The organism is Curtobacterium sp. MCBD17_003 (assembly GCF_003234885.2).
Taxonomy (GTDB): domain Bacteria; phylum Actinomycetota; class Actinomycetes; order Actinomycetales; family Microbacteriaceae; genus Curtobacterium.
In genome coordinates this window covers 675,190-732,860 of record NZ_CP126275.1, presented here as the reverse complement: position 1 = coordinate 732,860, position 57,671 = coordinate 675,190, and the positions used below count along the sequence as shown (strand labels likewise).

Sequence of the window (57,671 nt, the reverse complement as noted above, 5' to 3'; positions counted from 1 at the left end):
ATGGGGCGGCGCGCCGGGTCAGGACGTACACGGCCACCGGGACATCACGGCGTCGATCCCCGCCGCTCGCGCCGGGGGTGGCGGTCGACCCCCGTTCTGGGGCAGAACCACCCCCCGAACGGAGGCTGCCCCGACACCGGGAGCAGGAGCGATCCTCGATGTCGGCCAGGGGCCGGACCGCTGATCAGGAGCGGCCCGGCCACCGCTCCGGCCGACTCCCCACGCCCTCCCCCCACCACGGAGCACCAGTGTCGAACCCCTGTGCGCCGCGTCTCCGGCGCGCCCTCGTGTCCAACGTCCGCACGGTCGTCACCCTCCTCGCGGTCGTCGTGGCCGTCCTCGCGGCGGCACTCGCCCGCCCGGGCGCCGCGTCGGCGGCGACCACCTACACGGGCTACGTCCGCTACGCCTCGGCGCCCGCCGAGGTGATCGGCAAGACCGCCGCGGGCTACCGCCTGCTCACGCCGGCCGAGGCCGCCGCCGTGCCGCCGGACGCCGTCACGTACCTGGCGAACACACAGTTCCTCCGGGTCGGGACCACCGGCCCGATCTACAAGGTGTCGAGCGACGTCGTCAGCACCGTCACCACGGCGCAGTGGACGGCCCAGGGCACGCCGACGCCACGCATCGTCGACCGGGTCCCGGCGATGGAGTACTCGAGCTACGCGTCGAACCCCTCCGAGATCATCGTGCGCACCCCGGTCGGGGTCTGGCGGCACGCCACGGCCGCCGAGACCGCGAGCATCCCGGCATCGTCCGTGACGTACCGAGCCGACACGTACTACCTGAGCAGCGTCGGGTCATCGCAGGTGGTCAAGCGGGTCGCTGGGGTGAGCACACCGATCACGACCGCACAGTGGCGGGCCGAGGGCTCCCCCACGCCGATGGTGCCCCCGGTGCCGAGCGTCGGCACGGACCCCTTCACCACCGCCGCGCCCTACGTCGACCCCGACTACCCCTCCGTCGCCGCCGCTGCGGCGCTCCGGGCCAGCGGCGACACCACCGACGCCGCGGTGCTCGACCGGATCAGCGCGCACGGCGGCACGCGGTGGCTCGGGAGCGGCAACACGATCGCGACCGTCGCCGCCACCACGTCCGCGTACGTCGGAGCCGCCGTCGCCGCGGGCCGCACCGGGACGCTCGTGGTCTACGGGATCCCCGGCCGCGACTGCGGGAGCTACTCGGCCGGGGGCTTCTCGGCGACGGACTACCCGAGGTGGATCGCCCAGATCGCCGCGGGCATCGCGCACCGACGGGTCGCCGTCGTGCTCGAACCCGATGCGCTGCTGCAACTCGGCCGATGCCCCGACGTGCAAGGTGACCGCACGGGCCTCCTGCGCGCTGCGGCGACCACCCTGACCGCCGCGGGCGCCACCGTCTACCTCGACGCCGGGACGAGCAACTCCGGCGTCGACACCGCGACGATGGTGTCCCGCCTCCTCGCCGCCGGCGTGCAGGGCGTGCGCGGGTTCGCCGTGAACGTGTCGAACTACAAGTCGACGAGCGACGTCCAGGCCTACGCCGACGAGGTCTCCCGACTGCTCGGCGGCGCGCACTACGTCATCGACACGTCGCGCAACGGCAACGGCTCCGACGGCGAGTGGTGCAACGCCCGGGGACGCGCGATCGGCCAGGCACCGGCGGCGAGCAGCCACGGCAACGAGGACGCCGCGTTGTGGATCAAGACCGTCGGGGCCTCCGACGGCACGTGCAACGGTGGACCGGCCGCGGGGACCTGGTGGAACACCATCGCGCTCGAGCTCGCGCGGAACGCCGGGTACTGACGTATCGATTCCGCATCGGAGCCTCCGAGTCGCATCGTGGTCTGTTCCAGGCCGGCGCTAGGGTCGGCCTGGTGAAGACGACGACGATGGTGCTCACGTCCGCGACCGCCCTGGCCGCGGTGATCGCCCTGACCGGCTGCGCCGGCTCGGGCAGCGGCTCCGACCGACCGACGGTCACGGCCACGCGGACCGCCACGGCGACCACGACCACGACGGCGACCGCCAGCCCGTCGGTCACCGCCGGCGGGAGCGGCACCGGTGGGAGCGGCACCGGAGACTCGGACGGCTCGACCTCGGCCGCCGGCGGCCGCTGCACCACGGATCAGCTCAGCGGTGGTACCGCGGAAGGCACCGGCGGTGCGGCCGGCAGCGTCGGCATCGTCCTGACGCTGACGAACACCGGCACCACGCCGTGCACCCTGCAAGGCTGGCCTGGCGTGTCCTTCGTCGGCGGCGGGGACGGCGAGCAGATCGGCGCGCCGGCCGAGCTCGACCGGACCTCCGAGCACGACACCGTCACCCTCGGGCCGGGAGCCCAGGGACAGGTCGCGCTCAAGATCACCCAGGCCGCCGCATACGACGCCGCCGAGTGCTCGCCGCAGCCGGCCGACGGGTTCCGGGTCTACCCGCCCGGGTCGAAGACGTCGCTGTTCATCAAGGACACGGCGTACACGGCCTGCGCATCGGGCACCGTGCACCTGCTGACGACGGGCGCGGTCGTGGTCGGGCCCGCCCACCCCTGACACCGGCGGACGGGAGGCCCGGCCTCCCGTCCGCCGTCCTGCTCGCGGGACTCAGCGGCGCACGTCAGTCCCACTCGCCAGGTCGACGAGGACGCCCGCCGCGAGTGCGGTCCGCTCCACCATGCCCTGCACGCTCGCCCACTCGTGCCGCGCGTGCGCTCCGTCACCGACGGCGCCCAGTCCGTCGAGCACGGCGCGACCGAGCGCAGAGGCGAAGTTCCCGTCACTGGCGCCGCCGACCGCCGTTTCCTCGACCGTCAGCCCCATGCCGCGGGCGACCGACTCAGCACGTGCGAACAGGGCGACGTTGGCCTCGGTGCGCTCCATGACCGGTCGGTTCCACCCACCGTGGACGGTGATCGTCGCCAGTGGGTTCTCGGGGGTGAGCGCCGCGAGCACGCCGTCGATCCTGTCCGCCTCCTCGGACGACGAGACGCGGACGTCGAGCGCCGCGGACGCGTGTCCCGCACGGACGTTGGGACGGGTCCCGCCCGCGACGACACCGACGTTGCAGCTCGTTCCGGCCTCGAGGTCCGTCGCGCCGTGGAGCGTCAGCACGACCCGGGCGAGCTCGTCCACCGCGCTCGCCCCGGCGCGGGGGTCGAGTCCCGCGTGCGCCTCGACGCCGGTGATCTCGATGTCGAACAGCCCGACGCCCTTCCGGGCGGTCTTCAGTGCGCCGTGCTCTCCGGCGGACGCCTCGAACACCAGCACGGGTCCGTCGGTGCGCCGGACCGTGTCCTCGATGACGGTGCGGGAGCCCTTGCTGCCGACCTCCTCGTCGCCGTTGAGCAGCAGGCGGATGTTCGGACGCGGGAGTGCGGCGGCGTCCACGGCACGGATCGCCCACGCGAGCTGCACCAGTCCGGCCTTCATGTCGTAGACCCCGGGTCCGGTCATCCGGTCGCCGTCCACGGCGGCCGGACGCGCAGCGATGGTCCCGGCGGCCCACACGGTGTCGTAGTGACAGAGCGCGGTGACCCACACGTCGGAGCCGAGCGGCGCCTCCAGGTCGAGTACCGCGACGTCACCGTGGCCGTCGGTCGGGTGCACGGCGCGAGCAGTGGGAGCACCGACCGTCTCGCCGAGCCACTGCTCGACCCACGCGAGGCCCTCCGCGAGGAGCGCCGGCGCGTCCGAGGGCGTCTCGATCCCGACGTACGCCAGGACGTCGCCCACCATCGCGTCGCGGTGCCCGGCGACCCAGTCGAGCAGGTCGGTGGTCGTCCCGGTGGCGGTCATCGCGCCTCCCCGACCGTCGACGGCGCGAGCGCGGCGATCGCGGCCTCGTCCATCGCACTCTCGCCCTCCTCGAGGCGCACGATCGCGGTGATGAGCGCCTCGATCGCGGGCAGCGCGACGCCCTGCGCGGCACCCATCTCGACGACCGGGCGGTAGTGCGCCGGCACCTCGGTCCGCCGGTGCCGGACGGCGATGTCCCGCCAGATGCCGGACCGCGTCTTCGACTGCGTGGCGAGCCAGGCGACGAGGTCGTCGAGGGCACGCTCGGTGGTCGCCGGATCGGCACCGGAACGGAACGCCTGCGGGTCGAACGCGTCGAACGGCTCGAGTGCGATCCCCCGGCCGTCCGCGACGTCGAACACCTCGCGCGCCAGCGTCGTCATGACGGCGCGGTTGCGGTCGATGAGGTCGCTCATGTCGTCGTCCGCGAGCGCGGTGGCCGTGAGCATCGCGCCGAAGCCGAGCTTCGACCAGAGGAAGCCCTCGACGTTGGCGGACACGACCGGGCTCCCCCAGTGCGCCAGATCGGCGGCCAGGTCGCGCACGCGGTCACTCGTCCCGCCGGCGAACTCGCCGAGGGCCATGCCCCCGTGGCCGCCGTCCTTGACGACCCCCGGCTCCATCACGTCCGCGAAGAGGTCGACGAAGGCGATGACGGTCCGGTCGACACCGACGTGCCCGGCGATGGTGGCCTCGTTGAGTCCGTTCTGGAGCGACGCCACGAACCCGTCCGAGCGGAGCCGCGGTGCGATCCAGGCGGCAGCCGCATCGGTGGCGAGCGCCTTGACCGCGAGCAGGACCCGGCCGAGCTCGTCGGGCGCGTCCTCGAGCGTGTACGCGGGCACGTGCGCGGTCGTCGCCCCGTCGGGCGTGAGCAGGGTGAGCCCGCGCTCACGGATCGCTGCCACGTGGGCGGGATCGGCGTCGACGAGCTGGACCGGGACGCCCGCGGCGTCGAGGTGCACGGCGAGGGTGCCCCCGATCGCGCCGGCGCCGACGATCGTGGTGGTGCGGTCGGTGGTCATGCGGATGTCTCCTCTCGGATGGGCTGGTCGTCCGTGTCGGCACGCGCGTCGACCGGGTCCCAACTCAGGGGCAGTGCGTGGGCTCCGGTCGACGATCCGCCGTCGACCCGGAGGATCGAGCCGGTCACCCACTCGGCCGCCGTGTCGTCGGCCAGCCAGACCACGGCGTTCGCGATGTCGGTCGGGCGGCCTCGACGACCGAGCGGGTTGGCGGACACCGCTGCGGCGTACTCGTCGGTGACACGGTTGACGTCGCTGTCGACGTCGACGAACCCGGGCGCGACCGCGTTGACGCGGATGCCGGCGGCGCCGAGCTCGAGTGCGGAGGCACGGGTCACCATCTCCAGCGCGGCCTTCGACGTGCTGTACGGGGCCGCGCCGGGACGCGCACGCAGCGCCGAACCGGACGAGATGTTCACGACGCACGGCCGCGTCCCCGCCGTCTCGGCCCGCCGCGCGAGCGCGACGGTGGCGAGGAGCGGGGCGCGGACGTTGACCGCCTGGACCGCGTCCCACGTGGCCGCGTCGAGCTGGAGGAACGGGGTCGCCGGGTAGACGCCCGCCGCGTTGACGAGCACGTCGACGACCGCTCGGTCCCATGCCCTGTCGACGACCGCGGCGGGCGCGTCGGGTTCGCGGAGGTCCGCGGTGATGGTGACCACCGCCTCCCGACCGAGTGCGGCGACCGACGCGACCGACGCGGACGCCGCGTCGAGTGGCTCGGCGCGGAGGTCGACCATGGTCACGAGCGCGCCGTCGGTCGCGAACCGGGTCGCGACTGCGAGACCGATGCCGCTCGCGGCGCCGGTCACGAGCACGTGCCGCGTCACTTGAGGACCTTGCCCTTGGTCTCGGGCATGGTCAGGTAGACGACCAGTCCGATCGCCGCGGCGATCGCGCAGTAGACCCAGACGACGTGGCCGAGACCCGCGCCGCTCATCCAGGTGGTGATGTACGGCGCGGTTCCGCCGAAGATCGCGACGGCCAACGCGTACGGCAGGCCGATCCCGGTGGCTCGCACCTCGGGCGGGAACTGCTCCGCCATGATCACGGCGCAGTTCGCCGAGTAGCCGAGCAACAGCACGATCCCGATCACCTCGACGAGGACGAGCATCCAGAACGATCCGTTCAGCATCGTGAACGCTGGCCAGGCGAACACGAGGAACCCGCCGGCGAAGATCGACATCGTCGGCTTCCGTCCGATCTTGTCGGACAGGAGACCCGCGAACGGCAGGAGCACCAGGAACACGACCATCGCGATCACGTTGGCCAGGAGCGCCTCGTTGAGCGGCAGGCCCGTCGTGACGGCGGCGTAGGTGGGCATGTACGAGACCCACATGTAGTACAGGAGCGTGCCCGCGATCGTGACGCCGAACACCCGTGCCGTGGCACCGGGGTGGTCGCGGAACATCGCGACGATCGGGTTGCGGCGCCGGACCTCCCCGGCCTCGTCGTCGCGGCGCTGGGTGGTGAACGAGTCGGTCTCCTCGACGCTGGTGCGCAGCCAGATCCCGACGAGCCCGATCGCGGCGCAGAACACGAAGGCGGCGCGCCAACCCCAGGCGTCGAGGGCGCTCGCCGAGAACGTCGAGGTGATGATCGCGCCGATGCCGGATGCGACGAGCACCCCCGCCCCGACGGAGACCTGCTGCCACGAGCCCGCGAACGCCCGGCGGCGCGGTGCCGCGGACTCGACCAGGAACGCCGAGGAGGAGCCGAACTCGCCACCGGCCGAGAACCCCTGGACGAGCCGGGCCAGCAGCAGCACGATCGGCGCGCCGATCCCGATCACCGAGTAGCTCGGCGTGACGCCGATCACCAGGGACGCGGCCGCCATCAACCCGATGGTGAGCATGAGTCCCTTCTTGCGCCCGTGGCGGTCCGCGAAGGCCCCGAGCACCGCCGCACCCACCGGGCGCATGACGAACCCGACCGCGAACACCGCGAGCGTCGCCAGGAGCGCGGCGGCGTCGTCACCGGACGGGAAGAAGTGGTGCGAGAAGACGGACGAGAACGTCGTGTAGACGGACCAGTCGATCCACTCGACGACGTTGCCGATGCCGCCGGCGAGGATCGCCTTGCGGCCACGGCGGGACAGCTTCGTGTCACTCGTCGCGACGGGCGGGGGTGTGCTGGTCGCCGTCGGTGCGTTGGGCAGCGCTGCTGCGGGGGTTGCGTCCTGGGTCACGATGACCCCTTCTGGTCGGTGGAACGGGACGGGGTGGATGGGCGGGTGGAGCGGTACGCGGTCGACGGACGGGGTACTCGCCGGCGACTCAGTCGGCCAGGCCGGGCGCCACGTGCGCGGCGAGGTCGGCGTGTGTGGCGAACCAGACGTCGTCGTGCGTGCGGATGTGGGCGAGCAGCTCGTCGAGCACGAGCAGCCGCGACCGGTGCCCGATGAAGTGGGGGTGCATGGTCAGCTGGAACACACCACCGGCCGCGTACGCGGCGTCGAACTCGTCACGCCAGATCCGGCCCACCTCGCGCGGCGGCGTGTACGGCCGGAGGGACTGGAACCGCTCCATCATCAGGTACGGCGCGTCGTCACGGATTCAGTCCACCGGGATCTCCACGATGCCGGTGCGCTCACCGTCCTGCAGGATCTCGTAGGGGTCGTCGTCCGCCATCAGGGACGAGTCGTACGTGAACCCCAGCTCGCGGACGACGTCGAGCGTCGAGTCCGAGAAGTCCCAGGACGGCGTTCGGATGCCCGTCGGGCGCACACCCGTCTGCGACTCGAGCACCTCCATCGCACGCCCGAGCAGATCGAGCTCGTCGTCGTGCGCCAGCAGCGTGTTCCGCTCGTGGATCCAGCCGTGCACCGCGACCTCGTGGCCGTGCTCGACGTACGTCGGGGCCTCGTCCGGACGCAGCAGCGCGCAGACCGCCGGCATGTAGAACGACGAGGGGGCCTCGTACCGGTCGAGCAGTTCGAGGATGCGTGGCACTGCTGCACGGGCTCCGTACTCCCCTTGGGCCATGCGCCCGGGTGACGTCTCGCCGTCCCGGAGTGCCGGGGTCTCGTGATCCGAATCGAACGAGATGGCCACCGCGACGCGTGCCCCGTCCGGCCAGCGACCGGGGCCCGCTGCGGGCAGGAGGCTGCGGCCGGCCCGCACCCGCTCCACGTGGCCGCGCCAGACCTCCTCGGGCCAGCGCCAGGGCTCCTGCTGCTCGATCTCGCTCATGGGGTCACTCCTCGTCGGGTGGGTTGGTCGGAGCGGCGACCCCGGTCGGGGCCGCCGCGGTGCCGGTCATGTCAGCACGGGGGCCTGCGCGTCGTCGGCGTCGACGAACCGGCCGTCCTCGATGCGGCGCCACATGCGCTTCCTGGTGGTCAGTTGCACGGTGACGTCGACCTCGCGGACACCCGGCAGCGCTCCGAGCACGTCCGTGGCGAAGGTGTAGACCGCGGCGAAGTCCCGGAGGAACGCTTGGCCGATGAGGTTGTACCGTCCCAGGGTCGCGGCCGCGTAGTGCACGGCGGGGTGCTGGGCGAGCTGTCGTGCGGCCGCACCGAGCAGGTCCGGCGCCACCGAGATCCAGACCATGAGCTCGGTGCCCAGGCCGAGCAGCGCCGGCGCGACCAGTGGTCCGACGCGGACCCGCCCGGAGGCGATGAGCTGCTCGAGCGCGCGACGCGTGGCGGTCTCGGTTCGATCGAGGTGCCGCGCGAGGTCGTTCAGCGGCGTCCGCCCATCACGGACGAGAGCGCCGACCATCGCGCGCTCGAGCGGCGTCGCGGCGACCTCGGTGGGCAGCACCCCGTCATCGGCGCCGAGGTCCGGAGCAGGCGCGTTGGCCGTCGCGCTCAGGGGCATCGGGAGGGACTTCCCCGGGAACACCGTGAAGGGTGCCGTGAACGTGCGGAGCACGGGCAACGCCTCGGTCTCGACATCACCGCCCGGCGCGATGTCGGCGAGCAGGGGTCCGATGTCCGCGATCCGCTCGACCACGAGCTCGGCGACGCAGTCCGCAGTGCCGGTCAGCGTGGCGAGGAACCGGACCTCGGGGCGGCTCTGCAGTCGTGCGACGAGATCGGCCGTCCGGCTCGCGCCACAGCGCATCCGGACCATCGCCGACACCCCGAACCCGGCTGCGAGCACGTCGGTCGCGGCGATGATCCGGACGAAGCCCAGCACGTTCAAGCGACCGACCCGCCGCTGTGCTGTCGATGCCGAGCATCCGGATGCCTCGCCCAGGGCGGCCCAGGAAGCGCGACCGTCCGCAGCGAGCGCTGTCAGGAGCGCGAGGTCGATCGGATCGGGCGTCCCAGCGTTGCCGTCGGCCGGAGTGCCATCGACGTCCCCCGCGGCCGGTGGCCGAACGGACCCGCGATCACCCGAACTCGTCATACGGCGACGGTAATCCGTCACGGAAGCGGCGTCCAGTGCTGGAATCGGTCACGGCAAGACTGTAACACAGAGTTTTCACGCGCAGGCCCGAACCGATGCGCGCGGATGCCGCCGATCAGCGAGGCCGTTGTCCAGCAGGCGGCCTCCTCACGTGGCCGTCCCGGCTCCGGTCGAGGACCGCTGCGCACGGACTGCGGACAGCAGCCGCTCTCGAGCAGCGCGGACGCGGCGGCCGCTGGGCGTCGCCACCAGGACGTTCGACGCGACGTCGCTCCGGTTCCGAGATCACCGGGACAACGAAGAACGCCCCGGCGATGCCGGGGCGTTCTCGTTCACTGCTGTCTCAACACAGTGTGCGCTCGAAGGGACTCGAACCCCCAACCTTCTGATCCGTAGTCAGATGCTCTATCCATTGAGCTACGAGCGCAGTGGCCGAACGGCCGTGGAAGACTCTACCAGGCTCGGGACCCGGCGCGCCAATCGGGGCACGGGACCCGGGGCACGGGACCCGGCGCGCCGATCGAGGCGCGAACGGGTGGTGCCAGCGCGGCGCCGGACGGGAGGCACGCCGCACCTCCCGCCCGGACGGTCAGGCCGCGAGCTGCTCCGGACCGAACACCTCGGTCAGGAAGTCCTCGAGCGCACGCCAGGAGCGGCGGTCGGCGAGCGCCTGGTACTGCGCACCGTGGTCGGGCGCGTCCGTACCGGGGACGGCGAACGCGTGCATCGCGTTCGCGTACGACACGAGCTGCCAGTCCACGTGCGGCGCCGCGCGCATCTCGTCCTGCCACGCGTGGACCTTGTCGTCCCCGACCATCGGATCGGCAGCACCGGTCAGCACCAGGAGCTTCGCCCGGATGTCGCCGGCGTCGGACGGATCGTGGGTGATCAGACCGCCGTGGAACGACACCGCCCCCACGAGGTCCGCACCGGTCCGAGCGAGTTCCAGGGCCGTGGAGCCGCCGAAGCAGTACCCCATGACCACCACGCGCGAGGGGTCGACCTGCGGGTCCTCGAGCAGTCGGTCGAGTCCGGCACGAGCACGGGCACGCAGGAGCCCGAGGTCCTGGTAGAAGCTGCCGGCGACCTCTCCGGCCTCTGCTCCGGTCGGGCGCACGCCCTTGCCGTAGATGTCGGCCGCGAACGCGACGTAGCCCAGGCGGGCCAGCATCGTGACGCGGGCCTCGACATGTTCGTTCACGCCGTGCCAGTCGTGGACGACGAGCACGGCGGGACGCCGACCGGTGAGGTTCGCGTCCTTCGCGAGGATGCCCTCGAGCGGCGTGCCGTCGTGGTCGTACTCGACGATGCCGGTGCGGACGTCGGCCCCGGCGGGCTCGGGAACGGTGTTCAGGATGTCTTGGATGGTTGCCACGCGTCCGACCGTACGCCCGGGATCAGTGGAGCAGGTTGTCCCAGTTCGACGGACCGTGCGAACCGGCCGGGTACTCGTCGATCGGGCTCTCGCCGTTGCGCCAGGCGTCGATCACCGGCTGGACGATGCGCCAGCACTGCACCGCGCTGTCACCGCGCACCGAGAGCGTGGCGTCGCCCTCGAGCACACCGGCGAGGACCTCGCCGTACGCCGTGAGTCGGCCCGGGTTGAACTTCGTCTCGAGCTTCGCGCGGTCGACGACGTACGGGTCGCCGGGACCGTTGACGTTGAGTTCGAGGCTCATCTCGTCGGGGGCGATCCAGATGCGGAGCCGGTCCTGCTCGTGCTCGCCACCGACGCCGTCCGGCACGTGCGGCGAGGGGCGGAAGTTGATGACGATCTCGCGCCGCGGTTCACCCAGGGCCTTGCCGGAGCGGAGGGTGAACGGAACGCCCGCCCACCGCCAGTTCGCGACCTCGACGGTCATCTGCGCCAGGGTCTCGGTCTGGTTCGCCGGGTCGACACCGTCCTCGTCGACGTACGACGGCAGCTGGCGGTCTCCGACGGTACCGGCGGTGTACCGGGCGCGCTTGCCGGCGGTCGCCGGGTCGTCACCCCACGGCTTGACGGCGCGGAAGACGAGCTGCTTCTGCGTGCGGAGGTCGTCGGCGTCGAGCGTGGCGGGGGCCTCCATCGCGACGACCGCGAGCACCTGCAGCAGGTGGCTCTGGATCATGTCCGTGAGCGCGCCGGCGTGGTCGTAGTACCGCGCGCGGTTCTCGAGGCCCAGGGTCTCGTCGTAGATGATGTCGACGCTCTCGACGTGGGTGGACGACAGCAGGGGCTCGATGATCCGGTTCGAGAACCGCAGGCCCAGGAGGTTGAGCACCGTCGAGCGGCCGAGGAAGTGGTCGACGCGGTGGATGCGCTCCTCCGGGATGAACGAGTGGAGGAGCTCGTTGAGCTTCTCGGCGCTCGCGGCGTCGGTGCCGAACGGCTTCTCCATCGCGAGCCGCACACCGTCGGGCAGGTCCATGCCCTTGAGCTGTTCGCACGCCTGCTCGGTGATCGCCGGCGGCAGGGCGAAGTAGATCGCCGGCGCGTGCGAGCACTGTGCCAGGAGCTCGCCGAGGTCGTCCGCGCTCGTGACGTCCGTCTTCCGGTAGTGGCTGGCCGCGATGATCTGCTCGAAGCGGTCGCCGGAGCACTCGGCGCTCGAGAAGGACTCGCGGACGCGCTGCTTCCAGTCCTCGTCCGAGAGCTCGTCGACGCCCGCGCCGATGAGCTCGATGTCCCAGTCCTGCTTGACGTCGAGGAGTGTGGCGAGGCCGGGCAGCAGGAGCCGCTTCGTCAGGTCGCCGCTGGCACCGAGGATGAGGAGGGTGGTCTGGATCGCCATGGCTCCGAACGTACCGACGCACCGCTGATCTGGTTCCGACCGCCGGCCGAACTGTGGAACCTCGAACGGGCCTCCCGGCTGTCGAGGACCGGACGCGGTCGCGACCGGTGGTCAGCCGACGACGTGCGCCTGGCCCGTCGACGCCGTGGTGCCTCCGTCGACCGGCAACGTGACGCCCGTGATGTAGCGGGCGTCGTCGCTGGCGAGGAAGAGGAACGCCGGCGCGACGTCCTCGGGTTCGCCGATGCGTCCGAGCGCGGTCCGCTGGGCGTGTGGGGCGACCACGTCCGGGTCGGCGAAGTGCTCCGCGTTCGCCGCCGTACGGGTCAGGGCCGGCGCCACCGCGTTGACCCGGATGCCGCGCGCCCCGAGGTCGAGCGCCAGCGACTGCATGAGCGTCGTCATGGCGCCCTTCGTGGCGTTGTAGACGGCCTGGCGCCAGTCCCCCCGGAGCCCGGAGGCGCTGGTCGTGAACAGGATGACGCCCCGCGCCCGCTCGAGGTGCGGGAGCGCTTCCTGCACGAGGTGCACGGTGCCGTCGAGGTTCGTCGCGACCATGGCGCGGTAGTCGCCCTCACCGAGTTCGTCGATCTCGCCCGCCGTGTAGGCGGCCGCGTTGCTGACCACGACGTCGATCCGACCGAAGCGATCGGCGGCGATCGCGACGAGGTCGGCCACGCTCTCGCGGTCGGTCACGTCGGTGGGCACCGCGATGACGTGCTCGGCCGGCGCGCCCTCGGCGGTCTCGGCGAGTGCGTCCTCGCGCCGTCCGGCGAGGACCACGTTGCAGCCCTGACCGATGAACGCGCGCGCGATCGCCTGCCCGATCCCGGAGCCCGCACCCGTCACGATCACGGTCCGACCCTGCAGCTGGTAGTCCCCGGACACCGTCATCGTTCCTCCACACTCGTCCGCCGAGAGCGGCCGTCCACCGCACGGAGCGGCCAGCGGCACCTGTTGGGGCCCGACGTTACGCTCGGCGGCGAGTCCTTGAACGTGGCCGTGCGTCACCAATACGCTCACTCCGGAACCGAGGAACGCAGAGCATCCATGAACACACCCCCGCTGCGCGTCGCCGTCATCGGCACGGGCATGATCGCGACCGTCCACGTACGATCGGCGCGCGCCGCCGGTGCCGTGGTCACCGGGGTCCTCGGACGCACTCCCGAACGCTCGGCACAGGTCGCCGAGCACCTCGGGCTCCCGCACGGCTACGCCGACCTCGACGAGCTCCTCGCCGACGCACCCGACGTCGTGCACGTGTGCACCCCGAACGACCAGCACCACCCGCAGACGATGGCGATCATCGCGGCGGGGATCCACGTGGTGTGCGAGAAGCCCCTGGCGGTCGACGCCGCACAGGCCGACGAGCTCACGGCCGCCGCCGAGCGTGCCGGTGTCGTCGCGACCGTCCCGTTCGTCTACCGCTTCCACCCGATCGTGCGCGAGATCCGGTCGCGGATCGCCGGCGGCGATCTCGGACGCGTGCTCGCGATCCACGGCTCGTACCTGCAGGACTGGATGCTCGACGAGGGCTCGTCGAGCTGGCGGGTCGACGCCGGAGCGGGCGGTGTGTCGCGCGCCTTCGCCGACATCGGGTCGCACTGGTGTGACCTCGTCGAGTTCGTCACCGGCGAGCGATTCGCGACCGTGACGGCCACGGCCGACATCGTCTACCCCACGCGCCCGGCGTCGTCGGGGCCGTCCTTCTCCGGCGCCCCCTACCCCGATCCGGTGCCGGGAGGCGCGGTGCCCGTCGCGCAGGCCCCCGTCACCACCGAGGACACCGCGGTGGCCACCTTCCGCACGACCCACGGCCGGATCGGGAACGTCGTCGTGTCGCAGGTCGCGGCCGGACGCAAGAACCGCCTGTGGTTCGAGGTCGACGGGACCCGCTCGAGCGCCGCGTTCGACCAGGAGCAACCAGAGTCCGCCTGGTTCGGCACCGAGACCGGCGCCACGATCCTCGTGCGCGACCCCTCGCAGGGGTCGCCCGACCAGCGGCGGTTGGCCGTCGTGCCATCGGGTCACCCGCAGGGGTACCTCGACGCCTTCACGGCGTTCGTCGGCGACACCTACGCCGCCGTCCGTGCCTCACGGGACGGCGGCGTGTGGCCGGAAGGCCTGCCCACGTTCGCGGACGGCGCGCGCGCCGCCCACGTCATCGACGCCGTCGTCGCCAGTGCCGGTGACGGAGCCTGGAAGGACATCGCATGAAGCTCGGGATGCTCACGGCCTGCCTGCCCGGATGGGACCTCGGCCGGATCGCGGAGTTCGCGGCCGCTCAGGGGTACGAGCGACTCGAGGTCGCCGTGTGGCCGAACGTCGGCGGCCGCGACTTCGAGGCCTCGCACCTGCCCGTCGCGACCTTCACCGACGAGGACGCCAGCGCCACCGAGGACCTGATGGCGCGCACGGGACTCGAGATCAGCGCGCTCGCCTACTACGAGAACAACCTGCACCAGGACCCGGAGCGCCGGGCGGCGGTCCGGACCCACCTCAAGCACGCGATCGACGCGGCGCAACGGCTCGGCGTCCCCTACGTGGGCACGTTCATCGGCCGCGACAACAGCAAGAGCGTGCGCGAGAACATGGCGGAGGGCGACCGCGTGCTGCCCGAGCTCGTGGACTACGCGGGCGAGCGCGACGTCAAGCTCATCATCGAGAACTGCGTCATGGAGGGCTGGCACCCGGACGGCTACCCGGGGAACATCGCCTACAGCCCGGAGCTGTGGGAGTGGGTGACGGGCCTCGGGTTCGGCCTGAACTGGGACCCGTCGCACCTGACCTGGATCGGCATCGACCCGGTCGAGACGATCCTGCCGTTCGCGGAGCACATCGTGCACGCGCAGGCGAAGGACGTCGAACTGTTCCCGACGCGGCGCGACCGCTACGGCTTCTTCGGGCTCGTCGACAAGGGCGACGACCCGTGGGACATGGGGTGGTGGCGCTTCCGCGTGCCCGGTCGTGGCGTGGTCGACTGGTCGCACGTCGTGGACCGCCTGTACGAGGCCGGGTTCACGGGCACGCTGTCGGTCGAGCACGAAGACCCGCTGTGGAGTGGCACGGACGACAAGGTGCTCGAGGGGCTCCGGATCGCGCACCGGACGTTACGTCCGCTCATCGCCGAAGAGCACTCGCCGTCGGTGTGAACCGGATCGCGCCGCCGACCGGTACCTGCGCGACGAGCCCGAGGTCCTCGGGCACGACGACGCCGACCACGGGGTAGCCGCCCGTGACGGGGTGGTCGGCGAGGAACACGACCGGTCGACCCTCGGGTGGCACCTGGATCGCCCCGGGTACCGCCGCCTCGCTCGGCAGCTCGCCGCCCACGCTCCGCGCGAGTGCGTGCGTGCCCGCGTCGAGCCGCACCCCGACACGGTTCGAGCGTGGCGTCACCCGCCAGACGACCGCGTGCAGGGCGTCGGCACCCCCGTCGATCCAGTCGTCGCGGGGTCCGGGCACGAACCGGACGTCGACCACGTCCTCGACGGTCGGGAGGACCGGGCCCGGTTCCGCCGCGTCGGCCACCGCCGCCGCCGTGTCCGACCCGATGGGCAGGACGTCGCCGGCCCGGAGCGGTGCCGGCCCGAGACCGGACAGCACGTCGGTCGCGCGTGATCCGAGCACGGGCGGCAGGTCGAGTCCACCGAGGACGGCGAGGGTCGCGACGGCCCCGGTCGTCGGCGCACCGAGCACCAGGACCTCACGGTCGTGCAGCGCGAACGGACGGTCGGGCTCGATCGGCACCGCCCGGCGCGCGGGCTCGTCGTCGCCCGGGAGCAGCACCGATCGCTCGTCGAGCGTCCCTTCCGCCGCGGGCAGGACCTCGATCGCGCCGACGCCGCCCGTGACCGCCAGGACGAGCTCGCCACGAGCCCGCACGGTGAGCCCTCCCCCGACGTGCTCGACCGCCGCGGCGCCCGCCGCGTTCCCGACGAGACGGTTCGCGCGACGGTGGGCGACGCGATCGAGCGCACCGGAGCGGGTGACGCCGAGGGCCGCGCGGCCCGGTCTGCCGAGGTCCTGCACGGTGCTGAGCAGCCCGGGCGACAGGACCTCGAGGCCTCGCCTGGGAGCGGTCGGACGTGACGGCTCCGTCGGAGCGGGTCGGGCCTCCCGACCGACGGCGGTCGGGCGTGCGGCCGGGGACACTGCGGCGGATGACGCAGCCGCGGATGACGCCGCGTGGACCGCGCGGAACCGGACGCGCATGCCCGGACGGAGCAGGGCCTCCGCCCCGATCCGATGGGGGTCCCACATCACCAGGTCGGTGTGCCCGAGCAGATGCCAGCCGCCGGGGCTCGGCCGCGGGTAGATGCCGCTGTGGCCGCCCGCGATCGCGACGGAACCGGCGGGGATCGCCGTGCGCGGACTGCTGCGCCGCGGCAGGTCGAGGACCGTGTCGCCTCCGACCAGGTAGGCGAACCCCGGCGCGAACCCGGTGAACGCGACCGAGTACTCCGGCGCGGTGTGCCGGCGGACGACCTCGTCCACGCTGAGGCCGGTGCGGTCGGCGACGTGGTCGAGGTCCTCGCCGTCGTAGACCACTGGCACCTCGACGAGACCGTCGGCGGCGGGCGGCGGCGCGTCGAGCGGTACGCCGCGCAGCGCGGCGGCGATCGCGTCGGCGGTCGTGGCGCCCGGTGCGAAGCGGACGGCGACGGTCCGCGCGGCGGGCACCAGTTCGGTCACCCCGGGCAGGTCGAGCGTCCGGAGCGCGGCGTGCAGGGCGAGCGCGGCGGCCGTGTCGGGGACCTCGACGAGCACGCCGTCGACGCCGAGGCGCAGCACCCGGGGCGCCCAGGCGCCGCCGGTCGCCGTCACGCCGCTCGGACCGCCGCGAACGGCGCCAGGACCACGCCCGCTGATCCGAGTGCGGACCGGACGGCGAGCGCCGCGGCGACCGCGCCGGGCGAGTCCCCGTGCAGGCAGATCGACGCGGCGTCGATCGGCACGCTGGTCCCGTCGACCGCGGTGACCGCCCCGCTCGTGACCATCGCGACGACGCGCTGGGCGATCTCGGTCGGATCGTGGAGCACGGCCCCCGGAAGGCGTCGGGACACGAGGGACCCGTCGGCGGCGTACGCACGGTCCGCGAACGCCTCGGCCACGACGGGCAGCCCGGCATCGCGAGCGAGGTCGAGCAACGCGGACCCGGCGAGACCGACGACCGGGAGGCCCGGGTCGACCGCCAGGACCGCCTGCACGACCGCCTCGGCGTGCGGTCCGCCCTCCGCGATGGTGTTGTAGAGGGCGCCGTGCGGCTTGACGTAACGGACGGTCGTCCCGGCTGCCCGGGCGAGGGCGGCCAGCGCGCCGATCTGGTAGATCACGTCCGCTGCGAGTTCGTGCAGGGAGGCGTCCACGTACCGCCGTCCGAACCCGGCGAGGTCCCGGTACGCGACGTGCGCGCCGACCGACACCTGCCGTGCGGCAGCCTGCTCGAGCACGGACCGGAGCGACAATGGGTCGCCCGCGTGGAATCCGCACGCCACGTTCGCGCTCGTGACGACATCGAGCATCGCGGCGTCGTCCCCGAGGGTCCACCGGCCGAAGCCCTCGCCGAGGTCTGCGTTGAGATCGATCGTGGTCATGCTGCCCGTTCCTCCACATCCGGTCCGCTCCCCCGATCCTCCACCACCGGGCGACGGGCTGGGAACCCGGCCCCGTGGAGGGAGCACGCTGGAGGCACGAGGACGGCCCCGTCCCACCACCCGAGTCCCAGGCGCCCGACCCCGGCGCCGAAGAGAGGTACGCGATGACCACCGTGAGCGAGTTCCTGATCGAGCGGATCAAGGACCAGGGCGTCAGCCGGATCTTCGGGTTCCCCGGCGACGGCATCGGCGCGTTCGACGGAGCACTCGGCAAGACCGATCGTGCGGGGACGGGCATCGAGTACATCCGCCCGACGCACGAGGAGATCTGCGCGCTCATGGCGACGGCGCATGCCAAGTTCACGGGCGAGGTCGGCGTGTGCGTCGCGACCTCGAGCCCCGGCGCGTTCCACATGCTCAACGGGCTGTACGACGCCCAGATGGACAATCAGCCGGTCGTCGCGATCGTCGGGCAGCAGGGTCTCGACTCGATCGGCACCTTCACCCAGCAAGAGAGCAATCTCGAGCGCGTGTTCACGGACGTCGCCTGTTACGTCGAGACGATCGTGTCGCCCGACCAGGCCAGCGCCGTCATCGACACCGCCTTCCGCACGGCCCGGCTCCGTCTCCAGCCCGCGGTCGTCGTGATCCCCCACGACGTCCAGGCGATGACCATCAAGGCGACGCCGTCGGCCCACTGGGTCTCGCGCTCGAGCGAAGCCATCCCGTCGACGGCGATCACGCCCCCGATGGAGCAGATCCGCCAGGCGGCGGACATCATCAACGCGGGCGAGAAGGTCACGTTCCTGGTCGGCGCGGGTGCGACGGGCGCCACCGACGAGGTCCTCGCCGCCGCCGAGAAGGCCGGAGCGGGCATCATCACCGCGCTCCGCGGCAAGGACGTGATCCCGTCCGACGTGCCGTACCACACGCAGCAGGTCGGTCTCCTCGGGTCCCTGCCGAGCCTCCACCAGATCAAGCGCTGCGACACCATCGTGCTGCTCGGCACGAACTACCCGTACGGCGAGTTCCTGCCCGCGACGGGCCGGGCGCGTGGCATCCAGGTCGACCTCAAGCCCGAACAGCTCGGCGTGCGCTACCCGACGGAGTTGAACCTCTGGGGCGACGTGAAGTCGACGCTCGAGGCCCTCCTCCCCCTGCTCGAGCAGAAGACCGACCTGTCCTGGCAGGAGCGGATCGCCGCCGAGATGCAGGACTGGGAACAGGAGATGCACGCGCAGGCACAGAAGGAGTACCACGACGGGGTCAACCCGCGGCGCGTGACCGAGGCCGTGAACGCGAACCTGCCCGACGGGGCGATCGTCACCGCGGACGCCGGGACGACCGCCGACTGGTTCGGGCACCACATCCGCCTGAAGCGGGGCATGCGCGGCGACCTCTCGGGCCGCCTGGCGACCATGCTCGCGGCGATGCCCTACGCGGTCGCGGCGAAGCTGGCCCACTCCGACAAGACGGTGGTCTGCACCATCGGTGACGGCGCGTTCCAGATGCTCGGCATGAACGAGCTGATCACCGTGAAGAAGTACATGCAGCAGTGGGAGACCAAGCAGTTCATCATCGTGGTCATGCACAATGACGACCTCGCGCAGGTCTCGTGGGAGATGCGCACGGAGGACGGCAATCCGCTGTGGCGCGGCTCGCAGGACGTCGAGTCGATGGACTACGCCGGCTACGCCGAGCTCCTCGGGTTCCGGGGCGTCCAGGTGCGCAGTGACGACCAGGTGGAGTCCGCTGTCGCCGAGGCCTTCGCGCACGACGGGGTCACGCTCATCGACGCCTACGTCAGCCGCAACGTCCCGCCGCTCCCACCGCACATCACCCGTGAGTACGCGCTCAACACGGCCAAGTCGTTGCTCAAGGGCGACCCGATGGAGGCCGGCGTGATCCGGGACTCGGCATCGGCGCTCGCGACCGAGGGCATCGAGCGGGTGAAGGACGCGCTCCACATCGGCGATCGGAAGTAACGAGGCGGGTGGAACGAGGCTGCTCGTCTGCCGCACCCTGTGTTTTCGGCAGCGGCGGCGGTACCCTGAGGCGTCGCATGGCGACGGCGCCGCTGCGGTGTCCTCTCATCCCGGGCGGTGGTTCCGCCCGACGAACCCGGCGGCGCGGGTGCCCTCCGTCTCCAGGGAAACGGCGGAGGGCACCCCTCCTCCCCGCCAGGATGCACCGGCAGCGTCGAGCTGACCTCGTCAGCGCTCGTCGACGACAGCGTCGATGTCCTCGACGCCCGCCGCGATGGCGTCAGCGCGACGCTTCCGCATGCCGGGAGCGGCGAGGGCGCCGACGATCGCGAGGGCGCCGACCCCAGCGCACGCCCAGAAGCCGATGGTGAACGCCGCGGCCCCAGGGAGCCCCACGTGCCCGGTGGGCAACGTGAACACCTTCGTGTGCGACGAGATCAGCGCGGCGATGACGGCCGTTCCGACGCTCGAGCCGATCGTCCGGACGACGGTGTTGGCGCTGATCGCCTCACCCGTCTGCTCGATCGGCACGCTCTCGATGATCGCGTTGGACGCCGCCGAGAGACCGAATCCGATCCCGGCACCCGTGAGGATGCCGGACACCAGGATCTGCCAGACCTGATCGTGCGCGAGCCCGGGGAGCACGAACGCCGCGGTGAGGAGCACACTCCCGATGACCAGCGGCGGCTTCGGACCCGTCCGTCGGACGAGGGCCCCCGCGACCGGTGAGACCACGATCATCATGAGGACCGTCGGGAGCAGGAACAGGCCGGCCTGCGAGGCGGTCTTGCCGAAGCCGTACCCGGTGAACGACGGCAGCTGGAGCAGCGTCGGGACGAGCACGAACGTGCCGTACATCGCGAACCCGAAGACGAGCGCGACGACGTGAGCGGTCCAGACGCCACGGATGCGGAAGAGCCGGACGTCGATCAGCGGCGCCTTCACGCGGAGCTCGACGACGACGAAGACCACGAGCGCGACGACGCCGACCGCCAGCAGACCGATGGTCTTGACGTCACCCCAGCCCCAGGTCTCGCCCTCGCTGACAGCGAGCAGCAGCGCCACGAGGGAGATCGAGAGGATCGCCGTCCCGGCGAGGTCGAGGCGCCCGGGCTTCCGGACGTCCGATTCCGGCATCCCGAACACGATGCCGGCGAGCCCGACGACGATGAGTGCGAGCGGCAGCCAGAACAGCCAGTGCCAATCGAGGTGCTGCACGATCGGTCCGGCCGCGACGATGCCGATACCGGCCCCGATGCCGAAGATGCCCGACAGCAGACCGATCACGACGCTCACCCGGTCCTTCGGGAGTTCGTCGCGCACGATGCCGATCGACAGCGGCAGCACGGCGCCGGCCGCACCCTGCAGGCAGCGGGCCACGATCAACGTGGCGAGGTTCGGCGCGAGGGCGGCGACGACGGTGCCGACGAGCAGGAGGCTCATCACGACGATGAGGATGCGCCGCTTGCCCATCATGTCGCCCATGCGCCCGAAGATCGGCGTGAGGACGGACGCCGACAGCAGGTAGGCGGTGATGATCCAGCTCACGTTGCTGGTCGAGGCCCCGAGGTCCTTGCCGATCGTGGACAGTGCCGGAGCGACGAGCGACTGGAGCACCGCGTAGGCCAAGCCGCCGAGTGCGAGGTACACGACGATGAGGGTGGTGTTCGGGCTGCTGTGTCGCTCCGCGACGGGGGTCGAGCCCGTGCGGGGGCCCTCGGTGACTCGGGACATCGTTCTCCGTGATCGAAAGACGTAAACAAGCGCTTACAAGTCGTGAGCCTACTGCTCCTCGCGCGGAAGTCAAAGCGCGTTTACACCGCACCTCCCGGTGCGGGTACCGTTGCGGAGATGGAGAGGACGTCATGACGCTCGAGTCGCAGGTGCCGTCGAGGACGCGCGACGCCGCGAAGACCCGGCAGCTCCTGGTCGCCGCGGCTCGACGTCGGTTCGCGTACGACGGCTACTCCGCGACCACCGTCCGGGAGATCGCAGCCGACGCCGGAGTGAACGTCGCGCTCATCAACCGCTACTTCACGAGCAAAGAGGGCCTCTTCGAGGCCTGTCTCGAGCGCGCGGTGGAGGACCTCGATGCCCCCCGGCCGGACGACGACTCGGTCGAACGGATGCTCCAGAGCCTCGTCGAGCGGGTGACGAACGCGCCGACCGGGGAGCACGCGGTCGAGCTCCTCCTGCTCATCCGGTCCTCCGGAGACGAGCAGGCCGACCGGATCCGCAACGCGACACTCACCTCGTACGCGGAGCGCATGGCGCGCATCGCCGGGTGGGACCCCGATGACGTCGACACGAACGGCATCCTGCTCCGCGCCGAGGTCGCGCTGGCCACGGCCTTCGGCATCACGCTCCTGCGTGCCTCCACTCGGCTCGGCCCCCTGGTCAACGCGTCGGCGAGCGACCTGACCGGCCCGTTCAGCGACGTCGTCACCGCGTTGCTGGCGCCGGACCGGCGGTAGGCCGGACCGGCGCCGGCCCCACGGTTCAGCGGAAGAGCCGCTCCCCGATGTACGAGCCCTTGCGCGGCGCCGGCGGCACGGCGAACACGGCCGAGCCGATGTGCGAGATGTACTCGTTCAACCGGTCGGACGCTCCGAGCCGCCGCTGGATCCGTGTGAAGTGATCGGGGTCGTTCATGAACGCGGTGAACAACAGCCCGGCGTCGAGCTGCCCGTACTGGTTGAGCCCGTCGGTGTAGTTGTACGGGCGACGCAGGATCTTGACGCCGCCGTTGTTCTCGTGCGCGGCGAGGGCGACGTGTGCGCGCGCGTCGATCTTCGTGTCGCCGGCGTGGTCGGTCGCGTGGAAGTCGGGCGTCGTGTGCTCGGTCCCCCCGGAGAGCGGCGCACCCTCGACCTTCGTGCGCCCGAACACCCGCTGCTGGTCGCTGATCACGTCGGCGTCCCAGATCTCGATGTTCATCTGGATCTTCCGCGTGACCTGGTAGGTGCCGCCCGCCATCCAGTCCGCGTCGTCCCCGAGCCGCACGAAGCGCTCGTAGTCCTCGTCGGTGGTGATGTTCCGCGTGCCGTCCTTGAACCCCATGAGGTTCCGGGGGGTGGTCTGGTTCGCTCCGGCCGACGCACGCCCGAACCCGAGCACGGTCCAGCGCACGGTCGCGGTGCCACGGGCCATGCGGGCGAGGTCGCGGATCGCGTGGTAGGCGACCTGGGGGTCGTCGGCGCACGCCTGCAGGGACAGGTCACCACCGTTCAGGGCGGGGTCGAGGGCGTCGCTCGGCAGCGCGGGGATCTGGGCGAGCGCGGCGGGCTTGTGGGCCGCCAGGCCGAACCGCTCGTCGAACAGCCCGGGGCCGAGCCCGACGGTGACGGTGAGCGATGCCGGGCCGAGGTCGAGGGCCTCCCCGGTGTCGGCACCGACGCCGTCGGCGTGCGCGGGGACCACGGTGCCGATGGTGCCGCCGGACTGCAGTTGCGCGATGGCGGCGGACCACCGGGCGAGCAGGACCTGCAGGTCCGTCGCCAGGGTGGACGCCATGTCGAACGTCATGAAGACGCAGTACCGCTGGGGTTCGGTGCGGATCCCACCCTGCGGCTGCCCCGCGGCGGTCGCGTAGAACGGATGGGTCCGCGACAGGTCGATGGACTCGTCGTCGGGGGTGCGTCCGACCGCACTCGCCGCGAGGGCGCCGCCGATCCCGGCGAGTGCGCCCACCCCGGCACCTGCCGCCGCGAGCCCGCCGATGAGTCCGCGGCGCGACACCGACGGACGCGGCGACCCGTCGCGCTCCTGCTCCGGCGCTCCGCTCACGCGGTGGCGACCTTCTCGGCGAGCCGGGACAGCGGGTCCTGCAGGGCCTGGATCGTCTGCGAGATCGTGTTCGCGTCGGCCGTGCGGGTGGCGGCGTCGTAGGTGCGGAAGCCGCCGAGGGCGGTGCCGTCCCGGTAGCCGTCCATGAGCGTGTCGACGCTGTCGAACTCGGTCGCGATCTGCTTCGTGATCGACGGGTCGAGCTTCTGCAGTCCGGGCTTCAGGTACGCGAACGCCTGCCGCGCGCCCTCGACGTTCGCTGCCAGGTCGACGAGGTCGATGTGGCTGAAGCCCTCCTCCTCGCCGGTGATCTTCTCGGACTGGACCTCTTCGAGCAGGCCGGCCGCGCCGTTGGCGAGGTCCTCGGGCTTGTAGGTGAGCGTCGGGACGAGCTTGTCGAGCAGGGTGACGTTCTCGGTGAGCTCGGCCGCGAGCTGCTTCGTGCTCGCGGTGATGGCGCCGCCCTGGAACAGATCGCGCTCCACGGCGTGGAACCCGTGCCATCCGACCGACGGGTCGAGGTTCGAGGCGCGCATGTCGACGAGGTAGTCGAGGTTCCCAGCGTTGTCGGTCGCCTTGTACCCCTTCTTGACGAACCCGTCGACGTCGCTCTCGACGTGCTCGTAGTACGGGCGGGCGTTCGCGTAGTCCGTCTTGGCGGCGGCGAGGTCCCCCGCGTCGACGTCCTCCTGCAGCTGCCGCACGGCGGTCACCATGTCGTTGACCTGGGCGTCGACGTAGTCCGCGTAGCCCTTGGCGCCCTGTCGGAGGAGGGTCGCCGCGCTGCTGTTCGCGGTCGATGCGGCCTTGCCGGTGACGGTGAACGTCGTCAGTTCCTTGGTCGCTCCGGGGCAGTACACCTGGTACTTGCCGCCGCCGAGCGTCACGGTGAACTTGACCGGGTCGAGTCCGGGTGCCAGGTTCTCCTTCTCGCCGAGGATCTTCTGGTCCTGCAGGAGCTCGACCTCGGTGATCGCGGTCGACGAGGTGTTCCGCACGGTGAACGTCACCGGTCCGGCGGGCACCGAGGTCGTCGACACGGCGCACTTGTCCGAGCCGTCGTTCGTCAGGGTCACGGCCACCCGGTGCACCGCGCCGGACGGCGTCGCGGCGTCCTCGGCGGAGGACGACGCGGTCGAGCAGCCGGTCAGCGCGAGGGCTGCGGCGGCGAGGGTCGCTCCGAGGACGAGGACGGATCGGGTGCGGCGGTCAGCGAACGGCATCGGCGGTCTTCCTGCTGGTCGCCCCGTGCCGGTCGGCGACGGGGGTCGTGGTGGTCGGTCGGGAGGAACGGGTCGCCGCCCCGAGTCGGCGGCGGTCCCGCAGGGCGAGCAGGGCCTGGGCGATCGCGGCGATCGCGAGCGCGATGGGCAGCCACGCCTTCCAGAGGAGCGCTTCGCGGCCCGCGGAGGCGCCGCTCGCCACCGCCTCGCCCGCGGCGGTCACCCGGGTGGCGGGGACCGCCCAGGCGGTGGCGTCGAACGAGTAGGTCCGGCTGGTCGGCAGACCGCCGCCCGACACGGTGAGGACGGCACGCTCGGTCCGGCGCGCGTCGAGGAGGCCGCCGTCGACGGCCCAGAGCGTCCGGGTCGCGGTCGAGGTCCAGTGCGCGGTGAACGGGCCGGGCTGCTGTGTGGGCGAGATGCCGACGGGCACGCGTCCGAAGAGGTCGGTGAGCTGGTCGATGGTCAGCGTCGCGGGTCGGCCGGTGCTCGGCACGCGCGTGGTGGTGCGCCAGCGGTCGGCGGTGACGCCGGCGTGCGTGGTGGTCGTGTGGTCGGCGGAGGAGAAACGGGCGCGCTGCACGGTGTCGCCGGCGCGGACGACGAGGGTCGCGGCGGCACCGTCGAGGGTCGCCGTCGCGGTGTGCCGCGTGGTGGGGTGCGGGTCCCCGGCACCGGTGGCGAGGGTGGCGGAGGTGGGCAGGGCCTCCCGGCCGGTGGGGACGGCCACCGCGAGCGCGACCGCCGCGACGGCGAGGCCCGCGGCGACGACGACGCGCACGCGCGGGACGCGAGCCGGCGACGGGCGGAGGGACCGCGGCCAGAGGCTCACGACGAGCACGGGGACGAGGTAGCCGACCCAGCCGACGACCTCGACGACGCGGGGGTCCGCCGGGATCCCGAGCACGCCGGTGACGAGGGCGGCCTGCACGGACCCGGTCGGCGCGAGCCACGACAGGTCGACGGTGCGCTGCTGCCCGATCGTCACCCAGCCGGCCTCGTGCGCGGTGCGGAGTGCGGTGAGCACGAGCCCTGCCGCCACGAACACCAGGAACACGCCGGTGCCGGTGAAGAACCGCCGGAGGTCGAGACGGACCCCGCCAGTGAAGATCCCCCAGCCGATGAGCACGGCGACGAGCACGCCGATCACGGCGCCGAGCGCCGCGGCACCCGCCGAACTCGCGGCCTGGAACGTGGCGAGCAGGAACACGGAGGTCTCGAAGCCCTCCTTGAGCACGGCGAGGAACGCCATGCCCGCGAGCGCCCAGGCGGTGCCGCGACCGACGGCCGCGGCGGTGCTCGCCTCGAGGTCGCCCTTGAGGTCACGGGCGTGCGTCCGCATCCAGATGATCATCCCGGTGACGAACACGACCGCGACGGCGCCGATGACGGACTCCATCGCCTCTTGCTCGGACTGCGGGAGCGCCTGCTCGAGCGCCTCGAGCCCCACGCCGACGGCGACGCTGAGCACGACGGCGAGGGCGATCCCACCCCACATCGGCACGAGCGAGATGCGACCGCGGCGGAGGAACGCGGCGATGATCCCGACGATGAGGGTCGCTTCGAGGCCTTCGCGGAGGCCGATGACGAGCGTGGCGAGCATGGAGTGGGATCCCGGTGGGGTGAGGGGCGACGACCCCGCGGAGTGGAACGGAGGTAAGGCTAACCTAAGAGCAAGGGCGTCGTCCACGGCCCGGCCCGAACCGCGAAGATGGACCGGTGCAGTTCTCCTCCGCTGACGCACTGGTCGTCCCCGCGCACGCGCTCGCGACCGTGACGAACGTCCTCGACCTCGCGGGGGTGTTCGCGTCCGCGCTGCTCGGCGGGTCGCTCGCGCGCGAGATGGACTTCGACCTGTTCGGGTTCCTCGTGGTCGGGTTCGTCTCGGGGCTCGGCGGCGGGATCCTCCGCGACGTCCTGCTCCAGGACGGCCCGCCGGTCGCGCTGACCGACCCGCTGTACGTCCCGGTGGCGCTCGTCGGAGCGCTCGTGGCGTTCTTCGTCTCGATCTCGGAGCGGGCGTGGGACCGCCTGTTCACGGTGCTCGACGCAGCCGTCATCGGGTTCTGGGCCGTGGTCGGCGTGCAGCGGACGTTCGACGCGCACCTGGGCTGGGGTCCGGCGATCATCATGGGCACCGTGACCGCGGTCGGGGGCGGTGCGGCCCGTGACCTCCTGCTCCGGCGGGTGCCCGCGGTGCTCGGCGGGAACGCCCTCTACGCGTCCGTCGCCGTGGCCGCGTCGATCGTCATGGTCGTCGCGTCGGCGTTGCACGTCCCGACGATCGGCATCGTCGTCGCGATCCTGCTGTCGCTCCTGCTCCGGCTCGGCGCCGTCCGGTACGGCTGGGGGCTGCCGAACGGCCGCGACTGGCAGCCGCAGTCCGCGCTCGCGACGCTCTTCCGCCGGGGTCGGCGGCCCGAACGCATGCGGCTCCTGCGCCGGTCCCGACGCGGCCGCGAGCGCGACGACCAGGACGGGCCGGCCTCCGCGACCTCGGACGGGCCTCCCGAACGCCCCTGACGGCCGTCGCCGTCAGCGCAGCAACGCCCGCCGTTCCATGAGCGCGACCCGGCGGAGCAACGGCCGCCGCTGCCCGGCCGGGAGGACCGCCACCGCACCCCGGAACCGCCGCAGCTCCTCGCCGATCCCGTCCGGCGCCCCACCCGCCGGCAGTCCGGCCCGACGCCACGCGAACCACGAGGGACGGAACCCGACGGTCGCGAGCGCGAGCGCGTCGAACGCCTCGTGGACGAGCTCGGTGTCCGCGCGGGCGGCCCGCCACCACGACTGTGCCGTGATCTGGCCGGGGTGGCGTCGGTAGAGGACCGCCGGGACCCGGTCCCGCACGAGCCGGAGCCCCGCACCGGCAGCGCGGAGCCAGAGGTCGTAGTCCTCGGACGCGACGGATCGGCATCCGCCGAGGTCTCGGATCAGCCGGGTGCGCGCGGTCATCGTCGGGTTCATGAAGGGGTTCTCGAGCAGCAGCGCGAACGGCGCCGCCGCAGCGGACAGTCGGCGGAGCGGTTGCGGGCGCGCGACGGGTGTGCCGGGGAGCCAGTCGACCGCGGGCGCGAACACGAGGTCCGCGGACCGCAGCAGGGCGAGCTGCCGCCGGAACCGGAACGGCGCGCACACGTCGTCCGCGTCCATGCGTGCGACGACGGGCGCCGTGACCTCGTCGAGCACGGTGTTCATGCCGGCGGCGATCCCGACACTCGGCCCGACCAGGACGCGGAGCCGGGCGTCCCGGATCCGCTCGAGCACCCCGAGCGTGTCGTCCGTGCTGCCGTCGTCGCGCACCAGGAGCTCGCCGTCCTCGGGGAGCGCGCGGAGGACCGTCCGCACGGCCGTGCCGACCGTGCCGGCCGCGTTCCGGGCAGGCATGACGCAGGTGATCGTGGGCATGGCGGTCCTCCTCGGCGTTCCGGGCATGCTGCCGGGACCGCGGCGCGCCGCATCCGCCGGGAGGCGCGGCTCCACCGGTCCGCGCCCGTCGCGTCACCCGCGGCCTCGCCCCGAGCGGTGGGGATCCGCCGGAGGGCCGTCGCCCGCCGTCCCGGTCCGCCGCCACCTGCTCGGGCTCGGTTCAGTCGTCCTCGCTGATCGCGGCGAGGCGGAGCTCCTCGACGTCGAACCGGCCCTGCACGCGCCGCATCACCGCGTCGTCGATGGCCCGGGAGCGTCGGAGGTCGTCGACGGCCGTCCGCTTCGCCTCGAGCAGCGCGAGCCGCAGCGCGATGTCGGCCTGCTCGGCCTCCCGTTCGAGCTGGATCTCGTCGGGCTCGCCCTCCGTCGCATCCTCAGCAGCCCCGCCGATCGGGTCCTCCGCGTCGGGGCCGTCGGCACCTGCAGCCATGGCTTCGCCGGCCGATCCGCCCGTGCCGCCGATCACCGCGGCGGACACGGTCACCCCGGCGTCCGCCGCCGCCCGACTCGCCGCCGCGGCGTCGCCCTCGGCGGCCTCCGCATCGCGCCGCAGCCGCTCGAGGCGGCGCCCGTAGTCGGCGCGCAGGTCCTCGCGGACCTCCTCGGGCGACTCGAGCCGGCTCGCGACGTCGTCGAGCGAATCGAGCGCCCCCTGCAGGGCCGCCCGCTCTGCCTCGATCTCCTCCCGTTGCTCCTCGGGATCCTCGGGCAGGCGTGCCCATCGCACGATCACGGGCATCGTGAGTCCCTCGACCACGAGCGTCACGAGGATGACGACGAACGTCGCCGCGATGACGAGGTCGCGGTCGTGGACCGGGCTCCCGTCGGACATGGCGCGCGGGACACCGAGTGCGGCCGCGAGCGACACCGCACCCCGGAACCCGGCCCACGCGATCGGCATGCGCTCCCGGAAGTGCAGGTGCCGGTCGCGCTCCCCCGCCCGCCGGTCGAGCAACCGGCTCGCGTACGGGGTCGTGTTGACCCAGAGGAACCGCATGCCGATCACCGCGGCGGTGCTCCCGAGCCCGAGCGCGAGTGCCGTCACCCAGTCGTCGTGGAGCACGGCGAGGAGCGTCGGGTGGAAGTCGAGTCCGACGAGCACGAACAGCGCGCCGTTGAGCAGGTAGGACGTGACCTGCCAGAAGCCGTACCCCTGGATCCGCGCGTGCGCACTGATGACGCGGTGCCCGATCTGCGTCAGGAGCAACCCCGCCGTGACCACCGAGACGACCCCGGAGACGCCGAACAGCTCGGCGGGCAGGTACGCGAGGAACGGGGTGAGCACGCTGAGCGTGTTCTCGAGCAGCCGGTTGTCGAGGTACCGCCGCACCCAGTAGACGATGAGACCGACCGCCAGGCCGATCGCGATGCCGAACCCGTACGAGGCGAAGAACCGCACGACCGCGCCCCACACGTCGATGTCCTGCCCGCTCACCACGGCGCCCACGGCGACCGAGTAGAGGACGAGCGCGGTGCCGTCGTTGACGAGGCTCTCGGCCCGCAGCGTCGTGATGAGCCGCCGGGGCAACCGCGCGGCCACCGCAGCGACCGCCGTGGCGTCGGTCGGGGCGAGGACCGCGCCGAGCGTGATCGACAGCGCCCAGGTCAGCCCGAGCAGGTGTGCGACGACCGCGACCACCGCGGCCGTGGCGAACACGAGACCCACCGCGAGCAGCGCGATCGTGCGCAGGTTGCTCCGGATCTCGCGCAGTGACGTGTTGAGGGACTCCCAGTACAGGAGCGCGGGGAGGAACAGCAGCAGCACCGCTTCGGACGGCAGCCGCACGCCGCCGAGCCCCGGCAGGAACCCGACCCCCGCGCCGAGCACCAGGAGGACGAGCGGCGCCGCGACGCGGATGCGTTGGGCGACCACGCCCCCGACGAGGATGGTCGCGCCGAGCACGACGGCGAGCTCGAGTCCGTCCACCCGTCCTGTCTACTCGGCGGCGGGCCGGGACACCGCCTCGGGGTCGGTGGCAGCACGTCCTCAGCAGCGCGGCGGGGACCTCCTCGGCGGGTCGCGACGGGACCTCCTCGGCGGGTCGCGACGGGACCTACTCGGCGGGTCGCGGCGCCTGCGGTGCGGCATGTCGGCGCCCGCGACCGGTCCACGCTCTCGACGGCGCGAGAGACGGCGGCCACACCCGGGACAGCACCCGGCGCCAGGGTGACACGGCTGCGTCGAGCCCGACCCGGACCTCCCGAACGGCGTCCCGCAACCGGTCCTGGTCGACCGGTGCGGTACCCGGTCGTGCGTAGCGCTCGCGGTCGAGCGCGTCGACCACCGTCCCCAGCGGCGTCAGCGTCGCCGGCGGCAGGGTGGCACCCAGGCGCGTCAGCACCGCTCGGGCCGTCCGGGCCGCGAGCGCGGGATCGTCCGGCGGCACCGTCGCCGGCGTGAACCCGTGGTCCGCGACGTCGTCGATCACCTCGCGCCAGGCGTTGGCGGCGGGATCGCGACCGGTCTGGACCAGTCCGAGACGTCGACGACGGCGGAGGGTGCGGAACAGTCCCGGCCCGACCAGCGCACCGAGCGCCACGAGGACCGCGAGGGCGATCTCCCACGTCGCCGAGCCGCCGCCCGGTCCGCCCGTGCCAGCGCCGGACGCAGCATCCGGCGTCGGCGACGCCGACGAGGGCTGCGCGGTCGGCTGGTTCGCGGGCGCGGAGCGGAGGGGCGTGACCGTCGGGAGCGAGGTCGGCGACGCGGTGGCGGGCAGCTCGGCGTCCGACTGGTCCTGTGCGACCGGCGTCGGCTCGAAGCCCACCCAGCCGGCACCCTTGATGTACAACTCGGGCCACGAGTGCAGCTGCCGGTTCGAGACGACGTACTCGCCGTCCTTCTGCGTGCCGCCCGGCCGGTACCCGACCGCGATGCGCGACGGGATCCCGAGCACCCGGGCCATGACCGCCATCGCCGAGGCGAAGTGCACGCAGTACCCGGCCCGCACCTGCAGGAACTTCGCGACGACGTCCATGCTGTCGCCGTCGTACCCCTGCTCGACGGGCGCCGTCTCGGAGTAGGTGAAGCGGCCGCTCCGGAACCACGACTCGAGTGCGCGTGCCTGCTCGTACTGGTCACCCGCCGTCCCGGCGACGCGCTCGGCGGCGGTGCGGATGCTCCCGGGGAGGTTGCGCGGCAGCTGGAGGTCGGTGCGGAGCTGGGCGGACGTCGGACGGTTCCAGTCGCCACTCGCGATCATGCCGAAGCGACCGTGCTGGGCGATCGCGTCGAGGTAGGGGTTGGCGAACGTCGCGACCCCGTACGCCTGGTAGACGTCGCCGCGGCGGGTCGTCTGCCCGGTGGACCGGACGGTGTTCGACCGCCCCATCCACCGCCACTGGGTGAGGTCGAGCGCGGTCGACCGGGACTGGATCCCGACCGCACCCGACGGCAGCGGCAGGTACTGGCTCGACAGCCCGGTGACCCGGACCTGGACGTCCTCGCGGCTGGCGACCCGCGGGTTCACCCCGGTGGCGAACTGGCCCTGGTCGGCGCTCGGGGCGGTGCTGGCATCGACCACCGAGGGCACCCAGTCGCCCGTGCCGAACTCGTCGAGGTCCGCGAGCTTGAGGTACTCCGGCACCCCCGTCGTCGTCCGGTAGCGGAACACCTCGATCTCGCTCGGACGCCGCAGGTCGTCACCGAGTTTGAGGAGGGTGCCGGGGCGCCCGGGGTTGATCGGGGCCTGGATCGCGCCCGTGACCCCCGACAGCCAGCTGGCGTCGATCGGGACGACGGTCGGCAGGCCCACCGCGACGACGAGGGCGACCGCGCCGATCACCATCGCCGGGAACGCCTGCTGCACGGGCCGGACCGACAACCAGAGGACGAGCAGGAACGCCATGCCCGTGAGCACGACGAGCACCACGCTCGGCGCCGTTCCCGTCACGATCCCCGGGACGACGAGTGCGACGAACGCGGGCACGGCGGCGAGGGCGGCCGTGGGCGCGATGACCGCGACGAACAGGGCGACGCCGGCGGTCCAGACGAGCGTCACGGACACGACGAGCTGCACCGCGTCGGTCTCGGGGAGCGGCGCGGGGTTCACCTTGATCGCGAGCAGCGCCTGCCCGAGCGCGCCGCTGCGGTCGAGCCACCCGAGCGGCTCCGTGCCGTCGAGGATCGCCAGCGCGCATGAACCGCCGACGAGGGTGACGACGAGCGCGACGAAGCGGGCCCACCGCGGGCGGGTGCGGACGGCGAGCATCACGCCCACGAGCAGGGCGGTGACGACGAGCGCGGAGACCCACCACGCGATCCCCTGCACGAGCGGGCGGACGGCGAGCGACGCCACGACCACGGGCAGCGCCGCGGCGGCCACGAGCATGCGGCTCGGCGTGCCCGGGTCCTCGTCGGTGCGGTCGTCGCGCTCGAGGACGTCACGGCCCGTGACCGGGCGACGGGCGGTGTCGGTCATCGGGCACTCCCGCCCACGGGAACCACGAGGACGCGCCATCCGGCACGGTCGAGGACCCCGCGAGCGGCGGCGTCCGGTGGCGTGATCGCCACGAGGAGCCCGCGCGAGGCCGGGGGCGTGCGAGCGACGAGCTCTGACGCCTGCTCCGCCGTGCACTGGCCCGTGACGACCGCGGTCATGCCGTGCACGTCGACGGCACGGACCTCGGGCAGGACCTCGGCCACCGGGCGCGCGTCGGAGCGCAGCGTGACGTCGGCGAGTCCGACGAGCACGGACGCCAGGTCCCCCGCGGGCGACGGCTGGACGTCGTCCGCGGTGACGAGGGCGACGCGGGACGTCCGCGCGGCGAGCACCCGTGCGACGCTCGCGGCGACGACGACCGCGTGCTCGAACGCGGCGTCCCCGGCCATGTCGGACAGCTCGGCGAACGGGTCGCGGCCGAGCTCCTGGTAGGAGGCGCGGCGCACGTCGAGCAGGACGGTCGCCTCGGGCGGCTGGGCCTGTGCGGTCTGCCGGACGTGGAGTTCGCCGCGCTTGGCGCTCTGCCCCCAGTGCACGCGGCGGATGGGATCGCCCGGTCGGTAGGGCCGGAGTTCGCTGTCGTCCGCGGACCCGCCCTGGCCGGTTCGTCCGGCCTCGGCCGAGACCGCGCCCGAGAGCACGCCCGTCTCGATCGCGCCGAGCACCGTGGTGCGGGGCACGACGACGATCTCCTGCGCCGCCACGACGACCCGGTCGACGTGGACGAGTCCGAACGGGTCGGCGACACGGACCGTCCCCGGACCCAACCGGGGACGACCGCGGCGCGCGGCGATGGCCTCGACGGTGAGCCGCGCCGGGGGACGACCCGACCCGACGTCGACGAGGGCCTCGAGGTCCCCTGCCGATGCGAAGTGGTCGTCGAGGCGGTCACGCACGAGCACCCGCACGACGCCGAGCGCCCGCTGCCGACCCTCGACCAGCAGCGTGGCGCGGAACACGGCACCGGCCTCGATCGTCGTACGCGGGACCTGCCGCGTCGCCCGGATCGGTCGGGCGGCGACCATCGCGACGACGGCGCCGAGGACGACGAGCACGAGGACGAGGAGCCCGGCCGTCACCGCGAGGCTCGTCGTCGCCACGAGCCCGGCCCCGACCAGACCGATGCCCACCGCGACCGTGGTCCACCCGCGTGAGGTCGGGCGCGGCAGGGCGACCCGACCGCGGCGGGTCCCGGGCATCAGGACCGCACGGCCGCGGCGCCGAACGGCACCGCCGTGTCGGCGACGATACGGACGACGACGTCACGAGCGGCGTCCTCAGCACCGCCGCCGAGGTTCCGGGCGACGGGCACGAGGCGGTGCGCGAGCACGACCGGGGCGAGCGCGGCGACGTCGTCGGGGGTGACGAACGGACGACCCTCGAGCGCGGCGCGAGCGCGTGCGGCACCGGCGAGGTGCAGGGTCGACCGCGGACTCGCACCGAGCAGCAGGTCCGGGTGCCTCCGGGTCGAGCGGACGATGTCGACGACGTAGCCCTCGACGTCGGGCGCGACGTGCACGGCGTGCACGGCCCGGATCATCGCCGCGAGGGTCGCGACGTCGACGATGGGCCGCAGTGCCGACATCGGGTCACCGACGCCACGGCTGCGGAGCATCTCGCGTTCGGCGTCGAGGCTCGGGTAGCCCATGGTGATACGGGCCATGAAGCGGTCACGCTGTGCCTCGGGCAGTGGGTACGTGCCCTCCATGTCGATGGGGTTCTGCGTCGCGACGATCATGAACGGCGACTCGAGGGGCCGTGTCACGCCGTCGACCGTGACCTGCGACTCCGCCATGGCCTCGAGCAGGGCGGACTGGGTCTTGGGGCTCGTCCGGTTGATCTCGTCGCCGATGACCACGTTCGCGAACACGGGCCCGGGGGCGAACCGGAAGGACCCGGACGCCTGGTCGTAGATGTTCACGCCCGTCACGTCGGACGGCAGCATGTCGCTCGTGAACTGGATGCGGCTCACCGACCCACCGACCGTGGCCGCGAGGGCCTTCGCGAGCACGGTCTTGCCGACACCCGGGACGTCCTCCACGAGCAGGTGCCCCTCGGCCAGCATGACCGTCAGCGCGGTGCGGATCGCCTCGGTCTTGCCGTCCACGACCGTGCCCACCGCACGCACGATCGCGTCGCCCGCGGAGCGGATCTCGTCGACCGGGAACGATGCCCCCGCCCGGCCCGGTCCCCCCGGATCGGCGACGTCAGCGCTGTGTGGCAAGCCGGACCTCCAGGCTCGTAGGACGTGTCCGGGAATGCTACCTCGGGCCGATGGCAGCCCCCTCCGCGACGGCGGGCGCCGTTCTGTACCCCTCTCGGTGGCAGGATCGGTGCATGGCGGACCACGTTCTCGAGCCCACGACCGACACGGCGATCGACGTCTTCACGGCGGAGCGCGCGCCCGTCCTGCGGGCGTCCGCCGGCGACACCGTCACCGTCCGCACGCTGAGCGCGGCCGGGTACCTCGAACGACAGCAGGAGCCGGGCCAGGAGGTCCCGACACTCATCACGAGCCGCCGCGGCCACTGCCTCGTCGGCCCCGTCGCGCTCACCGGCGCGCTGCCCGGGCAGGTGCTCGCCGTGCGGTTCGACGCCCTGGTCCCCGGGACCTGGGGCTACACCGGCTCGGGCGGCGTCGACAACGAGCTGAACCGGGCCCTCGGTCTCGCCGACGCCGCGACGCGGGGCCCGCTGCTCTGGGACATCGACGCCGAGGCCGGCGTGGCACGGAACCAGCTCGGCCTGGGCGTCCGGACCGCACCGTTCCTCGGCGTCGTGGGCGTGCCTCCCGAGCCGACCGGCGAGCACTCGACCATCCCGCCGCGGCCCGTCGGCGGCGGGAACATCGACTGCCGCGAGCTCGTCGCAGGCGCGACGCTGTACCTCCCGGTCACCGTGCCGGACGCGCTCCTGTTCGTCGGCGACGGCCACGCCGCGCAGGGCGACGGCGAGGTCTCGGGCACCGCCGTCGAGTGCGACATGACGACGACGATGACGCTGTCCCTGCTCGACACGGCACCGGTCCCGGGCGTCCACGCCGACACCCCGGCGGGTCGGATCACCTTCGGGTTCGACGCCGACCTCAACGCGGCGACCGCCACGGCCCTGAACGCCATGGTCGACTGGATCGCTGCGCTGCACGACGTCACCCGCGCGCAGGCCCTGGCGATGGCGAGTGTCGCCGTCAGCATGCGGGTCACCCAGATCGCGAACCAGACGTGGGGCGTGCACGCGCTGCTGCCGCACGACGCGATCCTCGTCTGAGGCGGCGCACCGCCTCCGCCGTCGCGCGGCGTCGCACCGACGTCGCACCGACGTCGCACCGACGTCGATGAGCCGCGGAACGGACTGTGAACCGGGGCGATGCGCGGCTCCTGGTCCGTTCCGCGGCTCATCCCGCTGGCGCGGCCGTCGCGCCGGGTCAGTCAGCCTCGCAGGCGATCCCGTCCTTGTCGGCGTCGAGCTTGCTGTTCGCCGAGTACAGGGCGTTGTCCTTCTTGACGGTGCCCTTGAGCTTGCGGTGCTCGACCGTGCCGTTGGTGTGGTGCACCGTGTTGTACGTCACCGAGGTCTTGGCGATGCCGCCCGAGTAGACCTTGTGCACCGCGGTGCAGTTGGCGTACTTGGTGGTGGCTGCCTCGGCGGCGGTGGCGTTGCCCACCCCGGCGACCGCGACCGCCGTGAGCACGAGGCCGATGGTGATGGCGCGCTTGCGCATGTTCCCCTCCGTGCGCCGCCGGGTTCGGGTCCGCGGCGCTGCGACCGGATCCACCGATCAGCGTCAGCATAGGGGTCGCGAGGAGTCCTCGCGTACCCCCGAAGTGGCGGTGTCCGGAGGGTCGTCAGTACGACGGATCCTGGCGCCGGCCGCTCCGCTCCGCGAAGGCGTCGAGGGCGTCGAGCACCTCCGGGTTCAGCCACACCCGGTTCCGCCGCTGGCCGTTGACCATCCGGAGGATCCCGCGCTCGGTCAACTGCTGCAGCGCGTTGTCCACCGCCGGTTGGCTCGCGCCCGTGCGCTCGCGTGCGAGCCGAGCGTTGAGTGCCGGGTGCTCGATGGACACCCGCGCGAGCCGTCGCGCCGTCGAGTCCGCACGGAGGCCCGTCAACCGACCGTCCCACTCGCGCTGCAGTCGCGCCAAGTCCTCGGCGAGCACGGTCGCGTTGCGGAGCGCTGCGAGTGAGGCCGTCGCGAACACGGTCACGATCGGGGCCACGTCCCCCCGCCGATAGGCGTCGAGCGCATCGAAGTACGCGTCGACGTCCGTGAGGATGCCGCTGCTGACCGGGATCGTCATGTGTCGGATCAGCCGACCGTTGCGGAGGATGGCCTGCACGAGCGCGCGGCCCGTCCGGCCGTTCCCGTCGGGGAACGGGTGGATGGTCTCGAACTGCGCATGTGCGACGGCCGCCTGGACGAGGACGGGGAGGTCCGTCCGCCTGGTGAACGCGACGAGATCGGCCATCGCATCCGCCACGCGTTCGTGGTGCGGCGGGACGAACGCCGCGTCGTGCGGGAGTGCGCCCCCGATCCACACCTGCTCGGCGCGGTACCCGCCGACCAGCCGGGGTGCGGAGCTCTCGAGCAACTGGCGGTGCATCTCGATGATCGTCGCGTCGCTGATGTCGTCGGCGAGGGCGATCGCTGCTTCCATGGCGCGGACGTTGCGCACGATGAGCGGCGCGTTGCCCTGGATCCGCTCGTCGATCTCCGCTTCGGCGATGGCCCGCGCACCGGAGGTCAGGTGCTCGATCTGCGAGCTCGACGCGGACTCGCTGCGGAGCAGGACCGCCGAGAACGGCGCCGGGAATCCCGCGAACTCCGCATCGAACCGGGTGATCGTCCTGGACGCGTCATCGACCTCGGCGAGGACCTCGGTGGGGATCGTGAAGGGCATCGCGGCGATCGCCGGTGGAACGGCGGCGAGGTAGGGCGCGCGACGCCGCTCGGCTGCTCGTCGCGAGAGCAGGTCCGGGTTGTGCACAGGCGGGAGCACGCGCTCCTCGTACCGCACCGCCGGACCGTCCTGCCCTGCCGAACTCGCTCCTGAACTCATCGGTCGCCACCCCCTTGCATAAGGTTATGGCACAACCTTATGTAAGGCCGGCGCAACGACAAGGCTCGGACACCCAAGCGACCCGCGGACGCCAGCGGCATCTCCTCAACATCGCGACTACAGCTCGCCCTGGTCCCACTTGAACAGTCGCGCCGCGAGCAGCGCAGCTGCGATGCCGACCGCGGCCATCATCAGCCACAGCCAGTAGACCGAGACGAACGGGTCCGTCCCGGTGATGTCCGCCCCGATGGCCTGCATCAACCACGTGCTCGGGAACCCGTCGGTGATGGAGCGCACTGCGTTCGGGAACACGTCGATCGGCACGACGGTGCCGGAGGTCAGGATGACGATGACCGGGAGGAACCCGGTGATCTGTGTGGTCACATCAGGGTTGGCGGAACGGCTCGCCAAGAGGTAGGCGAAGGCGAACAGCATCGCCAACCCGAGGACGAGGGTCACGAACAGTCGCACGATGTTGAACGACTCCACGTACCCCTGGCTCCAGGCGATGAGCACGATGACGATCGCCTCGGCGATGCCCAGGGCCAAGCGCACCGGGCTCTGCGCGAGGATGAACGCCATCCGTCTGACCGGAGTCGTCCCGAGCAGCCGGAGTGTGCCGCGTTGCCGGAGCGCGACCAACGGCACGGAGGTCCCCATGAACGCGATCGCCATGAACCCGGTGACCAGCACCGTGGCGAGATTGACGCGCAGTATGTCGGTCTCGGCCTCGCCGGACGCATCAGTGACGACGATGTCCGCCGACGGGATCCCGGTGGAGTGCACCGCGGCGACGAGGTGCTTCCACGCCGGTTTGGTCTTGCCGACGAGCACGATCCGCGCGCTGTCATCCTCGACCGTGATCCTGGCGGTCGCCGCGTCCTCCGCCCGCACGGCGATGTCGCGGTTCCGCAACGCCTCGACGACCTGCGCGGTGTGTGGCCCGTTCGCGACCGACGCAACTGGAGCGGGCCGACCGCCGTTGATGACGAAGTCGATCCCGACCATCAGGATCAGGAAGAAGAAGAACATGAACATCAAGGCGATGACCGTCTTGATGTTCCGGAACAGCTCTCGAGAGCTCAACAACACCAGTTGCCGGAACGCGTCGCGATGGGTCGACCGCGCGGAGGCGCTCGGTGCGGTTCTCATGGCCGATTCCCTTTCGTCGTCGCCCCCCGGCGCACGCGACGTTCGTCCGGCAGTTCTGCGAGCTGCAGGAAGATGTCCTCGAGGCTCGCCTGGCGGACATTGAGCTCGCGAGCCCGCAGGGTCCGGGCGAACGTCACTCGACGGATCAGTTCGTCCGGGTCCTCTGTCGTGACCTGCACGCGGACACCTCCCAGCACGGGTTCGGAGCTGTACGGAGTCCGCAGGGCGGCGCCGATCTGCTCATCGGTGACGGTCGGGGCCACGGTGAAGGCGACGTCACTGGTGGTCGCGTGCTGACGGATCAACTCGTCCGGGCTGTCGAGTGCAGCCAGGCGCCCGCCGACGATGATGGCGACACGATCGCAGACCGTCGTCGCTTCGTCCATGTGGTGTGTGGAGAGGACGATCGTCGTTCCCCTGTCCCGCAGGCCGTGGATGATCTGCCACAGCGCCTGTCGTGCCGCAGGATCGAGGCCGGCGGACGGTTCGTCGAGGACGAGGACCTCGGGATCTGCGACCAGGGCCACAGCGAGGAGGAGCCGGCGCGTCTGCCCGCCGGACAGTCCCTTCGTCCGTTCGACCGCTTGATCCGAGAGACCGACCTCGGCGAGCACGTCCGCGATGGGGCTGGGTTGCTCGTGGAACGAGGCGAACAGCTCGAGCGTTTCCCGCACGGTGAGCGTGTCGAAGAGGCTCGCCGACTGCGGCTGTACTGCGACACGACGTGTGATCGCTTGTCGCTCGATGGCTGGGTCGAGTCCGAGTACGCGGATGACTCCGCTGGTGGGACGTTGCAGGCCCACCATGCATTCGATGGTGGTCGTCTTGCCTGCTCCGTTGGGACCGAGGAAACCGAACACCTCACCGCGGCCGATTTCGAGATCCAGATCTTGCACCGCGGGGAATTCCCCGAACGACTTCGAGAACGCCGCCAATTCGACGACGGTTTCCCCTGCCCGCCCTGGTTGTGTGCTCGTCTCGCGTCGCATGTGCCCCTGATTCACCGCTGCGGTTGACCAGCTCCCGGGAAAACGCTTCGTTGCGTCGACCAGCACGATGACCGCCAGCCCCGACACCCGGCCGCCCGTAGATTAGCGAGCATCATTCGAACAAGCAACCCCTCGCTCCGTTGCTCGCGGCGCCATCGTGCCGATCTCCCCGCGGTGATCCGGCGACCCCGTGGGGACGCGAGTCGACATGACGTCGGCGGCAGGCCGAAGCAATCTGCGGGGCTCGCACACGACGCGCAGCAGTACAGGAGGGGACGCGACACGACGGCCGCGCCCCCTCGAGCCGCTCCCCACCCCGCGCATGCCGATCGGATACGGCCGCGCCCTGGGGCTCGCGAGGAGCGACGCCTCTGCTGTGTACGTGTCCGCGCACCGGATCAGACGACCCGGATGTGATCGCGCGCGCGACGGAGCCGATGCTACGAGTCCCCAGAACGGCGGACAACGGGCGCGTTGTCCCCATTTCGAGGGTCTGCGTGGCGCGGGTCAGGCGCACCGGTCCGGGAGGCGATGGTCCCGCCCGCCGCTCGGCTCCCCTATGATGGTGGTCGCGTGCTCGCTCCGGTGGGCACCGGGAGACGTCGCATAGTCAGGCCTAGTGCACCACCCTGCTAAGGTGGAGTTCCCTTTTGGGAACCGTGGGTTCAAATCCCACCGTCTCCGCCGTATCCGGCGTCGAGCTCCACGGATCCCTGCTCTACGGGTTCTGAGCCACCGCTGCCCGCCCCGCCCGACCGCCTACCCCGCGACCCCCGAGTCGTCCACGTCGGTGAGCACCAGCGTCAGGGGCGACCCCTCGGCCGAGAACGCGACGTCGGGCGCCCGCCCATCGTTCCGGTACGGCCCCGCGTCCCACCGGAGCGTCCACGCGACGCGGCGGCCGCCGTCGTCGAAGGCGTCCGTGACGGCCGTCCGCACGGCCAGACCGGGGTATCGCGCGGGGTCGACGGACCGCTGTGTGAGTTCGGGCGGGGTCGTGGTGGTCGGGATGGGCGCGTCCGCGACGCTGTGTGCGCTGCCGGCGCTCGCCCCGCTCGCCACCGTGATCGCGCGAGCCGGTCCGTTCGATCGCGCGTAGCCGATGACGACGTCGTTCGGTGCCGCCGCCGGGACCGGTGTCGACACGCTCGTCACCGCGATGCCCTGCTGCGCGGTGCCGAGTCGGGCGAGGTCGTAGGCCCCGCTCCAGGCCGAAACCTGCGTCACGACCCACTGCCGGGAGGCCCCGTCCGGCCTGGCCACGAAGAGCTGCGTCGTCCGCCCGCTCCCGCTGCCGACGTACTTGTAGTAGGCGATGACCGGTCGCCCTGCACGGTCGAACCCGATGCGCGTCGCGTCGTTGAGCAGACCGCTCCCGGTGAGTGGGAGGTCGTCCACCACGACCCCAGGCGTCCCGAACGTGATGGTCGGCGGGAGCGTCGTCCCGTCGAGGCCGTACCACTGGCGCAGGTCCTGGCTCCGCGCCGCCGAGAGCCGTCCGTTCGTGTCCGCGTCCGTCGGGTCCCCGCGCCAGACCCACACCATCCACCACCATCCGTCGGGCCCGGGCACCGGCACGCTCGGATAGGGGCTGACGTCGTTCGACATGCCCTCGAGCAGGATGCGGCCGTCGGGGTACGGCGCGTACCGCATGTCCTCCCCCGCGACGCTCACCCACCGCTTCGACGACTCGACGTACCCGTACAGGAACTGGTTGCCGCGGCCGGACTCCCCGTTCCGCCACGACAGGAACACCTGCCCCTGGGGGCCTCGGAAGAACGTCGGGTAGCTGCAGGCGCCGAGCTCCGCACCGGCGTCGAGGTACCGCCGGACCTCGGCGCCCGTGCGGTCCTTCACCACCCAGACGCCGTCCATGGGCCCCGGCGCGTCCTTGCTCCGGAGCGTGGTCGGGTCGTCCGCCGACGTGGTCCGCCAGTACCGGAGCGCGGTGTTGTGGTTGTTCCCGGTGACGTGCAGGTCCCCCTGCCGGTCGACGACCGCGGACACCAGGTTGTGCGAGTCGTTGATGTTCCCGTTGCTCGCCGTCGCCGTCGCCTGCCCCTGGTCGAACACGACGGCGGCGCCGGCACCGTCGAGCAGCGTGGTGTCCGATCGGGTGCGGGCCGTCGCGCCGGAGACGTCGACGTCGAGCACGCCCATCGTCCGGTCGGCCCGGTACCGGGCGATGAGGACGTGCCCGTTCCGGGGGTTCCGCACGACCGCCTGCGGGATCATCATCCCCGCCCAGCAGTGCGCGGGACTCCCGTCGGGGGCCGGGACGCTGACGGTTCGGACGACGCTCATGGCACTCCTCCTGTCCGAGCCGACGATGTGTCGACTCGGGCAGGACGGTACGACGAGCGCACCGGCCGGGAGGCCCAGCTCCGGCCCCGCTCACCCCGCACGTCACCTCGTGGTCGCGTCCGCGACCCGAGTGTTCCTCCGGTCACTCGGCCGCGACCGCGCAGGTCCGCTGCTGCGCGGTCTGACCGGTCACGCCGCTGATCGTCTCGGGACGTGCGGAGGCCGAAGTCCCCTCGTGCCCCGCGCCTCCCGACCCTGCCGAGCCGGAGCCGGAGCCGGAGCCGGAATCGGCGTCGGAGCCGGAGCCACCGGAGCCGGAGCCGCCGGAGCCAGCACTGCCGCTGCCGCCTGAGCCACCGCCGCTCGCACCCGAGGACCCGCCCGCCGCGCTGGACACGCCCAACCCGCTCGACCCACCCGACCCGCTCGACCCACCGCTGACCGACTCCGACCCACGGCCCACCGACCCCGCGGCGAGCGAGAACGACCGATCCGAACGCACCGCCGCCATGAGCTGGCGCGCGGTCGTGGAGTCGGGAACGACCTTGCCGGGGTGGTCCGGGTCGTCTGTGGCGCCCGGATACTGCACGAACGTGATGCGGTCGAGTCCGATGCCCTGGAACGTCCGCGCCATGGCGACCATGGTCGACGGATCCGTGAGTGTCGTCGAGAGCTTGACCGTGTGCGAGGCGACGCGGGCCAGCCCGTACAGCTTCGCCGGATCGCCGAGCGTGCCGTTGCCCTTGACCTTCCGCACGAGCGACGACAGGAACTGCTGCAGGCTCGAGATCCGGGACAGGTCGCTCTGGTCGCCGATCCCGTGGCGGTCGCGGAGGAACGCCAGCGCGGTCGCCCCCGACACCGTGTGCTCGCCGGCGCGTAACCGGAGGCCCGTGTACGGGTCGTCGACGTCGTCCGTCACGCAGACGGGGACACCGCCGATCGCGTCGGAGAGTCCGATGATGCCGTCGAAGCTCATCTGCGCGGCGTACGGGATGCGCAGTCCGCTGACCTGCTCGACGGTCCTCACCACGCAGCCCAGGCCGCCGCGCCCGTACGCCTCGTTGAGCGGGGTGTCCTGCACCGCGGCAGTCGTCGTCCCGTGGCTCGTGCAGGCCGGCTGGTCGACGAGCAGGTCGCGGGGGAAGCTGATCGCGACGGCCTGCGTGTGGTCCGCGGACACGTGCAGCAGCACGTTCGCGTCGTTGAGCGTCGCCTGCCGGACCCCGTACTCGGTGCCCTGCCCGGGGTCGTTGTCGGCAGCCACGGCCAGGACGTTGAACGCGCCGTCGGTGCTCTGCCCGCCCGCTCCCCCGACGTCGACCGCGTTCTGGGCGATCCGGTGCCCCAGGTCGTAGGCGGCGTAGGCAGTGAGTGAGCCGGCGGTCACGACACTGATGCCGGCGAGCATCGCCACGCCCACCAGGAGTCGCGCCGGCCGGAACCCGCGGTGCCGTCGACCGTGCCGTGCGCCGATCACACGACCGCCCGGACCTCGGAGGATCGTCGGCTCCCGCCGCGGGTCGGTGAGGTCGTCGAAGTCGGACACGACGCTTCCTCCTGGCAGTTCGGGCTGACGGCTCGGGTGCCGTCGTCCGCGGGGACGATACCCGAGCGGGTGGCCACCGCCGGGATCCCCTCGGCGTGCCCCCGAATGGGGGTCACGTCGAGGGAGCGTCAGGCCCCCGCGCGCGCGATCGAATGCCCCTTGATGACGCGGTCCGCGCCCGTACGGATCGCGTTGACGAGTTCCGACATCGCGACGCTCGGCGGTCCGGCACGCGACACGAGCGTGAACTCCGTCCAGCCCGGGTCCGGCAGTCCGGTCAGTGGGACCAACCCGGCCGGGAGGATCGACCCGGGGTGCACGGTCACGCCCAGCCCGGCGTACACCGCTGCCCGGATGCCCTGTTGGCTCGCGGACACGCAGGTGATCCGGTAGGGACGGCCGGCACCCTCGAGCGCGGCGACGGCGGCATCACGGGTGACGCTCGTGCCGGGGTAGGTGACGAGGTGCACGGGTTCGTCCGGGTCGACGACCTCACCCTCGCGCCCGGCCCACACGAGCGGGTCGCGGAACACCAGGTCGCCGACGTCCTCGCTCGGACGGCGCTTGACGAGGGCGAGGTCGAGCCGGTTGCTCCGGACCTCTTCGCGCAGTTCCGCCGTCAGCCCGACCCGGAGGTCGAGGTCCACCGAGGGGTACGCGTTCCGGAAGTCGAGCAGGATGTCCGGCAGACCGGTCGCGACGATGTCCTCGGACGCACCGAACCGGATGTGACCGGCGAGTCCGGTGTCCGTGAAGTACGCCTCGGCCTGTCCCTGTGCGGCGAGGATCTCGCGGGCGAAGCGGACCATGGCCATGCCGTCCGGTGTCAGCTCCACGGCGTGCGTGTCCCGTCGGAACAGTTGCCGACCGGTCTGTCGCTCGAGTCGGGCGACGTGTCCGCTGATCGTCGACTGCCGCAGACCGAGGTCCTTGGCAGCAGCGGTGAAGCCCCCCGTGCGCTCCACAGCGAGGAAGCTCGTGAGCAGTGCGGTCTCGAACATCATGGGCCCTCCTATCACGAATTGCGATCACGCTAGCAGCGGTAGCCGAGTTCCGCGATGGTCGTTCAGTGGAGGTCGCGTCTGTGGGTCCCTCGGTCGAACGCAGCGAGCGCGTCGGCGAAGGCGTCGAGGTGACGGATGGCCGCGACGAGGTCCTCGTCCCACACCGCCCCGAGCGCTGACGCCAGCGAGCTCGCGCGTTCCGCGGCCCCGACGGCGACGTCCAACCCGTGCCGGCCGGCGACCTCACGCATGTAGAAGGCGTCGAGCACGGGCAGCTGCGCCGCGAGCCAGTCCGCACTCACCGGGCGATCGAGGCGCCGGAGCGTCCACTCGGCGAGGACGGCGAACCGACCGGCGTCGGATCGGCAGGCCCGGAGCGCGGTCGCATCGAACGCTCCGACGTCGACCGGCGGGTCGCTCCGATGACGCTCGATGGACGATGTCGGGTACGGCACCGCGAGCAGACCCTGCGCGATCTGCACCCGCTCGACCATGTGCGCCGGCGTCCAGGGCGCGATGACCACGCCGACGTAACGCTGTACCTGGACGAGCCGCAACGCCTCGAGCGGGACGAGGGCCTCGCGCACCGGAGTCCGGGACACCCCGAGTTCGGCGGCGATCCCGTCGAGCCGCAACCGCTGCCCGGACCGGTACTCCCCGCGCAGGATCCGGTGGACCAGCCGCGTGAACACCGCGTCGCGCAGGAGGTCACGGCGCACCGCGCCACCCACCCCTGCGTCCGGACCGGTCATGCCCCCACCCGGCGTCTCGTCGATCGGCACGACGCCGGTGTCGAGCCCGGCAGCACCCGCGCGCGTCGCTGACCGACCGAGCCCGGCGGCTGGTGCAGCGTTGGTCCGCGCACCACCATCGGCGGGGGACGTCGTCCGCCCACCCGGGACCGGGGCGCGATCTGAGCGGTGCATCACGACACCCTCGCTCAGCGGCATCGGCCCGTGCCCCGCTGGATGTGCCGACTCGGGACGAGCGCACTCGGACTCTCGATGTGGACGGGGCAGCACCTCAGATCGCGGGCGCTGCCGCAGCTGCCGATGGCAGCCGTCCGGCCGACCCCGAGGACGGTCGTCCACGCCACCGCACCCGTCCGCGCCACCGCACCCGTCCGCGCCACCGCACCCGTCCACGCCACCGCACCGACCTGGATGCCCCGCGCTCGCCCCGGTTCGACTCCGCCCTGCGCTGACCCCATGTCGCCTCCGCCCCTGGTCCGGAGCGCGTGGCTTCCACACGCTCGAACCGGAAGGCTGCCAGGCGACCGTTCGATGCGCCAAACATCCTGAATACGGGATACGAAGTACGAAGTCGAACCCCGAGCGGCGCGGAGCCGCGCCTACCGGCGCGCGCGAGCCCGGTCGGCCCGGTCGCTCGTGCGCGCCCCGCCTCCCACGACCGAGAGCGGCTGCGTGACGGACTCCAGGCCCTTCCGCGCCGCGTCCACCCCGAAGATCAGGGCGATCACACCACCGAGCACCATGATCGCGGCGCCCATGAGGTACCCCCAGAACAGCGGGGTGCGGCTCGACCCGTCGCCGATGAACGCGCCGTAGATGAGGGGCGCGACCGCGCCGAAGATCTGCGCGAGGGCGAAGAAGTACGAGATCGCCTGCGACCGCAGCTCGAGCGGGAAGATCTCGCTCACCGTCAGGTACGCGCTCGATGCACCGGCCGAGGCGAAGAAGAACGAGACGCACCAGAACACCGTCTGCCAGGTGGCGCTGATCGCGTCGGCCTGGAACAGGAACGCCGAGACGGCCAGCACGATCCCCGAGACCAGGTAGGTCAGGAAGATCATCTGCCGACGGCCCCAGGTGTCGAACAGCCGGCCGAGCACGAGCGGCCCGAGCAGGTTCCCGATCGCGAACGGGAAGAAGTAGATCGACGTCTGCGAGGTCTGCAGGCCGTAGAAGTTCGTGAGCACGAGCGCGTACGTGAAGAAGATCGCGTTGTACAGGAACGACTGCGTGATCATCATGGTCGCGCCGACCAGGGTCCGCGTGGGGTACTGCCGGAACAGCACACCGACGATCGTGCGGAAGCCGACGCGGTCGAGCGGCGTGACGTCCATCGCCTTCGACTCGTCGACCCGCTCGAGGGGATGCCCCGACTCCCGCTCGACCTCGGCCTCGATCCGGGTCACGGTGTCGTCGGCCTCCTGCTCGCGCCCGTGCGTCATGAGCCATCGCGGACTCTCCGGGATGTGTCGCCGCAGGAAGATGATGAGGATGCCGAGCACCGGGCCGATGAAGAACCCGATGCGCCAGCCGACGTTCTCCGAGAAGTTCGCGGTGTTGAGCAGGTAGATGTTCGCGGCCGCACCGATCGCGGCACCGCCCCAGTACGTGCCGTTGATCGCGATGTCCACGTGTCCGCGGAACCGCGACGGGATGAGCTCGTCGATCGCGGAGTTGATCGCCGCGTACTCGCCACCGATACCGAGGCCGGCCACGAACCGGAACACCGCGAGGAACGCGAAGTCCGGCGCGAACCCGGCGATGCCCGAGCCGACCAGGTAGATCGCGAGGGTCAGGAGGAACAGCTTCCGTCGACCCAGCCGGTCCGAGAGCCGCCCGAACACGAGCGCGCCGATGACCTGCCCGAACAGGTAGATGGTCCCGAGGTCGGCGACCTCCTGGGTCGAGAGGCCGAGGGGCTTCTGGAATCCCGCGTTCGACACGATCTGGATCTCGAGGCCGTCGAGGACCCACGAGATCCCGAGGCCGACCACGATCGACCAGTGGAACCGGGTCCAGGGCAAGCGATCCATCCGAGCCGGGACGAGACTCCTGGTCGGCTGATCACGAACGGCGCCGGTGCTGCTCATGTCGGTGTTCCTCCTCGCACGGCCGCCCCTCGGCGGCACGCACCGGTGACCGTACGCTGGACGCGCGTCGAGTGTTCGCGGGTTCGGGCTACCGTCGCAGGATGGCTGTCCGACCGCACCGTGTGGCGGTGCTCGTGTTGCCCGGCGCGAAGCCGCTCGACGTCGGGATCCCCGCCCAGGTGTTCGCCAACCGGCCGAGCATGCCGTACGAGGTGCGCGTCTGTGGCCCGAGCGTCGGCACCGTCCGCGGCGGGGACGGCCTCGCGTACGCGGTGGGACGCGGGCTCGAGGCCGTCGACTGGGCGCAGACCGTGTTCGTGCCCGGGTACCGATTCCCGGCGGACACGCCGCCGCCTCCCGAGGTCGTCACGGCACTCCGCGACGCGCACGAGCGCGGCAAGCGTGTCGCCGCGATCTCGACCGGGGCGTTCGCGCTCGCTGCGGCGGGCCTCCTGGACGGGCGCCGGGCGACGACCCACTGGCACTACACGCGGGTGCTGCAGGACCGGTACCCCGGCGTCGAGGTGGACGAGGACGTGCTCTTCGTCGACGAGGGGTCGGTGCTCACGAGCGCGGGGGCGGCGAGCGGCATCGACCTCTGCCTCCACATCGTCCGACGCGACCACGGCGTCGGGCTCGCGAACCACGTCGCCCGACGGCTCGTGAGCGCGCCCCACCGGAGCGGCGGCCAGGCCCAGTACATCGAACGGACCGTGCCGGACCCGACCGACGACACCTTCGCGACGACGCGTGAATGGGTGTTGCGTCACCTCGGCGACGCCCTGACGCTCGACGCCCTCGCCGCGCACGCGAACGTGTCCGCCCGGACGTTCTCACGCCGCTTCGTGGCGAGCACCGGCTCCACGCCGATGCAGTGGGTGCTCCGGGCACGCGTCGACCTGGCGCGGGAGCTGCTCGAACGCTCGGACCTCGCCGTCGACCAGGTGGCCGCGCGGGTGGGGCTCGGGACGGACGCCAACCTGCGTCTGCACTTCCGGCGGATCCTCGGCATCTCCCCCACCGCTTACCGTCGCGTGTTCCAGCAGTAGCCCTGGCGCGATCTTCCCGGATCATGACGTTCCTGCCACTGGAGCGGGCCTCCCGGCTCGATGACGATGAGCGGAGGAACGGAAGGAACCCACATGACCCGCATCGGCATCAACGGATTCGGCCGCATCGGCCGCAACACCCTGCGCGCGCTCCTGGCCCGCGGCGGCGAGGACCTCGTGGTCGTCGCCGTCAACGACCTCACCGCACCCGCGACCCTCGCCCACCTGTTCCGCTACGACTCAGCACTCGGCCCCTTCGATGGCACCGTGGAGGTCGACGACGACACGCTCGTGGTCGACGGTCAGCGGATCCGCGTGCTCGCCGAGCGCGATCCGTCGGCACTGCCCTGGGCCGACCTGGGCGTCGAGGTCGTCCTCGAGTCGACCGGCCGCTTCACGGCACGGGAGGCCGCTGCGCAGCACCTCGAGGCGGGCGCCCGTCGCGTGCTCGTGAGCGCACCGGCCACCGGGGCGGACGTGACGCTCGCCTACGGCGTGAACACCGACGCGTTCGACCCGGCCACGCACACCGTCGTCAGCAACGCGAGCTGCACGACGAACGCCCTCGCGCCGCTCGCGAGCGTCCTCGACGACCTCGCCGGCATCGAGCACGGGTTCATGACGACCGTGCACGCGTACACGCAGGAACAGAACCTGCAGGACGGCCCGCATCGGGACCTCCGGCGAGCCCGGGCCGCGGGCGTGAACATCGTCCCGACGACCACCGGCGCCGCGAAGGCCATCGGACTCGTGCTCCCCCGACTCGACGGCAAGCTCTCGGGCGACTCCATCCGGGTGCCCGTCCCCGTGGGGTCGATCGTCGAGCTGAACACCGTCGTGGCCCGTGACGTCACGGTCGACGAGGTGAACGCCGCCTACCGTGCGGCTGCCGACGGGCCACTCGCCGGGGTGCTCGCCTACACGGCGGACCCGCTCGTGTCGACCGACATCACGGGGCGCCCGGAGTCGAGCGTGTTCGACTCGCTCCTCACGCGCGTCGACGGCGGCCGCCACGTCAAGGTCGTCGCCTGGTACGACAACGAGTGGGGGTTCTCGAACCGGGTGGTCGACACGCTCGGACTGCTCGCGCGCGCCGCCGCGGACGCCGCGTAGCCCGTCGGCGGAGGGTGTGGGATTCGAACCCACGAGACATCACTGCCCACTTGTTTTCAAGACAAGCTCCATCGGCCGCTCGGACAACCCTCCTGGCTGGACCACCTGACGGTGGCGACCGGCGCGTGCGAGTCTAGCGAGCCTCCCGGCCGGGAGGCACGGCCTCGGCCAGCCGCGCCGCTCGCCCTGCCGACCCTCCCGCCGAGATCGCAGTTGTTGCCGCTCTGAGCACCCCCAGAGCGGCACCTTCTGCGATCTCGCGATGCGGCGGACGAGCGGCGGCCGGGACGGCCGGGAGGCGCCTCCCGCACACCGTGACGGAACCGTGATCGGTGTGACGGAACCGTGATCGACAGGCCGCGGCGCACCGACGACGGAACCACCAAGATGAGCGTCGGGGGACGTGGAGCGGATGCCACGGGGCACCGGCGTCTCCCGGAACGGAACGCCTCGATGTCCACCACACCGCGGTCCGCGATCGTCCTGATCGCCGCGACCGCTCTCGTCGTCACCCTCGCCGGCTGCAGCACCTCGACCGCGGCCGACACCGCCACCACGGTCGGCCACACCGGACGCCCGAGCGCGTCGGCCACCACGACGACGCCCATGCCCAGCACGACCGCGACGCCCACCACGCCGCCGGCCGCCACACCATCCGCCTCCCCGACGCTCGACCTCGCTGACCCGACGACGTGGACGATCACGGGTGCCGGCGTCGGGCCGCTCACCATCGGCGGTTCGGTGACGGCCGAGGGCGCGTCCATGACCGCGTACACCCGCTCGGACGACTGCCCGAACCCCAACATCGCGATGTGGCGGCGGACCGGTTCCTCCGTGTGGACCCAGGCGCTGCCGGACGCGCGCGACGTCGTGCACGGGATCCTCCTGCAGGGCGCGGGGGCCTCCTCGCCCAAGACGACGCAGGGCGACACGCTCGGCACACCGCTGGCGACCCTCGAGGCGCACCACCCCGACCTCGTGCAGATCCGCGAGGACGACCAGGAGGACTACCGCGGCTACCAGGACCACGGCGCCTGGATCGTGTTCGACGTGCGGTCGACGCCGCAGCAGGTGCGGTCGATCTGGGTGAGCACGGACCGGGTGCCGCCCTACGAGTTCTGCGGCTGACGCCGCGTCATCCCACCGGGATCGCAGTCGTTGCCGCTCACACCACCGTCGAAACGGCAACGACTGCGATCTCGCGGAACCGGGAACCGGGAACCGGGAACCGGGCCGGGTCAGCGCGGGAGCGTCGCGAGTGCGGCGGCCAGGCCGTCCACCGCGACGCTCCCGGTGACCTCACCGCCGGCAGCGACGACGTCCTCGGGCGCCTGGCCCATCACGACGCCGCGGCCGGACTCGGCAGCCCAGTGCAGCATGTCGATGTCGTTCCGGCCGTCGCCCGCCGCGAACACGCGCGACCGTGGGACGTCGAGCACGGACCGGACCCGCTCCATCGCGCTGGCCTTGGTCACGCCCTCGGGCGCGATGTCGAGCCAGGCGGTCCACCCCACGTTGTAGGACACCTTGTGGAGGCCCATCCGGTCCACCGCCCGCAGGAAGTCGTCGAGGTCGTGGTTCGGTGAGATGACGACGACCCGGGTGGCCTCGACGCCGAAGAGGTCGTCGAACGCGACGTGCTCGACGTCCGAACTCAGGCTGCCCTCGGGGAAGATCCCGTGCACGCGGTAGTGGCCGGTCTCGTCCTCGACGCCGAACGCGGCGCCGTGCAGGGACCCGCGGATGGTGCGGAGGACCTCGGTCGGGTCGAAGGACTCCACGAACGCGCGGCGGTAGCCCCCGCGCTCGGTGTCCTCGGGGGCGTCGCTCCGCTCGAGCGTGATCGCGCCGTTCGCGCACACCAGGAACCGTGGGCGGATCCCGAGGGCCGCGACCACGGGCAACGTCATGGAGGCGCTGCGACCGGTCGAGAGCATCACCTCGTGTCCGGCCTCCACCGCAGCATGGACGGCCGCGCTCGTCGCGTCGGTGATGACGCCGTCCTCGCGCATGACCGTCCCGTCGATGTCGAGCGCCACGAGCCAGTGGTCCGGCCGCGGCGCCGTCGACGTCGCACCCGAGCTCGCCCCGGGGTCGGGGACGGCCTGCTCGCGGAGGTCGTCGGTCATCGCGGCTCGATCACCTCGGTGCCGCCGAGGTACGGGCGGAGGACCTCGGGCACGACGACCGAGCCGTCGGCCTGCTGGTGCGTCTCGAGGATCGCGACGAGCCAACGGGTCGTGGCGAGCGTGCCGTTCAGCGTCGCCACCGGGGCGGTCTTGCCGGACTCGGTGCGGTGCCGGATGTCGAGGCGGCGGGCCTGGAACGTCGTGCAGTTCGACGTCGAGGTGAGCTCGCGGTAGGTCCCCTGCGTCGGCACCCACGCCTCGATGTCGAACTTGCGGGCGGCGCTCTGCCCGAGGTCACCGGCGGCGACGTCGATGACGCGGTAGTGGAGGCCGAGCGCGCCGAGCATGTCCTCCTGGTAGGAGACGAGCCGGTCGTGCTCCGCCTCGGCCTCGTCGGGGTGCACGTACGCGAACATCTCGAGCTTGTTGAACTGGTGGACCCGGAGGATCCCGCGGTTGTCCTTGCCCGCGGACCCGGCCTCGCGTCGGTAGCACGTCGACCACCCGGCGTAGCGGAGGGGCCCGTTCGACACGTCGAGGATCTCGTCGGCGTGGTAGCCCGCGAGCGCGACCTCACTCGTGCCGGTCAGGTACAGGTCGTCGGCGGGCAGGTAGTAGATCTCGTCGGCGTGCTCACCGAGGAACCCCGTGCCGGCCATCGTCTCGGGGCGCACGAGCGTCGGCGTGATGAGGGGCTCGAAGCCGTGGGCGATGGCCCGGTCGAGCGCGAGGTTCATGAGCGCGATCTCGAGCCGCGCCCCCATGCCGCGGAGGAAGTAGAAGCGCGAGCCGGACACCTTCGTGCCACGCGGGATGTCGATGATACCGAGGTGCTCGCCGAGGTCGGCGTGGTCCTTCGGCTCGAAGTCGAACTCCGGCTTCGTGCCGACGGTGCGCAGGGTGACGAAGTCCTCCTCGCCGCCGCTCGGGACGCCCTCGATGATCGGGTTCGCGAGCTTCCCGACGGTCGTGCGGAACGCGTCCTCGGACTCGGTGACGATCGCCTGGGCCTGCTTGACCCGGGCGGCGAGCGCCTGCGCCTGCTGCACGAGCGCCGCCTTCTCGTCCTTCGGTGCCTTCGCGACGGTCTTGCCGAACGCGTTCTGCTCGGCACGGAGCGCCTCGAACGACGAGATCGCGAGCCGACGTGCGGTGTCCGCGGCGAGCGCCTGGTCGACGAGCTCCACGGAGTCACCACGGGCCGCCTGCGATGCCTTGATCCGGTCGGGGTGGTCGCGGAGGAGCTGCGGATCGATCACTGGAGCATCTTACCGACCGCCCCCTCGCGCCGGTCCGGCGCCGATCGGACGGGAGGGACGGCGCGCGCCCGTCCCGCGCCTCCCGGCCGCCGCACGGATCGTGCAGGAGGTTGGTGGGTGCCGGACGTCCGTCGTCGGCGGCCGTCGCTCAGTGCAGGACGTGCCCGACGGGCACGCGCACGGTCAAGCCGCCTTCGTCGATGCGCGCCCGGAACGCCCGGATCCGACCCACCGGGTCGCCGTCGATCTCGAACTCGTCGGGCGTCTCGAGCCGCACGACGATCTCCTTGCCGCGCATGTACCGCAGCGGACGTTCCTCACGTGCCCGGGCGATGATCCGCTCCCCCACCGCGGTCTGGCCGATCTTGGTCGATCGCGCACGCCGCAGGATCGCGTTCTCCCACATCAGGCGGGCGCCGATCCGGGCCCAGCCGAACACGGACTTCGGGCGCAGCGCGACGACGTCGAACACGCCGTCCGTGATCGTGGCGTCGGGCAGCAGGAGGATGCCGGCCTGCAGGGTGCCGCAGTTGCCCACGATGAGCGTGTGGGCGCGGAGCGAGCGGTTGCCGGCACCGTCGAGGTTGTAGCGGGCCTCCATGCTGTCGGAGTCACGGAGCGATCGGGCCACGGCGTCGACGTAGGCGAGCCAGCCCACCCGTTTCTTGAGCTCCGGGCGCGTGTTGGCGAGCATCCGGGCGTCGAGCCCGAGCCCGGCCATGACCAGGAACCCGAAGTCCTCACGCTCCCCGCCCTCACGCTCGACGGTGAGCATGCCGATGTCGACCGCGCGGTCCTCGCCGTGGAACAGGGTCTGCACGCTCGTGTCCATCTCGTCGAGCGGGAACCGCATGTTCCGCGCGAGCAGGTTGCCGGTGCCGCTCGGCAGCAGCGCGAGCGACGCGCCGGATCCGTGCACGACCTCGGCGACGATCCGCGTCGTGCCGTCGCCGCCCGCGGCGGCCACCACATCGGCCCCGGCCTCGAGCGCGGCCCGGGCCATGCCGGCGCCCGGGTCCTCCTCGGTCGTCGCGAACCAGAGGGTCTCGCTCCACCCGGCCTCACGTTCGTAGCGGCTCACGCTCTGGCGCAGGGCCGGCAGGTCGACCTTGATCGGGTTGTAGACCACGGCGGCGGTGTGCTGGCTCGTGGCCGAGTGGGCGGCGGTCGAGGGCACCGCGGCGACGTCGTCGCGCGGGGCCGCATCGGTCTCGGGGGGCGTCGTCATGCGACAACGCTACCGGGACCGCCTGATCCGTCCTCTCGGCCCCCGGGCTTCTGTGGACGGCCGGGTCGTTCCACAGGCGCCCACCTGGTGGGTCACCGGCGTCCGGCCCGGCCGGGTCAACCAGGCTCGCCCGCGACGATCCGTCGGAGCCACTCGCGTGCCTCGGTGAACGCTTCGTCCCGGTACCGGGCCTGCACCTCGGACGCGTGGCCGTCGGCCCTGGGGTACGACCCGAGGAACGTCACCCGGGGGCTGAACCGCCGGAGGCCGAGGAGCGCGTCCGCCACGCGCTCGTCGTGCACGTGGCCGTCCAGGTCGATGACGAAGCGGTAGCGGCCGAGCTCGTCGCCGATCGGCCGCGAGCTGAGGAGCCCCATGTTGATGCCCCGGGTGGCGAACTGCTCGAGCAGGTCGACGAGCGCACCTGCCCGGTCGTCCGGCAGCTCCACGACGACGCTCGTCTTGTCGGCGCCGGTCCGGGCCGGGATCGCCAGGTCCCGCGACACGAGGACGAACCGCGTGACGGCGAACGGGTTCTCGCCGATGTGCTCGGCGAGGACGGCGAGGTCGTGGTGGTCGGTGATGCCGGGCGGGGCGACCGCGGCCTCGGCGAGCGCCCCCGCGGCCGGGTCGAGGAGCGCCGCCGCCGCCGCGACGTTCGACGACGCCGGGATGTGTCCGTGCCCCGGGACGTGGTCCTCGAGCCAGCGGTATGTCTGCCCGTACGCGACGGGGTGGGCGTTCACCGTGCGGACGTCCGCGAGCACGGTGCCGTGCCGGGCGACGAGGACGAAGTCGACCGGCACGAGGTACTCGCCGATGATGCGGACCCCCGGGATGCGCGCGAGGGCGTCCTGCGTGGCGGTGACCCCACCGTCGACGCTGTTCTCGATGGCGATGACCGCGCCGACGCTCCGTCCGCTCATGACGTCGTCGAGGGCCTCGCCGACGTTGTTGACCGACCGCCAGGGCTTGCCGGCGGCCGCGGCGACCTGCTTGAGCGCGGCCTCCGTGAAGGTCCCGGCCGGTCCGAGGTAGCTGTACGTGTCGGACGCGGAGGCATCGGGCTCGGCCATGCGGCCGACTCTATTGCACGGGCGGGCGGCCATCCGGGTCGGTGAGGGCGGCGAGGCGACCCTCGGGGTCGAGTCGGCGGAGCATCGCGCGGAGGTCGGCGTCGAGCTGCCGGAAGCGGTCCTCGCCGATCGCGTCGACCACGAGGTGGCGGGCGTTCCGGACGTGCCCGGGGGCAGCGGCGACCACGGCCTCCCACCCGGCGTCCGTGAGTCGGACGTCCGTTGCCCGCCGGTCGTCCGTCGACGGGCACCGCGAGACGAGCCCGCGCTTCTCGAGGCGGGTGACGACGTGGGACAGCCGGGGCAACGAGCTGTTCGTGGCGGCGGACAGGGCCGTCATGCGCAGTGTGCGGTCGTCGCGTTCGGAGAGCATGGCGATGACCATGTAGTCGAAGTGCGTCAGGTCGGAATCGCGCTGCAACTGCTGGTCGAGCGCCGCGGGCAGGAGCTCCATGACGGCGACGAGGCGGATCCACACGCGGACCTGCTCGCCGTCGAGCCAGGGCACGTCGTCCGTCGTCATCCCCCGATCCTACGGAATGGTTGTCGATGCAACCGGTGTCATTCCTCCCTGGACCCCGTCGGGCGCCGGCCTGTGGACAGTCGGGCACAGGACACGGCGCGGTGCCAGGATGGGCGCATGAACGACCGTGCCGGAACGCCCGCGACCGCCGAGGACCTCGTCGATCTCCAAGAGCTCGTCGACGCCTACTACTCGCGGGTCCCGGACGCATCGAACCCCGAGCAGATGGTGGTGTTCGGCACGTCCGGCCACCGGGGCTCCTCGCTCGACACCGCGTTCAACGACGCACACATCGCCGCCATCACCCAGGCGATCGTCGAGTACCGCGCGCAGCAGGGCACCACGGGGCCGCTGTTCATCGGCCGCGACACGCACGCGCTGAGCGGTCCGGCCGAACGGACCGCGCTCGAGGTCCTGGCCGCGAACGGCGTCACCGTGCTCGCCGACAAGGACAACGGCTACGTGCCGACGCCCGCGCTGAGCCACGCGATCATCCGCTACAACCGCGAGGGCCACGACGACACCGCCGACGGCATCGTCATCACGCCGAGCCACAACCCCCCGCGCGACGGCGGCTTCAAGTACAACCCGCCGCACGGTGGGCCCGCGGACAGCGACGCGACGAAGTGGATCGCCGACCGGGCCAACGCGATCATCGCCGGCGGTCTCGTGGACGTGCAGCGCCAGGAGCAGGCGAGCCCCGGCCGGTACGACTTCCTCGACACGTACGTGCACGACCTGGCGGACATCATCGACATCGCGGCGATCAAGCGCGCGGGCGTCCGGATCGGCGCGGACCCGCTCGGCGGCGCCAGCCTGCCCTACTGGAACCGCATCCGGGACCACTACGGCCTCGACCTGACGGTGGTGAACCCCGACGTCGACCCCACGTGGTCGTTCATGACCCTCGACTGGGACGGCAAGATCCGGATGGACCCGTCGAGCCCGTCCGCCATGGCGTCGGTGCTCGCGCACAAGGACGAATTCGACGTCCTCACGGGCAACGACGCCGATTCCGACCGGCACGGGATCGTCACGCCCGACGGTGGGCTCATGAACCCCAACCACTACCTGGCGGTGGCGATCGAGTACCTGTACTCGCACCGTCCGCACTGGCGGCAGGACGCCGCGATCGGCAAGACCCTCGTCTCCTCGAGCATCATCGACCGCGTGGCGGAGTCGCTCGGCCGGACCCTGTGGGAGGTCCCGGTCGGGTTCAAGTGGTTCGTCCCGGGCCTGATCGACGGCTCCGTGGGCTTCGGTGGCGAGGAGAGCGCGGGTGCCTCGTTCCTCCGGATGGACGGCACCGCGTGGACGACCGACAAGGACGGCATCATCCTCGCGCTGCTCGCGTCCGAGATCATCGCCGTCACGGGCAAGACACCGTCGCAGCTCTACCGCGAGCTCACGGAGCGCTTCGGTGACCCGGTGTACCAGCGCGTCGACGCCGCTGCGACGAAGGCCCAGAAGGCAGCGCTCGGCAAGCTCGACGGCGACGCGATCCAGGCGGACACCCTGGCGGGCGACCCCATCGTCGCGAAGCTGTCGAAGGCCCCGGGCAACGGCGCGGCCGTCGGTGGGGTCAAGGTCGTCACGGACCGCGCGTGGTTCGCCGCACGCCCGTCCGGCACCGAGGACGTCTACAAGATCTACGCGGAGTCGTTCGTCGGGCAGGAGCACCTCGAGCAGGTCCAGCGCGAGGCCAAGGAGATCGTCGACGCCGCGCTCGGCGGCGCCTGACGACCCGGGCACTCGGTCGGGAGGCACGGTGCGGCTCCGCCCCGCGCCTCCCGATCAGCTGACGGTCAGAGCACGCGCTGGTACCGCAGCCAGTTCTCGCACAGGCGCGTCCACTGCGAGGTGTGCGGTTCCTTGACCGCGGTGCCGAGCCCGTGCCTCCCGTGCGGGAACAGGTGGAACTCGACCGGCACCTCGTTCCGGACCAGGGCCTCCACGTACGCGAGTGCGTGCGTCGCGCGCACGATGCGGTCGTCCGCCGTCGTCCA

The 57,671-nt window shown here is 72.1% G+C and carries 48 protein-coding genes and 3 tRNA genes (1 of these 51 running past the window's edge); 13 read left to right on the top strand and 38 right to left on the bottom strand.

From position 1 onward, the window contains the following. Positions 1 to 287 precede the first annotated feature (287 nt). Positions 288 to 1,784, top strand: coding sequence for a glycoside hydrolase family 6 protein (locus tag DEI88_RS03570; protein WP_181434907.1), 1,497 nt, complete (start codon positions 288 to 290; stop codon positions 1,782 to 1,784). A 71-nt stretch (positions 1,785 to 1,855) separates the two neighbouring features. Continuing rightward, positions 1,856 to 2,527, top strand: coding sequence for a DUF4232 domain-containing protein (locus DEI88_RS03565; RefSeq protein WP_258370203.1), 672 nt, complete (start codon positions 1,856 to 1,858; stop codon positions 2,525 to 2,527). A gap of 51 nt (positions 2,528 to 2,578) precedes the next feature. On the opposite strand, the gene DEI88_RS03560 is transcribed toward DEI88_RS03565, so the two are convergent. The 11 genes from DEI88_RS03560 to budC form a co-directional block, all read right to left on the bottom strand. Further along, positions 2,579 to 3,769, bottom strand: coding sequence for a M20 family metallopeptidase (locus tag DEI88_RS03560; protein ID WP_220037500.1), 1,191 nt, complete (start codon positions 3,767 to 3,769; stop codon positions 2,579 to 2,581). Continuing rightward, positions 3,766 to 4,794 carry a ketopantoate reductase family protein gene (locus DEI88_RS03555; protein ID WP_220037215.1) on the bottom strand — a complete coding sequence of 343 codons (1,029 nt, stop codon included), beginning with the start codon at positions 4,792 to 4,794 and terminating at the stop codon, positions 3,766 to 3,768. Before DEI88_RS03555 ends, DEI88_RS03560 begins: the two co-directional genes overlap by 4 nt. Then, positions 4,791 to 5,624 (bottom strand): SDR family NAD(P)-dependent oxidoreductase, encoded by an 834-nt coding sequence (locus DEI88_RS03550; protein WP_111013843.1) that lies wholly within the window; start codon positions 5,622 to 5,624, stop codon positions 4,791 to 4,793. Before DEI88_RS03550 ends, DEI88_RS03555 begins: the two co-directional genes overlap by 4 nt. Then, positions 5,621 to 6,982: an MFS transporter gene (locus DEI88_RS03545; protein WP_220035649.1), complete on the bottom strand. Its 1,362-nt coding sequence runs from the start codon at positions 6,980 to 6,982 to the stop codon at positions 5,621 to 5,623. Before DEI88_RS03545 ends, DEI88_RS03550 begins: the two co-directional genes overlap by 4 nt. Before the next feature lie 88 nt (positions 6,983 to 7,070). Continuing rightward, positions 7,071 to 7,325, bottom strand: coding sequence for a polysaccharide deacetylase family protein (locus tag DEI88_RS03540; RefSeq protein WP_220038166.1), 255 nt, complete (start codon positions 7,323 to 7,325; stop codon positions 7,071 to 7,073). 24 nt (positions 7,326 to 7,349) lie between these two features. Next, on the bottom strand, positions 7,350 to 7,985 hold the full coding sequence (locus DEI88_RS03535; protein ID WP_220038167.1) for a polysaccharide deacetylase family protein: 636 nt from the start codon (positions 7,983 to 7,985) through the stop codon (positions 7,350 to 7,352). 66 nt (positions 7,986 to 8,051) lie between these two features. Next, positions 8,052 to 9,152, bottom strand: a complete 1,101-nt coding sequence (locus DEI88_RS03530) for an Lrp/AsnC family transcriptional regulator (protein ID WP_111072256.1) — start codon at positions 9,150 to 9,152, stop codon at positions 8,052 to 8,054. Between the two features lie 354 nt (positions 9,153 to 9,506). After that, positions 9,507 to 9,579, bottom strand: a tRNA-Arg gene (locus tag DEI88_RS03525). Positions 9,580 to 9,741: 162 nt separating this feature from the next. Beyond that, a complete protein-coding gene (locus DEI88_RS03520) occupies positions 9,742 to 10,527 on the bottom strand; it encodes a dienelactone hydrolase family protein (protein WP_111013846.1) in 786 nt (261 codons plus the stop codon). A 22-nt stretch (positions 10,528 to 10,549) separates the two neighbouring features. Next, positions 10,550 to 11,926 carry a glucose-6-phosphate dehydrogenase gene (locus tag DEI88_RS03515; RefSeq protein ID WP_111035549.1) on the bottom strand — a complete coding sequence of 459 codons (1,377 nt, stop codon included), beginning with the start codon at positions 11,924 to 11,926 and terminating at the stop codon, positions 10,550 to 10,552. 111 nt (positions 11,927 to 12,037) lie between these two features. After that, on the bottom strand, positions 12,038 to 12,820 hold the full coding sequence (gene budC, locus DEI88_RS03510) for a meso-2,3-butanediol dehydrogenase (protein WP_111010048.1): 783 nt from the start codon (positions 12,818 to 12,820) through the stop codon (positions 12,038 to 12,040). Between the two features lie 156 nt (positions 12,821 to 12,976). Here budC and DEI88_RS03505 point away from each other — a divergent pair, with 156 nt between their 5' ends. Further along, positions 12,977 to 14,143, top strand: a complete 1,167-nt coding sequence (locus DEI88_RS03505) for a Gfo/Idh/MocA family protein (RefSeq protein WP_111072257.1) — start codon at positions 12,977 to 12,979, stop codon at positions 14,141 to 14,143. Then, positions 14,140 to 15,078 (top strand): sugar phosphate isomerase/epimerase family protein, encoded by a 939-nt coding sequence (locus DEI88_RS03500; RefSeq protein ID WP_111072258.1) that lies wholly within the window; start codon positions 14,140 to 14,142, stop codon positions 15,076 to 15,078. The genes DEI88_RS03505 and DEI88_RS03500 overlap by 4 nt, the downstream gene beginning before the upstream one ends. Here the strand turns inward: DEI88_RS03500 and DEI88_RS03495 are convergent. Next, complete coding sequence (locus DEI88_RS03495; RefSeq protein WP_111072259.1) at positions 15,047 to 16,753, bottom strand: 5-oxoprolinase subunit B/C family protein; 1,707 nt, start codon at positions 16,751 to 16,753, stop codon at positions 15,047 to 15,049. The two genes, DEI88_RS03500 and DEI88_RS03495, sit on opposite strands and share 32 nt — an antisense overlap. Next, a complete protein-coding gene (locus tag DEI88_RS03490; RefSeq protein WP_111072260.1) occupies positions 16,750 to 17,523 on the bottom strand; it encodes a LamB/YcsF family protein in 774 nt (257 codons plus the stop codon). Before DEI88_RS03490 ends, DEI88_RS03495 begins: the two co-directional genes overlap by 4 nt. Before the next feature lie 164 nt (positions 17,524 to 17,687). Between DEI88_RS03490 and DEI88_RS03485 the strand changes: the two genes are divergently transcribed. Further along, the gene (locus DEI88_RS03485; protein ID WP_111072261.1) at positions 17,688 to 19,508 is read left to right on the top strand and encodes a thiamine pyrophosphate-requiring protein; all 1,821 of its coding nucleotides are present in this window, start codon (positions 17,688 to 17,690) and stop codon (positions 19,506 to 19,508) included. A gap of 228 nt (positions 19,509 to 19,736) precedes the next feature. On the opposite strand, the gene DEI88_RS03480 is transcribed toward DEI88_RS03485, so the two are convergent. Next, entirely contained in the window at positions 19,737 to 21,242 is a 1,506-nt protein-coding gene (locus DEI88_RS03480; RefSeq protein ID WP_111072262.1) for an MFS transporter, read from the bottom strand. 131 nt (positions 21,243 to 21,373) lie between these two features. Here DEI88_RS03480 and DEI88_RS03475 point away from each other — a divergent pair, with 131 nt between their 5' ends. Next, positions 21,374 to 21,982, top strand: coding sequence for a TetR/AcrR family transcriptional regulator (locus DEI88_RS03475; protein WP_111010059.1), 609 nt, complete (start codon positions 21,374 to 21,376; stop codon positions 21,980 to 21,982). Between the two features lie 25 nt (positions 21,983 to 22,007). Here the strand turns inward: DEI88_RS03475 and DEI88_RS03470 are convergent, their stop codons facing one another. From DEI88_RS03470 to efeU, 3 genes are read right to left on the bottom strand one after another with little or no spacing between them, the layout of a single operon-like run. After that, entirely contained in the window at positions 22,008 to 23,294 is a 1,287-nt protein-coding gene (locus DEI88_RS03470) for a Dyp-type peroxidase (protein WP_111072263.1), read from the bottom strand. Next, positions 23,291 to 24,517 carry an iron uptake system protein EfeO gene (efeO, locus tag DEI88_RS03465; protein WP_111072264.1) on the bottom strand — a complete coding sequence of 409 codons (1,227 nt, stop codon included), beginning with the start codon at positions 24,515 to 24,517 and terminating at the stop codon, positions 23,291 to 23,293. The genes DEI88_RS03470 and efeO overlap by 4 nt, the downstream gene beginning before the upstream one ends. Next, complete coding sequence (efeU, locus tag DEI88_RS03460; protein WP_111072265.1) at positions 24,504 to 26,120, bottom strand: iron uptake transporter permease EfeU; 1,617 nt, start codon at positions 26,118 to 26,120, stop codon at positions 24,504 to 24,506. The genes efeO and efeU overlap by 14 nt, the downstream gene beginning before the upstream one ends. A 116-nt stretch (positions 26,121 to 26,236) precedes the next feature. On the opposite strand from efeU, the gene DEI88_RS03455 reads away from it, so the two are divergent. Then, a complete protein-coding gene (locus DEI88_RS03455; protein ID WP_258372246.1) occupies positions 26,237 to 27,040 on the top strand; it encodes a trimeric intracellular cation channel family protein in 804 nt (267 codons plus the stop codon). A 12-nt stretch (positions 27,041 to 27,052) separates the two neighbouring features. Here the strand turns inward: DEI88_RS03455 and DEI88_RS03450 are convergent, their stop codons facing one another. From DEI88_RS03450 to DEI88_RS03430, 5 genes are all read right to left on the bottom strand, one after another. Next, complete coding sequence (locus tag DEI88_RS03450) at positions 27,053 to 27,925, bottom strand: glycosyltransferase family 2 protein (protein WP_181441246.1); 873 nt, start codon at positions 27,923 to 27,925, stop codon at positions 27,053 to 27,055. 181 nt (positions 27,926 to 28,106) lie between these two features. Next, positions 28,107 to 29,873: a Na+/H+ antiporter gene (locus DEI88_RS03445; protein ID WP_111072267.1), complete on the bottom strand. Its 1,767-nt coding sequence runs from the start codon at positions 29,871 to 29,873 to the stop codon at positions 28,107 to 28,109. Between the two features lie 127 nt (positions 29,874 to 30,000). Next, positions 30,001 to 32,367: a transglutaminase TgpA family protein gene (locus DEI88_RS03440; protein WP_111072268.1), complete on the bottom strand. Its 2,367-nt coding sequence runs from the start codon at positions 32,365 to 32,367 to the stop codon at positions 30,001 to 30,003. After that, positions 32,364 to 33,587 (bottom strand): DUF58 domain-containing protein, encoded by a 1,224-nt coding sequence (locus tag DEI88_RS03435; protein WP_111072269.1) that lies wholly within the window; start codon positions 33,585 to 33,587, stop codon positions 32,364 to 32,366. Before DEI88_RS03435 ends, DEI88_RS03440 begins: the two co-directional genes overlap by 4 nt. After that, on the bottom strand, positions 33,587 to 34,612 hold the full coding sequence (locus DEI88_RS03430; RefSeq protein ID WP_220038168.1) for an AAA family ATPase: 1,026 nt from the start codon (positions 34,610 to 34,612) through the stop codon (positions 33,587 to 33,589). Before DEI88_RS03430 ends, DEI88_RS03435 begins: the two co-directional genes overlap by 1 nt. A gap of 113 nt (positions 34,613 to 34,725) precedes the next feature. On the opposite strand from DEI88_RS03430, the gene DEI88_RS03425 reads away from it, so the two are divergent. After that, entirely contained in the window at positions 34,726 to 35,655 is a 930-nt protein-coding gene (locus DEI88_RS03425; protein WP_111072270.1) for an acetamidase/formamidase family protein, read from the top strand. A 157-nt stretch (positions 35,656 to 35,812) separates the two neighbouring features. Here DEI88_RS03425 and DEI88_RS03420 read toward each other — a convergent pair whose 3' ends face one another. The 4 genes from DEI88_RS03420 to DEI88_RS03405 form a co-directional block, all read right to left on the bottom strand. After that, positions 35,813 to 36,109, bottom strand: a complete 297-nt coding sequence (locus DEI88_RS03420) for an excalibur calcium-binding domain-containing protein (RefSeq protein ID WP_111010079.1) — start codon at positions 36,107 to 36,109, stop codon at positions 35,813 to 35,815. Between the two features lie 124 nt (positions 36,110 to 36,233). Continuing rightward, complete coding sequence (locus DEI88_RS03415; RefSeq protein WP_258375119.1) at positions 36,234 to 37,388, bottom strand: Fic family protein; 1,155 nt, start codon at positions 37,386 to 37,388, stop codon at positions 36,234 to 36,236. A gap of 177 nt (positions 37,389 to 37,565) precedes the next feature. Continuing rightward, positions 37,566 to 38,600, bottom strand: a complete 1,035-nt coding sequence (locus DEI88_RS03410) for an ABC transporter permease (protein WP_111072272.1) — start codon at positions 38,598 to 38,600, stop codon at positions 37,566 to 37,568. Continuing rightward, on the bottom strand, positions 38,597 to 39,676 hold the full coding sequence (locus DEI88_RS03405) for an ABC transporter ATP-binding protein (protein ID WP_146246078.1): 1,080 nt from the start codon (positions 39,674 to 39,676) through the stop codon (positions 38,597 to 38,599). The genes DEI88_RS03410 and DEI88_RS03405 overlap by 4 nt, the downstream gene beginning before the upstream one ends. A gap of 508 nt (positions 39,677 to 40,184) precedes the next feature. On the opposite strand from DEI88_RS03405, the gene DEI88_RS03400 reads away from it, so the two are divergent. Continuing rightward, positions 40,185 to 40,273: transfer RNA gene (locus tag DEI88_RS03400), tRNA-Ser, on the top strand. A gap of 75 nt (positions 40,274 to 40,348) precedes the next feature. Here DEI88_RS03400 and DEI88_RS03395 read toward each other — a convergent pair. The 5 genes from DEI88_RS03395 to DEI88_RS03375 all read right to left on the bottom strand — a co-directional run bounded on the left by DEI88_RS03395 (position 40,349) and on the right by DEI88_RS03375 (position 47,288). Then, positions 40,349 to 41,893, bottom strand: coding sequence for a BNR repeat-containing protein (locus DEI88_RS03395; RefSeq protein WP_111072274.1), 1,545 nt, complete (start codon positions 41,891 to 41,893; stop codon positions 40,349 to 40,351). A 142-nt stretch (positions 41,894 to 42,035) separates the two neighbouring features. Continuing rightward, on the bottom strand, positions 42,036 to 43,442 hold the full coding sequence (locus DEI88_RS03390; protein ID WP_111072275.1) for an LCP family protein: 1,407 nt from the start codon (positions 43,440 to 43,442) through the stop codon (positions 42,036 to 42,038). Positions 43,443 to 43,570: 128 nt separating this feature from the next. Further along, a complete protein-coding gene (locus DEI88_RS03385) occupies positions 43,571 to 44,446 on the bottom strand; it encodes a LysR family transcriptional regulator (protein ID WP_220035650.1) in 876 nt (291 codons plus the stop codon). A gap of 62 nt (positions 44,447 to 44,508) precedes the next feature. Next, the gene (locus DEI88_RS03380; protein WP_146246079.1) at positions 44,509 to 45,372 is read right to left on the bottom strand and encodes a GntR family transcriptional regulator; all 864 of its coding nucleotides are present in this window, start codon (positions 45,370 to 45,372) and stop codon (positions 44,509 to 44,511) included. A gap of 425 nt (positions 45,373 to 45,797) precedes the next feature. Continuing rightward, positions 45,798 to 47,288 carry an MFS transporter gene (locus tag DEI88_RS03375; RefSeq protein ID WP_181441247.1) on the bottom strand — a complete coding sequence of 497 codons (1,491 nt, stop codon included), beginning with the start codon at positions 47,286 to 47,288 and terminating at the stop codon, positions 45,798 to 45,800. Positions 47,289 to 47,389: 101 nt separating this feature from the next. Between DEI88_RS03375 and DEI88_RS03370 the strand changes: the two genes are divergently transcribed. Further along, positions 47,390 to 48,337 (top strand): GlxA family transcriptional regulator, encoded by a 948-nt coding sequence (locus tag DEI88_RS03370; protein ID WP_111013868.1) that lies wholly within the window; start codon positions 47,390 to 47,392, stop codon positions 48,335 to 48,337. Positions 48,338 to 48,430: 93 nt separating this feature from the next. Next, the gene (gap, locus tag DEI88_RS03365) at positions 48,431 to 49,450 is read left to right on the top strand and encodes a type I glyceraldehyde-3-phosphate dehydrogenase (protein ID WP_111072279.1); all 1,020 of its coding nucleotides are present in this window, start codon (positions 48,431 to 48,433) and stop codon (positions 49,448 to 49,450) included. An 8-nt stretch (positions 49,451 to 49,458) separates the two neighbouring features. On the opposite strand, the gene DEI88_RS03360 is transcribed toward gap, so the two are convergent. Beyond that, positions 49,459 to 49,543, bottom strand: a tRNA-Ser gene (locus DEI88_RS03360). A 360-nt stretch (positions 49,544 to 49,903) separates the two neighbouring features. Between DEI88_RS03360 and DEI88_RS03355 the strand changes: the two genes are divergently transcribed. Next, entirely contained in the window at positions 49,904 to 50,578 is a 675-nt protein-coding gene (locus DEI88_RS03355; RefSeq protein ID WP_146246080.1) for a hypothetical protein, read from the top strand. A gap of 110 nt (positions 50,579 to 50,688) precedes the next feature. Here DEI88_RS03355 and DEI88_RS03350 read toward each other — a convergent pair whose 3' ends face one another. From DEI88_RS03350 to DEI88_RS03330, 5 genes are all read right to left on the bottom strand, one after another. Next, positions 50,689 to 51,579 (bottom strand): HAD family hydrolase, encoded by an 891-nt coding sequence (locus tag DEI88_RS03350; RefSeq protein ID WP_111072281.1) that lies wholly within the window; start codon positions 51,577 to 51,579, stop codon positions 50,689 to 50,691. Next, positions 51,576 to 52,838, bottom strand: coding sequence for a serine--tRNA ligase (serS, locus tag DEI88_RS03345; RefSeq protein WP_111072282.1), 1,263 nt, complete (start codon positions 52,836 to 52,838; stop codon positions 51,576 to 51,578). The genes DEI88_RS03350 and serS overlap by 4 nt, the downstream gene beginning before the upstream one ends. 148 nt (positions 52,839 to 52,986) lie before the next feature. After that, a complete protein-coding gene (locus DEI88_RS03340) occupies positions 52,987 to 54,066 on the bottom strand; it encodes a diacylglycerol/lipid kinase family protein (RefSeq protein WP_111010130.1) in 1,080 nt (359 codons plus the stop codon). A gap of 116 nt (positions 54,067 to 54,182) precedes the next feature. Then, on the bottom strand, positions 54,183 to 55,142 hold the full coding sequence (gene pheA, locus DEI88_RS03335) for a prephenate dehydratase (RefSeq protein WP_181434622.1): 960 nt from the start codon (positions 55,140 to 55,142) through the stop codon (positions 54,183 to 54,185). 10 nt (positions 55,143 to 55,152) lie between these two features. Beyond that, positions 55,153 to 55,665: a MarR family winged helix-turn-helix transcriptional regulator gene (locus DEI88_RS03330; protein ID WP_111072283.1), complete on the bottom strand. Its 513-nt coding sequence runs from the start codon at positions 55,663 to 55,665 to the stop codon at positions 55,153 to 55,155. A 117-nt stretch (positions 55,666 to 55,782) separates the two neighbouring features. Between DEI88_RS03330 and pgm the strand changes: the two genes are divergently transcribed. Continuing rightward, entirely contained in the window at positions 55,783 to 57,405 is a 1,623-nt protein-coding gene (gene pgm, locus DEI88_RS03325) for a phosphoglucomutase (alpha-D-glucose-1,6-bisphosphate-dependent) (RefSeq protein WP_111026486.1), read from the top strand. A gap of 65 nt (positions 57,406 to 57,470) precedes the next feature. Here pgm and DEI88_RS03320 read toward each other — a convergent pair whose 3' ends face one another. Beyond that, positions 57,471 to 57,671 carry the 3' end of an alpha/beta hydrolase gene (locus DEI88_RS03320; RefSeq protein WP_181435056.1) on the bottom strand. Its footprint extends 513 nt past the window's final position, so the window shows 201 of its 714 coding nt (coding positions 514–714); the start codon falls outside the window, past its right edge; it ends in the stop codon at positions 57,471 to 57,473.

Excerpts from the sequence above, each read along its gene's own strand:
- DEI88_RS03560 (WP_220037500.1), bottom strand. The coding sequence starts at position 3,769 with ATGACCGCCACCGGGACGACCACCGACCTGCTCGACTGGGTCGCCGGG.
- DEI88_RS03555 (WP_220037215.1), bottom strand. The coding sequence starts at position 4,794 with ATGACCACCGACCGCACCACCACGATCGTCGGCGCCGGCGCGATCGGG.
- DEI88_RS03540 (WP_220038166.1), bottom strand. The coding sequence starts at position 7,325 with ATGATGGAGCGGTTCCAGTCCCTCCGGCCGTACACGCCGCCGCGCGAG.
- DEI88_RS03535 (WP_220038167.1), bottom strand. The coding sequence starts at position 7,985 with ATGAGCGAGATCGAGCAGCAGGAGCCCTGGCGCTGGCCCGAGGAGGTC.
- DEI88_RS03530 (WP_111072256.1), bottom strand. The coding sequence starts at position 9,152 with ATGACGAGTTCGGGTGATCGCGGGTCCGTTCGGCCACCGGCCGCGGGG.
- DEI88_RS03515 (WP_111035549.1), bottom strand. The coding sequence starts at position 11,926 with ATGGCGATCCAGACCACCCTCCTCATCCTCGGTGCCAGCGGCGACCTG.
- budC (WP_111010048.1), bottom strand. The coding sequence starts at position 12,820 with ATGACGGTGTCCGGGGACTACCAGCTGCAGGGTCGGACCGTGATCGTG.
- DEI88_RS03505 (WP_111072257.1), top strand. The coding sequence starts at position 12,977 with ATGAACACACCCCCGCTGCGCGTCGCCGTCATCGGCACGGGCATGATC.
- DEI88_RS03500 (WP_111072258.1), top strand. The coding sequence starts at position 14,140 with ATGAAGCTCGGGATGCTCACGGCCTGCCTGCCCGGATGGGACCTCGGC.
- DEI88_RS03490 (WP_111072260.1), bottom strand. The coding sequence starts at position 17,523 with ATGACCACGATCGATCTCAACGCAGACCTCGGCGAGGGCTTCGGCCGG.
- DEI88_RS03485 (WP_111072261.1), top strand. The coding sequence starts at position 17,688 with ATGACCACCGTGAGCGAGTTCCTGATCGAGCGGATCAAGGACCAGGGC.
- DEI88_RS03480 (WP_111072262.1), bottom strand. The coding sequence starts at position 21,242 with ATGTCCCGAGTCACCGAGGGCCCCCGCACGGGCTCGACCCCCGTCGCG.
- DEI88_RS03475 (WP_111010059.1), top strand. The coding sequence starts at position 21,374 with ATGACGCTCGAGTCGCAGGTGCCGTCGAGGACGCGCGACGCCGCGAAG.
- efeO (WP_111072264.1), bottom strand. The coding sequence starts at position 24,517 with ATGCCGTTCGCTGACCGCCGCACCCGATCCGTCCTCGTCCTCGGAGCG.
- efeU (WP_111072265.1), bottom strand. The coding sequence starts at position 26,120 with ATGCTCGCCACGCTCGTCATCGGCCTCCGCGAAGGCCTCGAAGCGACC.
- DEI88_RS03450 (WP_181441246.1), bottom strand. The coding sequence starts at position 27,925 with ATGCCCACGATCACCTGCGTCATGCCTGCCCGGAACGCGGCCGGCACG.
- DEI88_RS03440 (WP_111072268.1), bottom strand. The coding sequence starts at position 32,367 with ATGACCGACACCGCCCGTCGCCCGGTCACGGGCCGTGACGTCCTCGAG.
- DEI88_RS03435 (WP_111072269.1), bottom strand. The coding sequence starts at position 33,587 with ATGCCCGGGACCCGCCGCGGTCGGGTCGCCCTGCCGCGCCCGACCTCA.
- DEI88_RS03425 (WP_111072270.1), top strand. The coding sequence starts at position 34,726 with ATGGCGGACCACGTTCTCGAGCCCACGACCGACACGGCGATCGACGTC.
- DEI88_RS03420 (WP_111010079.1), bottom strand. The coding sequence starts at position 36,109 with ATGCGCAAGCGCGCCATCACCATCGGCCTCGTGCTCACGGCGGTCGCG.
- DEI88_RS03410 (WP_111072272.1), bottom strand. The coding sequence starts at position 38,600 with ATGAGAACCGCACCGAGCGCCTCCGCGCGGTCGACCCATCGCGACGCG.
- DEI88_RS03395 (WP_111072274.1), bottom strand. The coding sequence starts at position 41,893 with ATGAGCGTCGTCCGAACCGTCAGCGTCCCGGCCCCCGACGGGAGTCCC.
- DEI88_RS03385 (WP_220035650.1), bottom strand. The coding sequence starts at position 44,446 with ATGATGTTCGAGACCGCACTGCTCACGAGCTTCCTCGCTGTGGAGCGC.
- DEI88_RS03380 (WP_146246079.1), bottom strand. The coding sequence starts at position 45,372 with ATGCACCGCTCAGATCGCGCCCCGGTCCCGGGTGGGCGGACGACGTCC.
- DEI88_RS03375 (WP_181441247.1), bottom strand. The coding sequence starts at position 47,288 with ATGAGCAGCACCGGCGCCGTTCGTGATCAGCCGACCAGGAGTCTCGTC.
- DEI88_RS03370 (WP_111013868.1), top strand. The coding sequence starts at position 47,390 with ATGGCTGTCCGACCGCACCGTGTGGCGGTGCTCGTGTTGCCCGGCGCG.
- gap (WP_111072279.1), top strand. The coding sequence starts at position 48,431 with ATGACCCGCATCGGCATCAACGGATTCGGCCGCATCGGCCGCAACACC.
- DEI88_RS03355 (WP_146246080.1), top strand. The coding sequence starts at position 49,904 with ATGTCCACCACACCGCGGTCCGCGATCGTCCTGATCGCCGCGACCGCT.
- DEI88_RS03350 (WP_111072281.1), bottom strand. The coding sequence starts at position 51,579 with ATGACCGACGACCTCCGCGAGCAGGCCGTCCCCGACCCCGGGGCGAGC.
- DEI88_RS03340 (WP_111010130.1), bottom strand. The coding sequence starts at position 54,066 with ATGACGACGCCCCCCGAGACCGATGCGGCCCCGCGCGACGACGTCGCC.
- pheA (WP_181434622.1), bottom strand. The coding sequence starts at position 55,142 with ATGGCCGAGCCCGATGCCTCCGCGTCCGACACGTACAGCTACCTCGGA.
- DEI88_RS03330 (WP_111072283.1), bottom strand. The coding sequence starts at position 55,665 with ATGACGACGGACGACGTGCCCTGGCTCGACGGCGAGCAGGTCCGCGTG.
- pgm (WP_111026486.1), top strand. The coding sequence starts at position 55,783 with ATGAACGACCGTGCCGGAACGCCCGCGACCGCCGAGGACCTCGTCGAT.